The sequence below is a fragment of the Streptomyces blattellae genome (assembly GCF_009709555.1).
GTDB classification, from domain to species: domain Bacteria; phylum Actinomycetota; class Actinomycetes; order Streptomycetales; family Streptomycetaceae; genus Streptomyces; species Streptomyces blattellae.
Map to the genome: position 1 here is coordinate 1 of NZ_WJBG01000191.1, position 57671 is coordinate 57671.

The following is a 57671-nucleotide window of genomic DNA, read 5'->3' on the forward strand; positions in this document are numbered from 1 at the left end:
TGGACTCGAACCAGTAACCTGCCGGTTAACAGCCGGCTGCTCTGCCAATTGAGCTACGGAGGAATGCCTCGTCGCATCGAACGTACCCACCTGGGTATTCGCCAGGGGGCGCGCGCTCGCTGCGACACATACATTAGCGCAAGCAGGGGGGTGCTCCGCCAATCGGTTCCCCCCGGCGCGACGCCGACACCAGGGACTCGTCAAGGAAGGGTGGCCGCCATGCGCTACCGGCTCACGTTCGTCGCCGGACTCGCTCTGGGTTATGTGCTGGGCACGCGAGCCGGACGCGAACGCTACGAGCAGCTGAAGAAATCCGCCCGCCAGGTCTCCCAGAACCCCGCCGTCCGCAACACCGCCGAATCAGCCGCCCAACAGGGCCGCCAGTTCGCCGGCAGGGCCTACCACACGGTCACCGAGAAGGTCCATGTCCCCGACTCGGTGGCCGAGCGGGTCCGTTCCCTGCGGGATCGCAACACCAACGGCGCGGTAGAGGACGACTGGGGCACGAGCAACACATGAACCCGGGTCATCTGGACCCGCCTGAGGGGCGCGACCAGCCACAACGAATCCGCACCCGCAAGACCGCACGCACCCCCGCGGTCTCCCCGGCTCGACCACAGCGGAGCGTGCGGCAGAATTTTGTGTCATGGGGATAGTCGCCGGGCTGGACAGTGCGCCCGATTTCACTCGCATCGTCGTCTGCGACGCGGACACCGGAGCCGTGCTCCGGCAGGGGTACGCCCCGCATCCGGTCGAAGGCGCCGAAGGCGGCGCGCGCCCCTCCGACGTCGATCCGCAGGCCTGGCTGCTGTCCCTCGGCGAGGCGGCCGGGGGCGGTCTCCTCGAAGGCGTGCAGGCCATCGGCGTGTCGGCCCAGCAGAACGCGGTGATCCCGCTGGACCCCCAGGGCAACACCGTGCGGCCGGCGCTGGTCGGCGGCGACAAGCGGGCGCAGGTCGCGGCGGCGGATCTGGTCGACGCGCTCGGCGGGCGTGAGGCGTGGGCGCAGGCGGTGGGGTGTGTGCCGCAGGCCGCTCAGCCCGTGACCAAGCTGCGGTGGCTGGCGAAGACCGAGCCGGAGCACGCCCTGCGAACCGCGGTGGTCATGCAGGCACATGACTGGCTGGTGTGGCAGTTGCTCGGGCGGCCCGTGCGCAGGACGACGGATCGCGGCGGGGCTTCCGGTACGGGGTACTGGTGCGCGGTCACCGGCGCCTACCGGGGTGATCTCGTGGAGCTGGCGCTCGGGCACCAGGTGATGCTGCCCGAGGTGATCGGGCCGTCCGACGCGGCCGGTACGACGCCGGAGGGGCTGCTGATCTCCGCCGGGACCGGCGAGACCATGGCCGCCGCCTTCGGGCTCGGGATCGGGCTGGGCGACGCCGTGGTGTCGCTGGGCGCGTCCGGGTCGGTGATGGCCGTGCACCCCGAAGCGCTGGTCGACCAGGCCGGGATGATCACCTCGCTGGCCGACGCCACCGGCATGCACCTGCCGGTCGTCACCACCCTGAACGCCGTACGGACCCTGCGCGGGACCGCCGAACTGCTCGGGCTGCCCGACCTGGAGAGCCTGTCGGACCTGGCGATGAAGTCGACGCCGGGCGCCCACGGACTCGTACTCCTCCCCTATCTGGAGGGTGAGCGGACGCCGAGTCTGCCGCACACCGCCGGGACCCTCGCGGGGCTCAGGCGGGAGTCGATGAAGGCGGAGCATCTGGCGCGGGCGGCGTTCGAGGGGATGCTCTGCGGGCTGGCGGACGCGCTGGATGTGCTGCGGGGACGGGGGGTGGAGGTGCGGCGGGTGTTCCTGCTGGGGGCGGCGGCCGAGCTGCCCGCCGTGCAGGTGGCGGCGCCCGCGCTGTTCGGGGCCCAGGTCGTCGTACCGCAGCCCGCGGACTACGGGGCGATCGGTGCCGCCCGGCAGGCGGCGTGGGCGCTCGGCACTTCGCAGGGCACCCTCGATCCGCGCACCCCGCCGGCCTGGCAGGGGCCGGCCGCGCAGATCCTGGAGCCCGGCGAGGAGCTGGCGGTGGGACAGGCGGTGCGGCAGCAGTTCGTGTCGGTGCGGGAGCAGACCCATCCCGGGGCGTTCCGGCTGTGAGTTCCTCGTTGTGGAACGTAAGGGACCGGTAGGAATCCGCCCGATACACACCTATTCCGTACCCATAAGGCCGTATGAAGCACCGCTGACGGCTTAATCGGTTGAGGTAACACCGGTGGAGTGTTCGACGATAGGGGCCAGGGGCAACCACCGCCCCCACCGCCGACTCCGAGAGACCTAGCGTGCTCATACGACTTCTGCGGACCTATCTCAGGCCCTACCGGAAACCCATCACTCTGCTGGTGCTGCTGCAGTTCCTGCAGACCTGCGCCACCCTCTACCTGCCCACGCTGAACGCGGACATCATCGACAACGGTGTCGTCAGCGGAGACACCGGCTACATCCTTTCCTCCGGCGCCCTGATGATCGGCATCTCGGTGGTGCAGGTCGTCTGCAACATCGGTGCCGTGTACTACGGCGCCCGCACGGCGGCGTCGCTCGGCCGCGACGTCCGGGCCGCCGTCTTCGACCGGGTGCAGTCCTTCTCGGCCCGTGAGGTCGGGCACTTCGGGGCGCCCTCGCTGATCACCCGGACCACGAACGACGTCCAGCAGGTGCAGATGCTGGCGCTGATGACGTTCACGCTGATGGTGTCGGCGCCGATCATGTGCGTGGGCGGCATCGTGCTGGCGCTCGGCCTCGATGTGCCGCTGTCCGGCGTGCTGGTCGCGGTGGTGCCGGTGCTGGGCATCGGCGTGACGTTGATCGTGCGGCGGCTGCGGCCGCTGTTCCGGACGATGCAGGTGCGGCTGGACACCGTGAACCGGGTGCTGCGCGAGCAGATCACCGGCAACCGGGTGATCCGCGCCTTCGTCCGCGACGAGTACGAGCAGCAGCGCTTCCGGCACGCCAACGCCGAACTCACCGAGATGTCCCTGGGCACCGGCAAGCTGCTGGCGGTGATGTTCCCGATGGTGATGACGGTGGTGAACCTGTCGTCGATCGCGGTCGTCTGGTTCGGTGCCCATCGCATCGACAGCGGGCGGATGGAGATCGGCGATCTGACGGCGTTCCTCGCCTATCTGATGCAGATCGTGATGTCCGTGATGATGGCCACCTTCATGTTCATGATGGTGCCGCGCGCGGAGGTCTGCGCCGAACGCATCGAGGAGGTGCTGGACACGTCCTCGTCCGTGGTGCCGCCGGTGGCTCCCGTGCGGGAACTGCGCCGGCACGGGCATCTGGAGCTGCGCGGGGCCGGGTTCCGCTACCCGGGTGCCGAGGAGCCGGTGCTGAGGGCCGTCGACCTGGTGGCCCGGCCCGGCGAGACCACCGCCGTCATCGGCTCGACCGGCAGCGGCAAGTCCACGCTGCTCGGGCTGGTGCCGCGGCTGTTCGACGCGACCGACGGGGAGGTGCTCGTCGACGGCGTCGAGGTGGCGTCGCTCGATCCGAAGCTGCTGGCGGCGACGGTCGGGCTGGTCCCGCAGAAGCCGTATCTCTTCGCGGGCACGGTGGCGACCAATCTGCGGTACGGCAATCCGGACGCGACGGACGAGGAGCTGTGGCACGCGCTGGAGGTGGCGCAGGCCAAGCAGTTCGTGGAGCGGCTCGACGGCGGGCTCGACTCGCCGGTCGCGCAGGGCGGGACGAACGTCTCCGGTGGTCAGCGGCAGCGGCTCGCGATCGCCCGGACACTGGTCCAGCGGCCGGAGATCTACCTCTTCGACGACTCCTTCTCCGCGCTCGACTACGCGACCGACGCGGCGCTGCGTGCCGCGCTCGCCCGGGAGACCGCCGAGGCGACCGTCGTGATCGTCGCCCAGCGGGTGGCGACCATCCGGGACGCGGACCGGATCGTCGTACTCGACGAAGGGCGGGTGGTCGGCACGGGCCGGCACCACGAGTTGATGGCGGACAACGAGACCTACCGGGAGATCGTGCTCTCCCAGCTGACGGAAGCGGAGGCTGCCTGATGGCCGGGCCTGCAGGGCGGATGATGGCCGGGACGGGACCCGAGCACCGCTCCATGGACTTCAAGGGGTCGGGCAAGCGGCTCATCGCCCGGTTCCGGCCGGAGCGGTTCACGATCTACGCGCTGCTGCTGTGCGTGGTGGCGAGCGTGGGCCTGTCGGTGGTCGGGCCGAAGATCCTCGGCACGGCGACCGACCTCGTCTTCGCGGGCATCGTCGGGCGGCAGTTCCAGGCGGGGTCCAGCAAGGAGCAGGTGCTTGAGTCCATGCGGGAGCGGGGGGACGGCTCGGTCGCCGACATGCTCCGCAGTACGGACTTCACGCCGGGCGAGGGCGTCGACTTCGGTGCGGTCGGCTCCGTACTGCTGCTCGCGCTGGCCGTGTTCGCGGCGGCGGGGCTGCTGATGCTGGTGGCGACGCGGCTGGTGAACCGTTCCGTGAACCGGACGATGTACCGGATGCGCGAGGACGTGCAGACGAAGCTGTCGCGGCTGCCGCTGTCGTACTTCGACAAGCGGCAGCGCGGTGAGGTGCTGTCCCGCGCCACCAACGACATCGACAACATCGGGCAGACGCTCCAGCAGTCGATGGGCCAGCTCATCAACTCCGTGCTCACCATCATCGGCGTGCTCGCGATGATGTTCTGGGTGTCCTGGATCCTGGCGCTGGTGGCGCTGGTGACCGTGCCGCTGTCGTACGCCGTCGCCACCCGGGTCGGGAAGCGGTCGCAGCCGCACTTCGTGCAGCAGTGGCGGTCGACCGGCAAGCTCAACGCGCACATCGAGGAGATGTACACCGGGCACACGCTGGTGAAGGTGTTCGGGCGGCAGGACGAGTCGGCACAGCAGTTCGCCGAGCAGAACCACGCCTTGTACGAGGCCGCGTTCCGGGCGCAGTTCAACAGCGGGATCATGCAGCCGCTGATGATGTTCGTGTCGAACCTCAACTACGTGCTGGTCGCGGTGGTGGGCGGTCTGCGGGTCGCGTCCGGTGCGCTGTCCATCGGGGACGTGCAGGCCTTCATCCAGTACTCCCGCCAGTTCTCGATGCCGCTCACGCAGGTCGCGTCGATGGCGAACCTCGTGCAGTCCGGGGTCGCGTCGTCCGAGCGGGTCTTCGAACTCCTCGACGCCGAGGAGCAGGAGGCCGATCCGGTGCCGGGCGAGCGGCCCGCGGAACTGCGCGGGCGGGTGGCGCTGGAGCATGTGTCCTTCCGCTACGACCCCGAGAAGCCGCTCATCGAGGACCTCTCCCTCAAGGTCGAACCCGGGCACACGGTCGCGATCGTCGGACCGACCGGCGCGGGCAAGACCACGCTGGTCAACCTGCTCATGCGGTTCTACGACGTCTCCGGCGGGCGGATCACCCTGGACGGCGTCGACATCGCCCGTATGTCCCGGGACGAACTGCGCGCCGGGATCGGCATGGTGCTCCAGGACACCTGGCTGTTCGGCGGGACCATCGCCGAGAACATCGCCTACGGCGCGTCCCGGGAGGTCACCCGGGGCGAGATCGAGGAGGCGGCGCGGGCGGCGCACGCGGACCGGTTCGTCCGGACCCTGCCCGACGGGTACGACACCGTGATCGACGACGAGGGGGCGGGGGTCAGCGCCGGTGAGAAGCAGCTGATCACCATCGCGCGGGCGTTCCTGTCCGATCCGGTGATCCTGGTGCTGGACGAGGCGACGAGTTCCGTGGACACCCGGACCGAGGTGCTGATCCAGAAGGCGATGGCGAAACTGGCGCACGGGCGTACGTCGTTCGTGATCGCGCATCGGCTGTCGACGATTCGGGATGCCGACACGATTCTGGTGATGGAGAACGGGGCGATCGTGGAACAGGGGGCGCACGGGGAGCTGTTGTCGGCCGGCGGGGCTTATGCGCGGCTTTACAAGGCGCAGTTCGCGCAGGCGGTGGCTGAGGTGGACTGAGCGGGTGCGCTGGGCTGGGGCGGGGGGGGCGGGGCGCAGCCCGGCGCGACGGGGTGCCGCCGCGCCCACCCGTGCCGCCCCGGGCGGCACGCATGCCCGCAGCTACGTCAGCTACGTCAGCTACGTCAGCTACGTCAGCTACGTCAGCTACGTCAGTCGAGATATCCCCTCAGCTGATCTGCGAACGCGTGGTCACGCAGCTTGTTCAGGGTCTTCGACTCGATCTGGCGGATGCGTTCCCTCGTCACGCCGAAGATGCGGCCGATCTCCTCCAGGGTGCGGGGGCGGCCGTCCGCGAGGCCGTAACGCAGTTGTACGACCTTGCGTTCGCGTTCGCCGAGGGTGGAGAGGACCGCCTCCAGGTGCTCCCGCAGCAGCAGGAACGCCGCCGACTCCACCGGGCTCGCCGCGTCCCCGTCCTCTATCAGGTCGCCCAGAGCCACGTCGTCCTCCTCGCCCACCGGCGCGTGCAACGACACCGGTTCCTGGGCCAGCCGCAGGACCTCGCTGACGCGCTCGGGCGGGAGGTCGAGGTGGGCGGCCACCTCTTCCGGGGTGGGTTCGTAGCCCCGCTCCTGGAGCATGCGGCGCTGGACGCGGACGACGCGGTTGATGAGCTCCACCACGTGAACGGGCACGCGGATCGTGCGGGCCTGGTCGGCGAGGGCGCGGGACATGGCCTGGCGGATCCACCACGTGGCGTACGTGGAGAACTTGTAGCCGCGGGCGTAGTCGAACTTCTCGACGGCGCGGATGAGTCCGAGGTTTCCCTCCTGGACGAGGTCGAGCATGGTCAGCCCGCGGCCGACGTACCGTTTGGCGACGGACACGACGAGCCGCAGGTTCGCCTCGATGAGGCGGCGCTTGGCCATACGGCCCATGACGACCAGTCTGTCCAGGTCGAGGGCGAGCTGGCTGTCCAGGTCGGGGGCGCCGGCGAGCTTCTCCTCGGCGAACAGGCCGGCCTCGACACGGCGGGCCAGTTCGACCTCCTCGGCCGCGGTGAGGAGGGGGATGCGGCCGATCTCGCGGAGGTACTGGCGGAACAGGTCCGAGGACGGGCCGCTGGTGTCGGTCCGGCCGCGCGGAAGTTCCACGGCCACGGGCTCGGGTTCCGCCGGTTCCTGCGAGGCCTCCGGCTCCGCCTCGGGGTGGTGCGCGGCGCGGCTCTGCGGAGGGACGGCGACGAGCACGCCGGTCTCCGCGTCCGGCTCCGTGCTGTCGGTCTGGGTCAGGGTCTGGGTCTGCACGGGGGCGACCTCCAGGATGATCGCTGCCGAGGTGAGCGGCAGCGCTGCTTCGGGGGCGGAGTCGGCGGCCACGCCGCTGTCCGTCCCGTACGCGATGAGCGGAACCGCGGGGGTGTGGGACCCGTTGGGAACGGATCGGCCGCGCTCCGAGGACTCAGGCACCGGAACCCAGTGTGGAGTACGACACATCGCCGCCACGAGGGGCGTGCGGTGACTTTTTGCGCCCGGTGCGTGACCGGTCGGTTACTCGGGTCGTTTGACCATCGGATTGTTGGCCGAAGACACTGGGACCCGCTGAACTGGGGCAGGATGGAGAGCATGAGCGAGATCGAGGAGCTGCGGCGTCGTCTTGAGGCGCTGGAGGCACGGGTGGACGAGGCCATCGCGCAGCAGGTCACGACCCACAACCTTGCCGTGGGCTCCGATCGGGACGTGGCCGCGCTTCAGCAGCAGCGGCGGGCCGATATGCAGGTGATCCGGGCGTTGCGGGACACGCAGCTGGAGCAAGGCAGGACGTTGCAGCAGCACAGTGAGCTGCTGGGCGCGCTCGTGGTGGGGCAGGTTGAGCACGGCAAGAACCTGGAACGCCTCGCGACAGCGGTCGGCGCGATCATGAACCACCTCGGCATCGACCCCCCCGCCCCGGAGGGCTAAAGCGCCGCCACCCCCCGCTCCCGCAACGCCTGCCCGTACTGCTGAAGCACCCACAACTCGTTCTGCACGGCCGCCAGTCGGGCCGGGTCGCCGCCGTTCGCCAAGCGGGTCAGCGTGCCCTGGATCTCCTGGATACGGCGGTCGACGGCGCGGCGGCGGACCATGACGAGCTGGTCGCCGGCGTAGACCTCGTCGACGGTGCGGCGCATGATCGCCTCGACCGCCAGTTCCGTCACCATCGCGCGGACCACGTCGTCCGGGGCCGCCTCGCGGACGCGGACCAGATACTCCTGCGGGTCCTGGATGCCGTACTCCGCGCCGCCCGCGTCGAGGATGGTCTGGCGTACGGCGGCGTAGGGCGGGGCGGTGAACTCGTCGACGCCGTATGCGTCGAAGGCCGGGGAGACCAACTCGGGGCGCTGGAGGGCGAGTTTGAGGAGTTCGCGTTCGGTGGCGTAGACCGGGTTGCGGAGGTTCAGGGCCGGGCCGGAGGGGGGGCGGACCGTGTCGTACGTCTGCGTGGGGCGCTGCTGGGCGGGGGCCGGGCCCTTGCCGCCGCGGTCCCTGGCCCAACGCGCCAGCTGGGCGACCCGCCTGACCACGAACTGCGTGTCGAGGATGCCGAGCATGCCCGCGAGCTGGACGGCGACCTCGTGCTGGGCGCCGGAGTTCTTGATGCGGGCCACGACGGGGGCGGACTCGTCCAGCGCCGAGGCGCGGCCCGCGGGGGTGTCGAGGTCGTAGCGGCCGACGATCTGGCGGAGCGCGAACTCGAAGAGGGGCGTGCGGGGTTCGACCAGCTCGGCCACCGCCTCGTCGCCCTTGGCCAGGCGCAGCTCGCAGGGGTCCATGCCGTCGGGCGCGATCGCGATGTACGTCTCGGCGGCGAACTTCTGGTCGTCCTCGAAGGCGCGCAGGGCCGCCTTCTGGCCGGCCGCGTCGCCGTCGAAGGTGAAGATCACGCGGGCCGAGCCGTTGTCCATCAGCAGCCGGCGGAGGATCTTGATGTGCTCGCCGCCGAAGGCCGTGCCGCAGGTGGCGATGGCTGTGGTGACGCCGGCGAGGTGGCAGGCCATGACGTCCGTGTAGCCCTCGACCACCACCGCCCGGCTCACCTTCGCGATGTCCTTCTTCGCGAGGTCGATGCCGTACAGGACCTGCGACTTCCGGTAGATCGCCGTGTCGGGGGTGTTGAGGTACTTGGGGCCGCTGTCCGACTCGTACAGCTTGCGGGCGCCGAAGCCCACGACGTCTCCGCCGATGTCGCGGATCGGCCACATCAGACGGCCGCGGAAGCGGTCGATGGGGCCGCGGCGGCCTTCCTGGGAGAGGCCGGACAGGAGCAGTTCCTTGTCGGTGAAGCCCTTGCCGCGCAGATAGCGGGTGAGGTGGTCCCAGCCCTGGGGGCTGTAGCCGACGGAGAAGTGCTCGGCGGCCGACTGGTCGAAGCCGCGCTCGGCGAGGAACGTGCGGCCGGTGTCGGCCTCCGGGCTGACGGCGAGCTGCTCGATGTACCACTGGGCGGCGATCTTGTGGGCCTCGACCAGGCGGATGCGTTCGCCGCGCTGGTGGGAGGGGTTGTAGCCGCCCTCCTCGTACCGCAGGGTGATGCCGGCCTGGGCGGCGAGGCGCTCGACCGCCTCGGAGAAGGAAAGGTGGTCGACCTTCATCACGAACGTGATGGTGTCGCCGCCCTCCTGGCAGCCGAAGCAGTGGAAGAGCCCCTTGCTCGGGCTGACCTGGAAGGACGGTGACTTCTCGTCATGGAACGGGCAGAGCCCCTTCATGTTGCCGCCGCCCGCGGGGCGCAGCTGGAGGTACTCGGACACGACGGCGTCGATCGGGACCGCGTCCCGTACCGCCTTCACGTCCTCGTCGTTGATCCGTCCTGCCACGCGTGGATTCTACGGTGGTGCGCCGACAGTCCTGACAGGTCCTGACGCCTCCTGACGGCTACGGGATGAGGCTGTCGAGCGGTACGTGCGGGTCGGCGAGCGCCTCCGTGTCCACCCGTGCCCTGGAACGAATCAGCTGCTGGACCGGGTCTGTGACGTCCCACACGTTCACGTTCATTCCGGCCAGTACGCGGTTCTCCTTCACCCAGAACGCGATGAACTCCCGCTTTCCGGCGTCCCCCCGGATCACCACTTCGTCGTACGCCCCCGGGGGCGCCCAGCCGGAGTACTCCATCCCCAGGTCGTACTGGTCGGAGAAGAAGTAGGGCACCCTGTCGTAGGTGACGTCCCGGCCGAGCATCGCGCGGGCCGCCGCCGGGCCGCCGTTGAGGGCGTTGGCCCAGTGCTCGACGCGTACCCGGGTGTCGAACAGGGCGTGCGGAAACGCGGCGACATCGCCCGCGGCGTAGATGTCGGGGTCGGAGGTGCGCAGCTGTTCGTCGACCATCACGCCGCCTCCGTAGACGCGCTCGGCGACTTCGAGCCCCGCCGACTCCGCGAGGGCGACCCGCGGGGCCGCCCCGATCGCCGCCAGGACGTCGTGCGCGGGGTGTTCCTCGCCGTCGTCGGTGCGGGCGGCCAGCACCATGCCGTCCTGGCCGGTGATCTCCGTCAGCCTCGCGCCGAAGTGGAAGCGGACGCCGTGCTCGCGGTGCAGCTCGGCGAAGAGGTTGCCGAGTTCGGGGCCGAGGACGCCGTGCAGCGGGGTCGGTTCCGGTTCGACGACGGTGACCTCGGCGCCGTACTCCCGGGCCGCCGCCGCGACCTCCAGGCCGATCCAGCCGGCGCCGGCGATGACGAGGTGGCCGTTGTCGCGGCCGAGGGAGGTCAGGACGCCCTTGAGGCGTTCGGCGTGGGCGAGGCGGCGCAGGTGGTGGACGCCCGCGAGGTCCGTGCCGGGGATGTCCAGGCGGCGGGGCTCGGCGCCGGTAGCGAGGAGCAGCTTGTCGTAGCGCACGACGGTGCCGTCCTCGCCGAAGCGGACCGTCTTCGCCGTACGGTCGATGGCGTCGACGGTCTGGCCGAGGTGCAGCTCGATGTCGTTGCGGGCGTACCAGGCGGGCTCGTGCACGAAGACGCTGTCGCGCTCCTCCTTGCCGAGCAGATAGCCCTTGGAGAGGGGCGGGCGCTCGTACGGGTGGTCGCGTTCGTCGCAGATCAGTATCACGCGGCCGGTGAAGGCTTCCGCTCGGAGCGTCTCGGCCGCCTTCGCGCCGGCCAGTCCCCCTCCGACGATGACGAATGTCTGATCCGCGTCGACCACTTGATGCCTCCTCGGGGGTCTGGGGGTGTCCCCCAGTCGAACACTGCATGGTGCCGCCACATGCGAGCGTCCCGCACGGAGCGTGATGGGGGAAGAGGGAGTGACCCGAACAGGCCACGGAGGGTCACATTCGGGCGGGTTTCACCTCACTGGCGCCCAGTGAGCCTCTGGTGCAACGAGCGCGCCGACGCGTCCGTGAGCGACGCGATCTGGTCGACGATCACCCGTTTGCGGGCGCGGTCGTCGGGTGCCCGGTCGAACAGGGCGCGGAACTGGGGGTCGAGTCCGTCGGGCGCGCGGGCGGTGAGCGCGTCGGCGAGTTCCGCGACCACGATGCGCTGGTCGGCGCGGAGCCGTTCCTGTTCGGCGCGCTGCATGACGTACCGGTCGGCGACCGCCTTGAGGACGGCACATTCGAGGCGGACCTCGCGCGGTACGACCAGTTCGGCGTCGTATCTCGTGAGGCGGCCGGCCCCGTACGCGGCGCGGGTGGCCGCCTCCGCGGCGAGGCAGAAGCGGCCGATGAGCTGGCTGGTGGCGTCCTTGAGCCGGGCCTGGGCCACCGCCGTGCCGTCGTAGCCGTGCGGCCACCAGTCCTCGTCCAGGAGGCGGTCGAGGGCCTCGGCCAGTTCCGCGGGATCGGTGTCCGAGGGGACGTAGCGGCCGAGGGCGACCGTGAAGACCGCCTGCCGTTCCGGCTCGGCGTGCAGGCAGTTGGGGTCGATGTGGCCGGCGTGCAGGCCGTCTTCCACGTCGTGGACGGAGTACGCCACGTCGTCGGACCAGTCCATGACCTGGGCCTCGAAGCAGGTGCGGGTGCCGGGGGCGTCCTTGCGGAACCAGTCGAAGACGGGGCGGTCGTCCTCGTAGACGCCGAACTTCGGGGACGTGGGGTCCGTGGGGTGGGCTCCGCGGGGCCAGGGGTACTTGGTGGCCGCGTCCAGGGCGGCTCGGGTCAGGTTGAGGCCGACCGATCCCTCGGGGGTGAACCGTTTGGGCTCGATGCGGGTGAGGAGGCGGAGGGACTGGGCGTTGCCCTCGAAGCCGCCGCAGTCTTCCGCGAATTCGTTGAGGGCCTGTTCGCCGTTGTGGCCGAACGGGGGGTGGCCGAGGTCGTGGGAGAGACAGGCGGCCTCCACCAGGTCGGGGTCACAGCCGAGGGCTGCGCCCAGTTCGCGGCCGACCTGGGCGCATTCGAGGGAGTGCGTGAGCCGGGTGCGGGGACTGGCGTCCCAGACCTGGCTGCTCGCTCCTGGGGTGACGACCTGGGTTTTGCCGGCGAGCCTTCTGAGCGCGGCGGAGTGCAGGATGCGGGCGCGGTCGCGCTGGAAGGCGGTTCGGCCGGGGCGCTTGTCCGGTTCGGGGGCCCAGCGTTCGGTTGACTGCAGGTCGTACGGCATGCCTCGACAGTAAGGGCAGGGGGTGGCGAACGGAGTGCGCCCTTGCCGGTGCCGGGTTCCGTTACGGGACGAGTGCGGGTTGTCTGTGGCTGGCAGCGGCCTGCGTAGCCAGTGCCTGGTCGTAGCGGTGCAGGACCAGGCGGGCCATCGCCGGGTGGGTGCCCAGCGGGGCCGACGCGATCCAGGGAGCCGCCTGTGCGCACTGGGTGGCGAAGTAGCCGGGGGCCGTGAAGTAGGAGGCCACGGCAATGTGGCGGCGGCCTCGGGCGGTGAGCGCGTGTACGGCTTCCTGGACCGTGGGCCTCGCCGCCGACGCGTACGCGGGGATCACCGGTACGCCCAAGCGGTCGGCCAGCAGCTGTGCCGTACGGCCGGTGTCCGTCGCCGACTGGGGGTCCCGGGAGCCCGCCGCGGCCAGGACCACTCCGGTCCGCTGTGCGTCCTTGCGCCAGCCCGCGTCGACCAGACGGTCGTGCAGGGCGTCCACGAGGAGGGGGTGCGGGCCGAGGGCGGCGGCCACTCGGGTGCGTGCCGGGGCGGCGGCGGCCATCTCGGGGATGTCCCGTTTCACGTGGTAGCCGCGGGACAGCAGCAGCGGGACCAGGACCGCCTCCGCGTTGCCCAGGGACGCCAGTGTGTCCGGGAGCAGGGGCTCGTTGAGCTCGATGTGACCGAGGTGGACGGGCAGGCCGGGGCGCAGCTCGCGGACGCGGTCGAGAAGGGCGGTGACCGTGCGCAGGGTGCGCGGGTCGCGGCTGCCGTGGGCCACGACGACGAGCGCGGGGGGCTCGGGTCGTCGGCTGCCGTCGAGCGAGACAAGGCTGAGCTGACTGGCGAGCTGGCTGCTGATCCGGTTCATGAGGTGCGCCGTACTGTCGAGGTGGTCGCGAGGAGCGTCCGACTTGCTCGTCTTACTCGTCGCCGTCATGGATCGATGGTGGCGAGCTGAGATTGCCTCCCCGTTGCACGGGAATGACGGGTGTTTTCCAGGGGTTCACGGTCGGTCCACCGCTGTGTGTGAGGAGCGGTGACCTGCGATTTCGTTCACCGGGAGTGAAGCTGGTCACGTTGGGGCAGTCAACCGGATCACCCTGCGTGGCGTCTTCGTTGGTCGAAGCAGCGGAACTGTCGAGCCGACACCGAGCCGACGTCAGCCGACGTCGAGCCGACGGAAACCGCCCGGAAACATGAACCCGCCGGACATCTGCGCCCGGCCGAACCAGGGAGACCGCCCTCATGCACCTGCCGCGCCCGAAGCTCCGGAGGCCGGCCGGCCTCCGTCTCCCCCGGCCGCGGCTGCCGCAGACGCGTGCCGGTCAGCGGCGGGCCCTGCAACTGGTGATGCTGCTGAGCGTGCTGGGGCTGCTCCCGGCGACGTGGATGTTCACGTCCGCGGACGGCCGGCTGCACACCGTCGAGAACGTGCCGCGCACCGACGTGGCCGTCGTCTTCGGAGCAGGCCTGCGAAACGGCGAGCCCTCCCGGTACCTCGCGCGCCGGCTGGACACGGCGGTGGAGCTGTACGAGACCGGGCGCATCAAGGTCGTCCTGGTGAGCGGTGACAAGCGGGAGGGCTACGACGAGCCGGGCACCATGCGCAGCTACCTGACCGAGCGCGGGGTGCCCGCCGCGCGGATCGTCAGTGACAACGCCGGCTACGACACATGGGACTCGTGCGTGCGCGCGAAGAAGGTCTTCGGTGTCGACCGGGCGGTGCTCATCAGCCAGACCTTCCACATACGCCGGGCGGTGGTCCTGTGCGAGGAGGCGGGCGTGCAGTCGTACGGCGTGGGAGTGGAGGACCGGCACTTCGGGGTCTGGTACTACGGGGCCGTCCGGGAGATCTTCGCGGCGTGGAAGGCGGCACTGGACGCGTGGAACGACCCCGACCCCCGGGTCCTCGGGCCGGAGGAACCGGGGGTGGAGCGGGCCCTGGCTAGCGCCCGGTGAAACGGGGAGCGCGTTTCTCCAGGAACGCGCTCATGCCGTCCTTCTGGTCCTCGGTCGCGAACAGGGCGTGGAAGACCCGCCGTTCGAAGCGGATGCCGTCTCTCAGGCCGGTTTCCAGGGCCCGGTCCACGCACTCACGGGCCGCGGTGACCGCCACGCGGCCGTAGGAGGCGATGGTCGCGCCCGCTTCCAGGGCCTCCGGCAGGACCCGGTCGTCCGGGACGACACGGGAGACGAGACCGCAGTCTCCGGCCTCCCGTGCGTCCATGGTGCGGCCGGTCAGGATCAGGTCCATCGCCTTGGCCCGCCCGACCAGGCGGGTCAGGCGCTGGGTGCCGCCTATGCCCGGGATCACTCCGAGCTTGATCTCCGGCTGGCCGAACACCGCCGACTCGCCCGCGATGACGAGGTCGCACATCATCGCCAGCTCGCAACCGCCGCCGAGGGCATGCCCGTTGACGGCCGCGATCTTCGGCGTGCGGAGGTCGGCGAACTCCTCCCACGCGGCGAAGTAGTCCTCCGCCGCCATCTCCACGGCCGACTTCCCCGCCATCTCCTTGATGTCGGCACCGGCGGCGAACACCTTCTCCGAACCGGTGACGACGAGGCAGCCGATCTCCGGGTCCGCGTCCAACGGGCGGAGGGCGTCGAGGAGTTCGGTCAGCAGCTCGGTGTTCAGGGCGTTGAGCACGTGCGGGCGGTGCAGCCGGACGGTCACCACCCGGCCGTGCCGTTCGAGCTTGAGATTGTTCATCGGTCTCCCCTTCTGCGGGCGTTACGAGTCCCAGATCGCGCCGTACGCCGGAATCCCGCGCCGCTCCAGCCCGTGCACGACCTGCCAGGTGAGCTTCTTGTTGGAGATGCAGATCACCGCCTCGGCCCCGAAGTCGCGGTACGCCGCGTAGGCGAGGCGCACCATGTCGGGCTTGCCGTGCTGGGAGGTGTCCCAGATGACCGCGTCCGGCTGGACGGCAAGGATCTCGTCGACGAGAGCGTCGCCGTAGGTCGTGCGCGGGTCGCGGGTGGCCCAGACCAGACGGGAGGGGACCTCCGCGGCGAGGAGATGGGGCAGGCAGGGGCCGATGCCGCTGCCTGTCGCGACGTAGACCACCTTCTTGAACAGGACCTCGATGTTGGCGACCCCGGCCGTGGTGATGCCCTTCACCCACACCTTGGACGGCAGGTCGTCGATGAACGAGCCAGTCCAGTCGCCGGCCCGCGAGATGGTGAGCCGGAAGCCGGGCTCGCCGGGGGCGGGGACGTTGGCGAAGGAGTGCCATTCCTTCAGCGGGCTGCGGCTGACCGCGGTGGAGGAACCCGCGAAAGGGGTCTCGCCATGGTCGAAGCGGGCCAGTACGACATGCCCGGAGGGGCGTTCGAGGCGGACGTCGACCTTGCGCAGCCGCAGCCAGGGCAGGGCGACGCTGAAGGTGACCACGGACAGCACCGTGAGTTCCGCGGGCCCCGGTGACGACAGGAGCGTATGCGTCCAGAACAGGGCCAGCGCCGTCCAGCCGCCGAAGCGGTGGATCTTCTCGAAGTGGTCGTGGTGGCGGGACCGGAAGGGCGGCAGGGCGGTGGCGACGATGACCGCGAGGAGGGCGAACAGGGTCCAGCCCACGGCCCTGAGCTGCGCGTCGGTCGTCCTGATCGTGAGCGCCAGGAACCAGCCCGTCCCCGCCAGCGCCCCGCCCACGTGCAGTCCGCCGAAGTGGTACACCTTCCCCAGCGTCCAGCGGATCTTCAGCGGCCAGTTCGTCGGCGCCCAGGTCGCCAGCCGGAAGAAGAGATTGATGACGTACTGCTGTCGTACGAGGACGGCGAGCGCGAGGTTGGCGAGCGCGGCGTGGCCGAGGGTCTCGGTCGACAGCGGCCAGCCCGCGTACAGAAAGGCGAGGTTGGCCAGGATGACCAGCGCCGCGAGCCGGTTGTAGTGCATCAGGCGCGGGTGCTTCAGCAGCCGCCGGGGGCCGGAGACGAGCGGGGGCAGGTCGGTGGTGTCCTGCTGGGTCCGCGGAGGTGAGGTGGTCATCGGGCCACCGCCATCCGCGCCTCGACCATCCGCAGCAGCGCCGCTTTGTCGATCTTGCCGCGGTCCGTCTCGGGGAGGAAGGGCAGTGCCAGCACCTCGGCGGGGACGCAGTAGTACGGCAGGGCGTCGGCGACCGCGCGGCGGGCGGTGTCGGGGTCGACGTCGGCGGGGCAGACGAAGGCGACCAGCGTGCGGGCGTCCCGCTTCAGGGTCACCGCGCGCCGGCAGCCCGCCACCGACTCCAGCACCGAGGACACGGAGTCCAGCTCGACCCGGAAGCCGCGCACCTTGACCTGGTCGTCGGTGCGGCCGAGGTGTTCGAGTTCGCCGTCCGGGGTCCAGCGGCCGAGGTCACGGGTGCGGAACATACGGCGTCCGGCGCCGAGGAAGGGGTCGGGGGCGTAGCGCTCGGCGTTCAGCGCCTCGTTGTCCAGATAGCCCGCCGAGACGCAGTCGCCGCCGGCCCACATCTCGCCGACCTCGCCGATGGGCAGCGCACGCCGGTGCTCGTCGAGGACGTACACCGTGTTGTTGGGGGTGGGGCGGCCGATCGTGAGCAGCGGGTCGTCCACGTGGTGGCGGCGCATCGTGTTGACGATCGTCGTCTCCGTCGGCCCGCAGGAGTTGTGGAAGGCGGACCGCCGGGCCCAGGCGTCCGCGAGCGGGCGCGGGCACGGCTCCCCCGCGACCGCCACCGTCCGCACCCGGGGGCAGTCCGCCGGGTCGATGCCGGACAGCACGGTCGGCGTGGCGATCAGGACGTCCGCCGTACGGGCCGCCGCCGCGATGTCCTTGCCGCGGATGACGAGCGTGCCGCCGTGGGCGAGGCAGCCGAGGATCTCCCAGGCGGCCATGTCGAAGGCGATGTTGAGGAGTTGGGCGACCCGGTCGCCGGGGCGGATACCGAGGTCGCCGGGGGCGGTGAGGAGGATGTTGGCGACGTTGCGGTGGGTGACCTCCACGCCGTTGGGGTGGCCGGTGGTGCCGGAGGTGAACAGGACGTAGCAGCCGTCGTCAGGGCGGACGGGCCGCCCGTCGGTGGGTACGGGCCGCCCGTCGATGCGTACCGACCGCCCGTCGATGCGTACGGGCCGCCCGTCGATGCGTACCGACCGCCCCGGAGGGACCGGTCCTCGCTGGGCGAGATCGTCGTCGTCGAGCGTGATCAGCCGGTGTCCGGCGTCAGGCAGCGGCACCAGCGGCGTGTACTCCGACTGTGTGAGGACCACCCGGGTCCCGGCGGTACGGATGACGTGCCGCAGCTGGGCGGCAGGGGCGAGGCAGATGTCCTGCGGGACGTACGCGGCGCCGGCCTTCAGCGTGCCGAGCAGTCCGACGAGCATCGGTATGGAGCGGCGTACGAAGAGGCCGACGTGGTCGCCGGGCCGTACGCCTTCCCGTACGAGTCTGGCCGCGAGCCCGTCGGCACGACGGTTCAGCTCGCCGTAGGTGATCGTCGTGCCCTGGTGCTCGGCGGCGACGGCGTCCGGCGCGGCGGCGGCCCGTCGTTCGACGGCGCGGTGGACGAAGGTGTCCGGGACCGGGACCTCAGGGCCTTGGCCGAACTGCCAGAACAACGCCCTGTCTTGGGGAGATAGATGGCTCAGGGGCATGCTTCACAGACCTCCTGGCGGTTGGGGGGAAGGTGCGTCGAGCGACTGAACGTGGCACGTTCGATATATCGAACGCCATGCGAGTTCACTGACCGCGACACCGCGGTGCGGTGGCGGCCCGTCTGCTTTCGCATTCAACGTAGATCGCAACACCGGCAAAACAAGGCACACGAGTCGACTGCTAGCACTTCGACAGCTGTTGTATAGGAAGACGACAGGAACCTCACGGCTGACACTTGCGGCGCCTCCCGCCCGACGCTTCCGCCGCCTCACGCCGCCCGAGCCCGCGCGGGGAGGTCCCCGTGCCTGTCGTGTAACGGGACACGTTGCGGTGCGTAACACGTGCGACGCAGGCTGGACGGTATGCAGAACACCGTGACGCCCACCCACTGCCCGTACTGCGCCCTGCAGTGCGGAATGAATCTCACGCCCGAGCAGGACGGGGGCGTCACGGTGGTCGAGCGCCCGGACTTCCCGGTGAACCGGGGCGCGCTGTGCGGCAAGGGCCGTACCGCGCCCGCGGTGCTGTCATCGAGCGTCCGCCTGACCTCCCCGCTCGTCCGGAACGCCGGTGTCCTTAAGCCCGCCACCTGGGACGAGGCGCTCGGCCGGATCGCCGAGGGGCTGTCCCGCACGCGCGCGGAACATGGTCCGGACGCGTGCGGGGTCTTCGGCGGCGGCGGACTGACCAACGAGAAGGCGTACACACTCGGCAAGTTCGCGCGGGTGGTGCTGGGCACCTCCCAGATCGACTACAACGGGCGCTTCTGCATGTCCTCGGCGGCAGCCGCGGGCACGAAGGCGTTCGGTCTCGACCGCGGGCTCCCCTTCCCCCTGGAGGACATCCCGAAGACCGGCTGCGTGATCCTCGTCGGCTCGAACCTCGCGGAGACGATGCCGCCGTCACTGCGGTTCTTCACCGAGCTGCGTGAGAACGGCGGCACGCTGATCGTCATCGACCCGCGCCGCACGAAGACCGCCGAGCAGGCGGACCTGCACCTGGCGCCCCGCCCCGGCACCGACCTCGCGCTCGCCCTCGGGCTGCTGCACCTGGTCGTCGCCGAGGGCAGGGTGGACGAGGAGTACATCCGCGAGCGCACGACCGGCTGGGAGGACGCGCGGGCCGCCGCGATGGCCCACTGGCCGGAGTACGTGGAGCGGATCACCGGCGTCCACGTGCCCCAACTCCGCGAAGCCGTACGGATGTTCTGCGAGCCCGAGGCCGCGATGGTGCTGACCGCGCGCGGACCCGAGCAGCAGTCCAAGGGCACCGACACGGTGGGCGCGTGGATCAACCTGTGCCTGGCGACCGGGCGGGCCGGCCGCCCGCTGTCCGGGTACGGCTGTCTGACCGGGCAGGGCAACGGACAGGGCGGACGCGAACACGGCCAGAAGGCCGACCAGCTGCCCGGCTACCGCAAGCTGACCGACCCGGCGGCGCGGCAGCATGTGGCGGAGGTGTGGGGCGTGGACCCGGACTCGCTGCCGGGGCCGGGGCGCAGTGCGTACGAGTTGCTGGACGCGCTGGGCACGGATATCCGGGCGTTGCTGCTGATGGGCTCGAACCCGGTGGTGTCGGCGCCGCGGGCCGCGCATGTCGAGGAGCGCATCAAGTCGCTGGAGTTCCTCGCGGTGTGCGATGTCGTGCTGTCGGAGACGGCGGCACTCGCGGACGTGGTCCTGCCGGTCACCCAGTGGGCGGAGGAGACGGGCACCACGACCAACCTGGAGGGCAGGGTGCTGCTGCGTCGCCAGGCGATCACCCCGCCGGACGGCATCCGCAGCGACCTCGACGTGATGCACGAACTGGCCGACCGGCTCGGTGTGGAGAAGGGCTTCCCGACCGACCCCGAGGAGGTCTTCGAGGAGCTGCGCCGGGCGAGCGCGGGCGGCCCCGCGGACTACTCCGGCATCACCTACCGCAGGCTGGTGGAGGAGAACGGGGTGTTCTGGCCGTGTCCCATCCCGGCGGACACCGCTGCCGCCGCCGGCGACCACCCCGGCACCCCCCGCCTCTTCCTCGACCGCTTCGCCACCGAGGACGGCCGGGCCCGCTTCGTCCCCGTCTCGCACCGGGCGACCGCGGAGGAGCCGGACGACGAGTACCCGGTCCTGCTGACGACCGGCCGGGTCGTCGCCCAGTACCAGTCCGGCGCCCAGACCCGCCGCGTGGACGAGCTGAACGCCGCGGCGCCGGGACCGTTCGTGGAGCTGCACCCGCGCCTTGCCGAGCGGCTCGGGGCGGCGGAGGGCGACCCGGTGGCAGTGGTGTCCCGGCGGGGCAGGGCGGTGGCCCCCGCGCGGATCACGACGACGATCCGCCCGGACACCGTCTTCATGCCCTTCCACTGGCCGGGCGAGGGCCGCGCGAACACGCTGACGAACCCGGCGCTGGACCCGACGTCGCGGATGCCCGAGTTCAAGGCGTGCGCGGTCCGGCTGGAGACGGTGCAGCCGTAGTCGCCGTTCAGCGCCGGGCGGCGGGCCAGTCGCCGCCCTCGATGAGCGTCCCGCGCGCCCGCAGCCGTACGGCGACCGCGGGCGCCGCGACATACACCCAGGCGCGTACGACGGCGCCGTCCGCGTCCCGCATCACCTCACGTGCGACGCGCTCGTAGAGGCTGCGCGGGTCGCCGGGCCTGTACTCCTCCAACCGGTCCAGGGCGGCGAGGAGTTCGCCGTAGACCTCGGCCCGGGCGGTGACCAGTTCGCCGTACACCACACCGTCGCCGATCTGTTCCACGGCGTACGGATAGCCGGGCCCGTCATACAGCACCGCCCCCGTGAGCCGCCCCGGCTCCTCCGCCTCGGTACGGCCGTGCAGGAAGAGGTCGTGGTTGGGCTCGCCGGGGCGGAGTGTGCCGTAGACGAAGAACGGGAGTCTCGCGGGTCTCACGGACACGATTCTCGCAAGGACGCCGCACGTCGCGCCCGACCTCCGGCATCCAGTGGCGGCTTGGGGTGTGGTGGACGTGGGCTGGTTGTGACGCGCGCTTCTGACACACGGCCCGGCAGCCGATTCGCGGGGCCGCTCAGTCGATGTTCGACGCGGAAGAGCCGGTCGCACAGGCATCCGTGGAGGACGGCGTCGCCGCCTGGTTCGGAAACCAACAGGGTCGCGTCGGCAGCGAGTTCGGGGTGGCCCAGTCGGTGAGGAGACGGTGGGCTCGGCGGCGGGCGAGGGTGACGCTTTGGGGGAACGGGGTGCAGTCAAGGCAGTCGTATCGAAGGGCGCCTTCGATCCCTTGAGGCTCTTTGGGGACGGCCGTGCCAGTCGCCTCCGGCAAGGGCGAGCAGCGCACAACTGGCGCCGCCCTGAGAGCAGTTCGTCACCGACACCGCCCCAAGCTAAGCCGGAGGAGTGCAGCGAGCCCAGGATCGCGGCGCCGAGGGCCGGGTCCGCGGCGACCCGGTGCGGATGGTGACGAGAGAAGTTCGCCTACGGGCCGGGGGTCGTTCTGGAGGGGCGGCTGCCCAATGGCCGGGGCGACTACCCCGTATACGGCCACCGCCCCTTCGCCTCCCGCAACGCCCTCCCCCACCACACCAGCTGATCCAGCATCCCCTTCGCCGCCGCATCCGCCCCGGATGGATCCTTCAGGCGCCCGTCGTCGTCGAAAGAGGCACCCGCGTTGTGGAAGGACACCGTGTCGCGGATCGTCACGGCATGGAGTTCGGCGAAGACCTGGCGGAGGTGTTCGACGGCGCGCAGGCCCCCCGCCAGACCGCCGTATGACACGAGGGCCACCGGCTTGGCACGCCATTCGGTGAAGTGCCAGTCGATGAGGTTCTTGAGGCCGGCCGGGTAGGAGTGGTTGTACTCGGGGGTGAGGACGACGAACGCGTCGGCGGTCGCGAGTTTCGGGGTGACCGTGGACAGTTCGGCGGTGGCCTGCGGGGTCGGGGCGAGGGAGGTCGGGAGGGAGATCTCGGCTACGTCCACGACCTGGGGGACGAGGTCGTCATGGTCCCGGATGCGGTCGAGGAGCCAGTCGGCCACGACCGGGCCGAAGCGGCCGTGGCGGTTGCTGCCGATGACGAGGGTCAGGTTCAGGGGGGCGGTCGGGGTGGCTTCAAGCGTGGCTTCGGGCGTGGACTTGGGCTGCATGCCAGCCAGGCTCTTATCTCAACCTTGCTTGAGGTCAAGGTTCGGCCCGTCGGGCCCTGGTCACCCGTTCACACCCCCGTCCCGCACCCTTCGGGTTCTTTACCGACGGCTGCCGCGCACACGCCGGTGACCTGCTGAAATGTCGGCGCGGGAGGTGTTCGCACCGACCGTTTCACCCCCGTTCACACCATTTCCGGCGCCCGCTCAGGAAGCGCGGCCGGGCTCGTGGCCTTTACCTCGGAAGGGAAACCAAACCACCGTTTGAGGTCGAGGGAGCGCCGATGCGACGTACCGCCCGCCTGCTGCCCGGTGCCGCACTTGCCGTAGCCGTTGTGGGCCTGGGTGGCGTGCCGGCGTACGCGGCGGACGCCGCCGCCCTGGAGGTGTTTCCGTCTTCCGTCATTCCGGGCGGACAGGTCTCGGTGAACACGACGGCATGTGGTGACACGGGCACGGCGGCGGGCGACGCCAGCGCGGTCGGCGCCGGCACGTTCACGCTCGCGCCGAGCAGCCACAAGAAGAACGCCATCGGGCAGTTCAGGGTGCCGCCGAGCGCGCAGCCGGGGACGTACGAGATCGTCGCGACCTGCGCCGGGGACGGCAAGCGGGTCACCGGCGACCTGGTGGTCACGCTGACCTCGGCCCGTGCGCAGGTGTACCCCAGAGGAAGCGTGAAGACGGGGGTCGGCGGCGCTCTGGGCCCCGATCCCGTGCAGACCGCGGCCGGTATCGCGGCTCTGGCCGTCGCCGCCGCGGGCGGTACCTGGCTCCTGCATCGCCGGGCGAGAGGCGACGGGTTCTGACGGACACCTTCCGCTGTCCGTCGGCAGGTACCGCACGTCCCCTCCCCCTCCGGGTCCGACGCCCCTCGCGGCCCGGAGGGGGATCGGGTCCGGTTTCAAGGGGCCAGGAGGCCGGGATGCGCAAGCTGGGCAAAGCCGCCATAGTGAACGCCGCCATGGTGAACGCCGCCATAGCGACCGTGACCGCGACCGCCCTGTGCTCCGGCGCCTGGCTGCTGAGCAGCGGCAGCCGGACGCACGCCCCTCCGCAGCCGACCGCCCGAGAGGCCCGCCAAGCACACGCCGAAGCGTCCGTACCGCAATCCGCCGCATCCCCGCTGCCGCCCTCCCCACCCGACCGCATCCGCATCCCGTCCCTCCGCGTGAACGCCCCTCTCATGGGCCTCAGGCTCACGAAGACCGGCAGTCTCGACGTCCCGCCGGCCGGGGAGAAGAACCTCGCGGGCTGGTACGAGGCCGGTACCACCCCTGGCGAGACGGGCACCGCCATCGTCGCCGGTCACGTCGACAACGCCGACGGACCCGCCGTCTTCTACGGGCTCGGCGCCGTGAAGAAGGGCAGCACGGTGGAGGTGGACCGGCGCGACGGCGGGGTCGCCGTGTTCACCGTGGACGCCGTCGAGGTGTACGCCGCGAAGGACTTCCCCGACAAGAAGGTGTACGGGGCGGCGAACCGGCCCGAGCTACGGGTGATCACCTGCGGCGGGGGCTACTCACGGGCGACCGGCTACCAGGGGAACGTGGTCGTCTTCGCGCACCTGACGGGCAGCCGTTGACACGACCCGTTGACGCGAGCCGTTGACGCGACCCGTTGACACGATTCACTGAATCCGCAAGACGGAAATCGGCTACATTCACATGCTCCGCACACTTATGGCGAAAAGGTGATCTTGACCGGAACCATCCCACCGCCGGACCGTAGCAGTCATCGGAGGTGGATATGGCTGCCACGGTACGTACAGCGAAGACGACCACGGAGACATCCGGAGTCGAAGCAGTGGTGCGGCAGGACGCCGCGCTGCTGGAGGACGACCTGCGGGAGTTCATCGGATCACTGGCCACCGAGGGCACCGGGGACGTGTACGACGCGGCCCTGATCCGTTCCCTCTACGCGCCGGTCGCCGATGCCCTCGGATCCAAGGTGGGACAGGCGGCCCTGCCACCGGCCCCGAACGCACCGGGACACGGCGGGCCTCCGTTACGGCCCTCGATGGTCTACTGGGCCTACCGCAACTACCGCGGCTTCCCGGACGAGACCGGGGACCGGCCCGGAACCGATGCCGCCGACCTCGCGGTGATCCGCCGCACCGCCGTCGCCGTACGCATCCTGCTGAAGGCCGCGGTCGCGCTCGACGACATCCAGGACGGCAGCGACGTACGGTACGGCGAGCCCGCACTGCACCGCACCCACGGGGTGCCGCTCGCCCTCAACACCGGCTCCTGGCTGATCATGGCGGCGCTGCGGCATGCGGCCGATCCGGCGGTGGTGGCCAGCCTCGTCCGCGCGGTGGGCAACGGCTTCACCGGCCAGGCGGCCGACATGTCGACACGGACCGCCCGCACCCGCGCCGAGCTGCTCGCCGCACCGCACGGGGCGCGGGTGCGGTTCTGGGAGTCGGTGGCGGCGCTGAAGACCGGGACGCTCTTCTGGATGCCGCTGGACGCGGCGGTCGCCGGGCTCGGTGTCGTCGAGGACGAGCGGCGCACGCTGGACGACGCCATGCGCCGGCTCGGGCTGGCGAGCCAGCTGTTCAACGACCTCACCGACGTCGTGCCGGAAATCGGTGGCGCCAACACCCACGAGGACTTCGACGGCTTGAGCAACCGGGTCTTGCTGGAGCTGGCCGACTCCGCTCAGCCGCTGCCCGCGCAGGGTGAGCAGCTGAAGGCATTCGTGCTCGGCCATCCGGGACTTCAGCGGTCCCTCCTCGAACTGTCCGCCCAGGCAGTCGAGTTGAAGCGCTCGGCGAAGGAGGCCGTGCACCGGGTGTGCCGTTCGGCGCGCAGTGCGGCGTACTTCGATGTGACGATCGAGCGCAAGGGCCATCTCATCGACCGGCTCCACGAGACGGTCCGGCAGCGGAGTGGCGCGTGACGACGACACCCCTGGACCGCCTGCGGGCCGCCACGCGCGCGTGGCACGACGCCCTGGAGAGCACCGCCTTCGCCACCGCGATGCTGTCCGGAACGCTCCCGCTCGACCGTTACGTCGGCCAGCTCGCCGCCTACCGAGAGGCCCTGGCGGCGCTCGAAGGCGAGCTCTCCCGCGCCACCAGCCCGTGCGTCACGCACGTCTGGTCACCGGACCTTGCCAAACTGCCCTTCATAGAGCGCGACTTGAAGTACTTCAGGCAGTCCGGCGTCAACCCGCCGCCCCAGGCGAGGCCGGCGGGGCGGGCGTTCGCCGAGGAGATACGGCGCACCGCGGCCGCCGACCCCGACGCGCTGCTCGGTTTCCTCTACGTCATGGAGGGCTCCACCCTCGGCGCGCTGCTCCTGCACCGGTACGTCAGCGAGGCCTACCGCCTGACCGTCCCGTACGGCCTGGCCTACTACGGCAGCGGCGACCGTACGCGCTGGGCAAGCTTCACCACCCGTATGAACGAGGCCCTGATGAACGACGCCTGGCTGAACGACGCCCTGCTGAACGAGGACACCCACGCCCGCGTCCTCGCCGCCGCCGACCGCGCCTACCACCACACGGCCTCGATCGCCGAGGCCCTCGCTCCGCCTACCCGAGCCACTGCTCGTACGCCATCCTCGCCACCAGCGTGAAGACGACGGTCAGCAGCACGGCCCGGACGAACCCGCTGCCCTTCTTCAGTGCGGTGTGCGCGCCCACCGTGCCGCCGACCAGGTTGAAGACGGCCATCAGCGCGGCCAGCCGCCAGTACACCGTGCCCTGCCAGGCGAAGGTGGCGAGGGCGCCCGCGTTGGTGCAGCAGTTGACGATCTTGGCGGTGGCGGAGGCGGCGACGAGATCGAGGTGGAGGAGCGCGGTGAGCGCGAGGACGAGGAAGGTGCCCGTGCCGGGGCCGATCAGGCCGTCGTAGAAACCGATGCCGGTGCCCGCCAGCCCGATCGCGGCGAGCACCCGGCGCGGCGAGACCGGCGTGGCCGCGGGGGCGGTCCCGAAGGCGGGCCGGAGGATCACGAACGCCCCGACGCCGACCAGCACCACCATCACGATCGGCGTCAGTACGTCCGTGCTCATCCCGGCGGCCACGAACGCTCCCGCCGTCGAGCCCGCGAGCGCCGCCAGCCCGATCCGCACGGCCAGCCGCACGTCCACCGGAGTCTTGCGGGCGTATGTCACCGCGGCCCCCGCGGTGCCGACGATCGCGACCGCCTTGTTCGTGCCGAGCGCGTACTGAGCGGCCGACGCCGAGTTCGGCAGGCCGAGCAGCAGCGTGGGCAGCAGGAGGAGCCCGCCGCCGCCGACCACGGCGTCGATCCAGCCGGCCGCGAGGGAGGCGGCGCACAGGGCAACGATCGTGGTCAGTGATATGTCGGGCATGATCGCGACCATACGGACGGGATTCGTGCGGCGTCCATCTATTTGAGGGGCATCTGAGACTCGGCCGAACGGGGCGATGGGTTCGTGAGCGGAAGCCAATGGCCGTAAGCCGAAGCCGATGGCCGTAAGCCGAAGCCGATGGTCGTAGACGATGGTCACAGCACCGAAACCGGTGGTCCGGATGGCCTCCCCCACCCCGCCTCACAGCCCGCGACCTGCGCACCGCCGAACCCTCACACACACTCCCGGCCGCCGCTGAGGGCAGCGTTCCTCACGGGAAACAGACGTGATGCGGTCGGGTAACACCGGCACCGCACGCTCAAGGGCATGACCTCGAATACGCGTGTGGTGGTGATCGGCGCCGGCCTCGCGGGCGTACGTCTCGCCCGGCGGCTCGGTGAGCTCGGCACGCCCGCGACGCTGATCGGCGAGGAGGAGCACCGGCCGTACAACCGGGTGCTGCTCGCCGAGGTGCTGGCCGGCCGGTACGCCCCCGAGGTGATCGCCCTGCCCTCCCCCGCCGGGCTGGTCCGGGCCCGGGTCACCGGGATCGATCGCGCCGAGCGGCAGGTGGAGTGCGCGGACGGCTCCAAGATCGATTACGACACGCTGGTCCTGGCGACCGGCTCCAACCCCGTGCTCCCGCCGCTGCGCGGCCTGTTCACCCCCGACCACGAGCTGCCCGAGGGCGTCCACGCGTTCCGCACCATGGACGACTGCCTCGGCCTGTCCAAGGCGGTACGGCCCGGCGTACGCGCGGTCGTCATCGGCGGCGGGCTCCTCGGGGTCTCCGCGGCCCGCGCGCTCGCGGTGCGCGGCGCCCAGGTCGTCCTCGCCCAGCAGTCCGAGCGGCTCATGGAGCGCCAGCTCGACCCGGGCGCCTCGAAGCTGGTGCTGCGGCACCTGAAGGATCTCGGCGTCGAGGTCCACACCGAGTGCCGGGTGCGCGACGTGCGCTGTGTCAACGGCGCGGTCCGCTCGGTCGAGATGGCCGACGGATACGCCCTCGACGCCGACCTCGTCGTCCTGGCCTGCGGGGTCCACCCGCGCGTCGGCCTCGCCCAGACCGCCGGACTCGCCGTGCGCAAGGGCGTCATCGTCGACGACGAACTCCGTACGTCCGACCCGTACATCCGGGCCATCGGCGACTGCGCCCAGCACGACGGCACCCTGTACGGGCTCGCCACCCCGGCCCTCGAACAGGCCGACATACTCGCCGAGTCGCTGGCGGGGGACACCGGCGCCCGCTACACCGGCACCCGTTCGCTGACCCGGCTCACGCTGAACGGGACGGACGCGTTCGACCTCGCCGCCTTCGGCGAGACCGTGCCGCTGCCGGGCGACGACGTCGTCCAGCTCGCCGACGCCACCCGCGGCACCTACCGCAAGGTCGTCGTCCGCGACGACCGCGTGGTCGGCGGCGTACTCGTCGGCGAACTCGGCACCGTCGGCGCCCTCGCCCGCGCCTGGGAGGGAGCAGAGCCGCTCCCGTCGGACGGCGCCCCGCTGCTCCACCTGCTCACCAATGATGGAGGCTCCTCATGACCACGGACACCCCCACGATCGTGCTCGTCGGCCATGGCATGGTCGGCCAGCGCTTCCTCGAAGCGCTGGCCGAGCGCGGCCTGACCGCCACGCACCGCGTGGTCGTGCTGTGCGAGGAGCCGCGCCCCGCGTACGACCGCGTCGCCCTGACCTCGTACTTCTCGGGCAAGACGCCCGAGGACCTGTCGATGACCGACATGGAGTTCATCGAGAAGCACTCGATCGAGCTGCGCGTCGGTGACCCGGCCGAGACGGTCGACCGTTCGTCGCGGACCGTGACCGCCCGCTCCGGGCAGACGTTCGCGTACGACACTCTCGTGCTCGCCACCGGCTCCTACCCCTTCGTGCCGCCCGTCCCGAACAAGGACGCCACCGGCTGCTTCGTCTACCGCACGATCGAGGATCTGCTCGCCATCGAGGAGTACGCGAAGACCGCCACGACCGGCGCGGTGGTCGGCGGCGGTCTGCTCGGACTTGAGGCGGCCGGCGCGCTGAAGGGTCTCGGACTCACCTCCCACATCGTGGAGTTCGCGCCCCGTCTGATGCCCGTCCAGGTGGACGAGGGCGGCGGCGCGGCGCTGCTGCGCACCATCGAGGACATGGGCCTGAGCGTCCACACGGGCGTCGGCACGCAGGAGATCGCGGTCGACGCGGACGGCGCCGTGACCGGCATGAAGCTGTCCGACGGCTCCGAACTCTCCACCGACCTGGTCGTGTTCAGCGCCGGTGTCCGCCCCCGCGACCAGCTGGCCCGGGCCTCGGGACTGACGGTCGGCGAGCGCGGCGGCATCACGGTCGACGAGCAGTGCCGCACGGTGAACGACCCGCACGTCTTCGCGATCGGCGAGTGCGCGCTGGCGGCGGACGGCCGGGTGTACGGCCTGGTGGCCCCCGGCTACGAGCAGGCGGAGACGGCCGCGGCCACCATCGCCGCAGACGAGGCGTCCTTCACCGGCGCCGACCTGTCCACCAAGCTGAAGCTGCTCGGCGTGGACGTGGCGTCCTTCGGCGACGCGCACGGCACCGCCGACGACTGCCTCGACGTCGTCTACTCCGACTCCCGCGCGGGCCTGTACAAGAAGCTGGTCATCGGCCGCGACGGCACACTGCTCGGCGGCATCCTGGTCGGCGACGCGGAGGCGTACGGCACCTTGCGCGCGCTGACCGGCTCGGTCCCGCCGATCTCGCCCGAGTCGCTGGTCCTGCCGGCCGGATCCGGCGCCCCGGCCCAGCTCGGCCCGGCCGCGCTGCCGGACGACGCGATCATCTGCTCCTGCAACAACGTCCGCAAGGGCACGATCCGCGACGCGGTCACCGAGCACAGGTGCACCACCGTGCCCGAGGTGAAGAAGTGCACCAAGGCCGGTACCACCTGCGGCAGTTGCGTCAAGGTCCTCGGCCAGTTGGTCACCGCCGAACTGGAGGCCGGCGGCGTCGAGGTCGACAAGGGCCTGTGCGGCTGCTTCGCGCAGACCCGCGAGGAGCTGTACGAGATCGTCCTCGCCCTGCGCATCAACACCTACCAGGACCTGCTGGACCGCTACGGCCGCGAGAACGCCCGGGGCGGCGACGGCTGCGAGATCTGCAAGCCGGCGGTGGCGTCGATCATCGCCTCCCTCGCCCCCACGATCGGCGCGAGCGGCTACGTCCTCGACGGCGAGCAGGCGGCCCTCCAGGACAGCAATGACCACTTCCTCGCCAACCTGCAGAAGAACGGCTCGTACTCGGTCGTCCCCCGCATCCCCGGTGGTGAGATCACCCCCGAGGGCCTGATCGTCATCGGCGAGATCGCCCGCGACTTCGGCCTCTACACGAAGATCACCGGCGGCCAGCGGATCGACATGTTCGGCGCGCGGGTCGAGCAGCTCCCGCTGATCTGGACCCGGTTGGTGGACGCCGGCTTCGAGTCGGGGCACGCCTACGGCAAGTCGCTGCGCACGGTGAAGTCCTGCGTCGGCCAGACCTGGTGCCGCTACGGCGTCCAGGACTCCGTCCGCATGGCGATCGACCTGGAGCTGCGCTACCGCGGGCTCAGGTCGCCCCACAAGCTGAAGTCCGCGGTCTCCGGGTGCGCACGCGAGTGCGCGGAGGCCCAGTCGAAGGACTTCGGCGTGATCGCCACGGCGGGCGGCTGGAACCTGTACGTCGCCGGAAACGGCGGCGCGACCCCCCGCCACGCGGACCTGCTGGCGCAGGATCTGACGGACACCGAGCTGATCAAGCTGATCGACCGCTTCCTGATGTTCTACATCCGTACGGCGGACCGCCTGGAGCGCACCTCGACCTGGCTGGAGCGGATCCCCGGCGGCCTGGACCACGTACGCGACGTGGTCGTCGAGGACTCACTCGGCATCTGCGAGGAGTTGGAGACCCTGATGGCGGCGCACGTCGCCAACTACCGCGACGAGTGGTCCGACACCATCAACGACCCGGAGAAGCTGGCCCGGTTCGTGTCCTTCGTGAACGCGCCGGACACCCCCGACCCGGTCGTCGGCTTCGTCCCCGAGCGCGACCAGATCAAGCCCGACCTGCCGCTGCTGTCCATCGGCCTGCGCCCCGCCGATGACGTCCTGGAAGGAACCGCCCAGCGATGACCCTGGCCCCCGAGACGACCGATCTGAAGGTCCAACTGCGCCTCGGCGACAGCTGGTTCACCATCTGCGACCTGAACGTCCTGCTGCCGGGCCGCGGCGTGGCGGCCCTGCTGCCGGACGGCCGGCAGGCGGCCGTCTTCCGCGACCGGACGGGCAACCTGTACGCCGTCGACAACCGCGACCCGTTCGGCGGCGCGGCAGTCCTCTCCCGCGGCCTCACCGGCTCCCACCAGGGCCGCCCCTTCGTCGCCTCCCCCCTCCTGAAGCAGCGCTTCGACCTGGCGACCGGGCAGTGCCTGGACGACGACACGGTACGCATCACCGCCTACGAGGTACGCGCCCGGTAGGCCGCGCTTCCGCGGGGGGCCATCCCCTGAATACCGTTGGAAAGGTGCACCTGCCCCGTGCTTGCATGGGCGCATGATGTCCGCCGACCGTCTCCTGGCCTTCGCGGCCATGTCGTTCCTGCTGATCGTCGTCCCCGGCCCGAGCGTGCTGTTCGTGGTCGGGCGGGCGCTCGCGCAGGGACGCCGGGCCGCCCTGACCACGGTGGTGGGGAACACGGTCGGCGCCTATGTGCTGATCGTGGCCGTGGCATTCGGGGTCGGGTCGGTCGTCGAGCGCTCCGTGCTCGTGTTCACCGCGCTCAAGCTGGCCGGTGCGGCCTACCTCGTCCACCTCGGGCTGAAGGCCTGGCGGGAGCGGGGGGCGCTGCCCGCCGCGTTCACGGACGACGCCGGGAAGCACGGGGCGCGGCGCACGTTCTGGGAGGGGTTCACCGTCGGGGTGACCAACCCCAAGACCATCGTGTTCTTCGCCGCCGTACTGCCGCAGTTCGTCGACCGCGACCAGGGCAACGTCGCGGCTCAGATGCTGCTGCTCGGCCTGGTCTTCAACCTCATCGCGCTCGTCTCCGACAGTGTGTGGGGCCTGGTCGCGGCCACCGCCCGGAACTGGTTCGCGCGTTCGCCGCAGCGTCTCTCCCTGGTGGGCGGGGCCGGCGGGCTCACCATGATCGGTCTCGGTGTCACCGTGGCCGCGACCGGGCGGAAGGAGTGACGGAGCGGGGCTTCAGGCCGTCGTACGTCACCCCGGTCAGGTGCTCCGACTCCGTCCAAAGGCGGTCCCCGGCCTTGTCGTTGAGGGTCCAGGGGGCACGCCAGGCGGGCGCCGGTGCGCCTCGCCAGCCCGCGAACGACGGGCCGGTGAAGGAGTCGGGGCGGACCTCGGGCGCTGTCGCGGCGTAGAGGGTGGGCAGCGCTCCGGCGTCCGACGACTGGGCGAAGAAGCGGTTACCGATCCGCATGAAGCGCTCGCTGAGCCTGCGGTCGGCCATCCGGGGGCCGGCGGTCTGCAGGTTGGTCGCCGCGTACCCCGGGTGTGCCGCCGCCGCGACCACGTCCGAGCCGTGCGCCGTCAGCCTGCGCGCCAGCTCGTGCGTAAACAGGAGGTTGGCGGTCTTGGAGCGGGCATACGCGGTCCAACGCCGGTAGCGGTGCTCGCTGTTGAGGTCGTTGATGTCGATGTTGGACGTCGCGTGCATGGTGCTGGAGACGGTCACGACGCGCGCACCGGGCGTGGCCAGCAGCGTGGGCAGCAGCAGTCCGGTGAGCGCGAAGTGGCCCAGGTGATTGACCCCGAACTGGGTCTCGAAGCCGTCCGCAGTCGTCCCGTACGGCAGGGCCATCACCCCGGCGTTGTTGACGAGCAGATCGAGCCGGTCGTACGGATACCAGTGCGCGAAATCCCGTACGGAACGGAGGTCCGCCAGGTCCAGCCGGCCGAACTCCACGTCCGCGCCCGGCGCTTCGGTCACCAGCCGGTCCCCGGCCTCGTGGCCGCGCGCCTCGCTGCGGCAGGCGAGCACCACACGGGCGCCCTTGCGCGCCAGCTCCCGCGCGGTGACGTACCCGATGCCGCTGTTGGCACCGGTCACCACGGCGATGCGGCCGGTCTGGTCAGGGATGTCACTGGCGTTCCAGCCGGGCATGGCGGGGCTCCCTCCGGTGTGCGGACCACATTCAGCCTACGGCGGTGAGGGGCCGGGGCGGCCGTCCGACGCGTACTCTGCCGCCACGGGTTGTCCATGACCTGTCAACCCAGTGGGTCCGAGCGAAGTAACCGCACACCCCTAATGTCCCTCACCGCACGACCCCGCCGCCGATCGGCGGCGGGGCGGTCCGCCACCCTTGGAGCGATTGTGGAACGTCGTACAGTCCTGCGTGCGGCCGTCCTCGGCGGGTCCTCCGCCGTCTTCGGCGGAACCCTCTGGCGCGGTGCCGCACACGCCGCGCCCGCGCAGCCCGGCACCGGCCCGTACGGGGCGCTCGGTTCGCCGGACGCCAACGGCATCAGACTCCCCAGCGGCTTCACCAGCCGGGTGATAGCCCGCTCCGGCCAAGCAGTCCCGGGCACGTCGTACACCTGGCACAACGCCCCCGACGGCGGCGCCTGTTACGCGGACGGCAGCAGTTGGATCTACGTCTCCAACTCGGAGATCGACCCGTCCGGCGGCGTGAGCGCGGTGACGTTCTCCTCGGCCGGCGCGATCACGGGCGCGTACCGCATCCTGTCCGACACCCGCCAGAACTGCGCGGGCGGCAAGACCCCGTGGAACACCTGGCTGTCCTGCGAGGAGGTCTCTCGCGGCTACGTCCACGAGACCGACCCGTGGGGCGTGAACGCGGGGGTGCGCCGCGACGCCATGGGCCGCTTCAAGCACGAGGCCGCCGCCGCCGACCCGGTACGCCAGGTGATCTACCTGACCGAGGACGAGACGAACGGCCGCTTCTACCGCTTCGTGCCGGCCACGTGGGGCGACCTCTCCGCCGGCACCCTCCAGGTCATGGTCGCCGGCTCCGCCACATCCGGCTCCTTCACCTGGGCGGACATCCCCGCCCCGGACGGCTCCCCGACGTCCACCCGCACCCAGGTCTCCGGCTCGAAGTCCTTCAACGGCGGCGAAGGGTGCCACTACGCCGACGACACGGTCTGGTTCACCACCAAGGGCGACAACCGGGTCTGGCAGCTCAACCTGACCGACAGCACCTACGAGCTGGCGTACGACGACTCCCTGGTGACCTCGGGTTCGGCCCCGCTCACCGGCGTCGACAACGTCACCGGTTCCTCCTCCGGCGACCTCTTCGTCGCCGAGGACGGCGGCAACATGGAGATCTGCGTCATCACCCCGGCCGACGTCATCGCACCGTTCCTGCGCATCGACGGCCAGTCCGGCTCGGAGATCACCGGCCCGGCCTTCTCGCCCGACGGCTCCCGGCTGTACTTCTCCAGCCAGCGGGGCACGAGCGGGAGTTCGTCCGGCGGGATCACCTACGAGGTGACGGGGCCGTTCCGGTCGTAGCGACCCCGTCCGGCGGGGGCGTCCGCGCGCCGCGGGCGCCCCCGCGACCGCACCGGGGCCTTCACCGGTTTACAGAACATGGCTCCATGAGCGGAGAGCTACCATCCGGTCACGTCACGTTCGCATCACGGGTCCGGCATTTCGCCACGGCCTAAGCAGCCCCCCAATACTTTCGTCACCTCAAATCCGGCCGATCGCCTCTACGTGATCAGGCATATGGATATCCACGCACATTGAGGGGGTTCTCCATGAAGTCGTTCCGCAGACCTGCCGCCGTGGCCGTCGCCGCGCTGGCGCTGGCCGCCCTGCCCGTCACCGCCGAGGCTCATGACGGCAGCCACCCGTTCGAGAACTGCACCGAGGCGTACGAGAACGGGTACGCCAATATCCAGGAGGGCGACGAGCACTACGGGGAGCACCTGGACCGCGACCAGGACGGCGTCGGCTGTGACAGCCCGCCCGCGGACTTCGTTCCCGCCGAGGACGAGGGCACCGACGGCACCGACGGCGTCGCCGAGGACGCCACGGGGCAGGAGGACACCGGCCTCGCGGCGACCGGCGGCGACAGCGCCACGCCGTACATCGCGGGCGGCGGCGCCGCCGTACTCCTCGCCGGGGGCGGGCTGCTGGTCGCGGTACGCCGACGCCGCGAGGCCCGCTGATCCGTACGGAGCGCAGGGCAGGGCACGGGGAATCGGCCCGTCGGTCGGCGAGTTGACGAGGACGTATCCGCGATCTTCAGGGAGCAGGCCGATATGTCCGACGAACCCGCCGTCCACGAACTCCGCCTCGTCGTCACCGCGGACGACTACGACGCCGCCCTGCACTTCTACCGCGACGTTCTCGGCCTGACCGAGCAGGCCGCGTTCTCCTCACCCGGCGGACGCGTCACCATTCTCGACGCCGGGCGGGCCACACTGGAGCTGACCGATCCGCGGCACGCGGCGTTCATCGACGAGGTGGAGGTCGGGCGGCGGGTGGCCGGGCATATCCGGGTGGCGTTCCAGGTGGGTGACTCCACCACGGTCACGGCGAAGCTGGCCGCGGCCGGTGCCGAGGTGGTCGCCGAGCCGACGCGGACGCCGTGGAATTCGCTGAACTCCCGGCTGGAGGCGCCCGGTGCGCTCCAGCTGACCCTCTTCACCGAGCTGGGCGAGTAGAGGAGTGCGAGAGGGCGGCACCCCCCGCACGGGGTGCCGCCCTCTCGTGGTGAACCGGAGCCGCCGCCCATCGGTGAGGGTCGGGGACGGACGACAGCTCCGGGGACTGAACGGCCAAGGGGTCCGGCAGCGCCCCGAAGGGGCGCGGGGCTGTGTCGATGTGCGGCTCCGCCGCGTGGGCGCGACCAGCCACGACGGAGCCGCAGACAACCGACGACCCGTCGCGGCACCCGCAGCGGAGCGCCTAGCGGTGGTCGCTGCCCTGCGACTGAGACGCCGCCCGCCCCGCCTCAAGGCGCGCGACCGGGATGCGGAACGGCGAGCAGGAGACGTAGTCCAGACCCACCTCGTGGAAGAAGTGGACCGACTCCGGGTCACCGCCGTGCTCGCCGCAGACCCCGAGCTTGAGGTCGGGGCGGGTCTCCCGGCCCGCCTTCGCCGCCGCGGCGACCAGCGAGCCCACGCCGTCCCGGTCGATCGTCTCGAAGGGCGACACTCCGAAGATGCCCTTCTCCAGGTACGCCGTGAAGAACGAGGCCTCCACATCGTCCCGGCTGAAGCCCCACACCGTCTGGGTGAGGTCGTTCGTGCCGAAGGAGAAGAACTCCGCCGCCTCCGCGATCTGGCCCGCCGTCAGCGCGGCGCGCGGCAGCTCGATCATCGTGCCGATCGACAGCTTCAGGTCCGTACCCGTCGCCGCCTCCACCTCCGCGACGACCTGGTCGGCCTCCTCGCGGACGATCTCCAGCTCCTGGACCGTGCCGACGAGCGGGATCATGATCTCGGCGCGCGGGTCGCCCTTGGCGTTCTTGCGCTCGGCCGCGGCCTCGGCGATCGCCCGGACCTGCATGGTGAACAGACCCGGGACGACCAGGCCCAGCCGCACGCCCCTGAGCCCCAGCATCGGGTTCTGCTCGTGCAGGCGGTGGACGGCCTGGAGCAGGCGCAGTTCGTTCTCGTGCGGCTCCTGGCGGGACTCGGCGAGTGCCACGCGTACCGACAGCTCGGTGACGTCGGGGAGGAACTCGTGCAGCGGCGGGTCGAGGAGACGGACCGTCACGGGCAGGCCGTCCATCGCCGAGAACAGCTCCACGAAGTCCTTCTTCTGGAGCGGCAGCAGCTCCTTCAGCGACTCCTCGCGCTCCGCCTCCGTGTCCGCGAGGATCAGTCGCTCGACCAGCTCACGGCGGTCGCCGAGGAACATGTGCTCCGTACGGCAGAGGCCGATGCCCTGCGCGCCGAACCGCCGCGCCCGCAGCGCGTCCTCGGCGTTGTCCGCGTTGGCGCGCACCCGCAGCCGGCGCTTGCGGTCGGCGAACGCCATGATCCGGTGCACGGCCTCGACCAGCTCGTCGGCGTCCTGGGCACCCGCGTGCATCCGGCCCTCGAAGTACTCGACGACCGGGGAGGGGACGACCGGGACCTCACCGAGGTACACCTTGCCGCTCGACCCGTCGATCGAGATCACGTCGCCTTCCTCCACCACCTGCCCGCCGGGGACGGTCATCCGGCGCCGCTTGGTGTCGACCTCCAGCTCCTCCGCGCCGCACACACACGTCTTGCCCATGCCGCGTGCCACGACGGCCGCGTGCGAGGTCTTGCCGCCGCGCGAGGTGAGGATGCCCTCCGCCGCGATCATGCCGTCCAGGTCGTCGGGGTTGGTCTCCCGGCGGACCAGGATCACCTTCTCCCCGGAACGCGACCACTTCACGGCGGTGTACGAGTCGAAGACCGCCTTGCCGACCGCCGCACCCGGCGAGGCCGCGATGCCCCGGCCGACCTGGTCGGCCTTGGCGTCCTCGTCGAAGCGGGGGAACATCAGCTGGGCGAGCTGGGCGCCGGTGACCCGCTGGAGGGCCTCCGCCACGTCGATCAGGCCCTGGTCGACCAGCTGGGTGGCGATGCGGAAGGCCGCGCCCGCCGTGCGCTTGCCGACGCGGGTCTGGAGCATCCACAGCTGGCCGCGCTCGATGGTGAACTCGATGTCGCAGAGATCCTTGTAATGGTTCTCCAGGGTCTCCATGATCTGCATCAGCTGGTCGTACGACTTCTTGTCGATCGTCTCCAGCTCGGCCAGCGGGACGGTGTTGCGGATGCCCGCGACCACGTCCTCGCCCTGCGCGTTCTGCAGGTAGTCGCCGTAGACGCCCTGGTGGCCGGAGGCGGGGTCGCGGGTGAAGGCGACGCCGGTGCCGGAGTCCGGGCCGAGGTTGCCGAAGACCATCGAGCAGATGTTGACCGCCGTGCCCAGGTCACCGGGGATCCGCTCCTGGCGGCGGTACAGCTTCGCGCGGTCGCCGTTCCAGGAGTCGAAGACCGCCTTGATGGCGAGGTCCATCTGCTCGCGCGGGTCCTGCGGGAAGTCCCGGCCGGCCTCGGTCTTGACGATCTTCTTGAACCTGGTGACCAGCTTCTTGAGGTCGGCGGCCTCCAGCTCGGTGTCGACCGTGACCTCCTTGGCCTCCTTGGCCTTCTCCAGCGCCTCCTCGAAGAGGTCGCCGTCGACGCCGAGAACGGTCTTGCCGAACATCTGGATGAGGCGGCGGTAGGAGTCCCAGGCGAACCGGTCGTCGCCAGCCTGTTTGGCGAGGCCCTGCACGGACTTGTCGGAGAGGCCGATGTTGAGGACCGTGTCCATCATGCCGGGCATCGAGAATTTCGCCCCGGAGCGTACAGATACGAGGAGTGGGTCATCAGCCTGCCCGAGCTTCTTGCCCATCGTCGCTTCGAGGGCGTCGAGGTGCGCGCTCACCTCGTCACGCAGTGCCACCGGCTCCTCGCCGCTGTCGAGGTAGACCTTGCAGGCCTCGGTGGTGATGGTGAAGCCCGGCGGGACGGGAAGCCCCAGATTGGTCATCTCGGCGAGGTTCGCGCCCTTTCCGCCGAGGAGATCCTTGAGGTCCTTGTTGCCCTCGGTGAAGTCGTAAACGAACTTTTGATTTTCCGACACGGGTCCCAACTCCTCAAGGACGCGGTGGCTGCCCTGACGGCGAGGAACATACCCAGATCGAAGGCGTCTGGGTACGTCCACTTGTGCGTCATAAGCCTGTAACCAACCGTCCGCCACAGGATCAAAAGTCAAAGCTTGGCAAGGAACAGCCCGATGACGTGTTCACCTCTTGAACGAATCCAGCCACGCCGGCCGCCCTTCGCGCTCATCTGAGCGACTCTCACCACGCTTGATTTCGATCGATGAACGATCAAGGGGTGGCACTCAGTGCCACCCCTTGGAGAAGTGCAGTCGCCCAAGATCCGCTCATCTGAGCGCAACCCTTATCAGGGGTGGCGAGAATCACGCTGCCACAGGCGGTGGGATTTCACCATGCGGACGGCCCGCGGACCCGTCTCCGGAGCGAAACAAGCCGCTTACACGCCGAGCGCCAGCAACCGCTCCTCCGCCCGCTGGGGCGCATACAGGTACTCGACGACCAGCGCCCCCGCCCCCACCAGCCCGGCCCGCTCACCGAGCCGTGAGGTCACGACCTCCAGATGGGCGGTGGAGCGCGGCAGTGCCCGCTGGTACAGCAACTCCCGTACGCCCGTGAGGAAGGCGGTTCCGGCCAGATCTCCGGCGATCATCAGAACCCCGGGATTCAGCAGCGTCACGACGGTCGCCAGCACGTCCCCGACCGCCCGCCCGGCCTCCCGCGCCAGCGCCGCCGCCTCCGGATGCCCGGCCGCCAGGAGATCCCGTACGTCCGACCCCGAGGCGGCCGGCACGCCGGTCTCCGCCAGCCGCCGGGCCACGGCGCCACCGCTGGCGACGGCGGCCAGACAGCCGTACGAACCGCACCGGCACAGCGCCTCCGCGTCCACCCGGATGTGCCCGATGTCGCCCGCGCCCCCGTCGATGCCCCGGTAGACCGAGCCGTCGACCACGACGCCGGCGCCGATCCCGGTGGACACCTTGACCAGCACGAACGCCGAGCAGTCGGGGTGTCCGGTGCGCTGTTCGCCGTACGCCATGAGGTTGGCGTCGTTGTCGACGAGGACGGGGACGGGTGCGGCGCCCGTGTGCTCGGTGAAGGCTCTGGCGAGGCGGCCCCTTATGTCGTAGCCGTCCCAGCCGGGCATGATCGGCGGCTGGACGACGCGGCCGGTGTCGCTGTCGACGGGGCCGGGCACCGCGAGTCCGATGCCGCAGACCTCGCCGGCCCGGTGACCGGCCTTCTCCAGGAGTTCGGCGAACCAGTGGCCGAGTTCGCCGAGTACGGCGTCCGGGCCGTCCTCGACGACCAGCGTGCCGGAGTGCTCGGCGAGGATCTCGCCGGTGAGCGTGAGGACCGCGGCGCGGGCGTGCCGGGTGTCCAGGTCGGCGGCGAGGACGACGGCGTGTCCGTCGTCGAATTCGAGGGTGATCGAGGGGCGCCCGCCGAGCGGGGACCCGACCGGGCCGCCGGGGCCCTCGCGCAGCCAGCCCGCGCGGAAGAGGCGGTCGAGCCGCTGGCCGACGGTGGCGCGGGAGAGGCCCGTCACCTGCTGGAGTGCGCCACGGGTGGTGGCGCGGCCACTGCGCACCAGCTCCAGCAGCTCTCCGGCGCTCGCCTGACTCCGACCGGTCATGTACACCCCCTTGTGTTTCTCAAGCTTGCATTACATATTGAGTTTTGCGTGTTAAGTAGACGTAACCCTACGGTAGCCCCGGCCGAACCGGTCGGCCGGACGTCTTCGGGGAGCCCCGAGTGGATCGCACTGTCCAGATCATCACCCGTCCCACAGCACGCACTGTCGTATACGATCCGCCCGCCGCGACGGCGTCGCTGCATCTCAGGGCCGTGCGGGTGCTGGAGGACAACTGGACCGGCGCCAACACGGTGCCCTCGCGCGGCCTGTATCCGCACCAGTGGTCCTGGGACTCCGCGTTCATCGCGATCGGCCTCAGGCACGTCTCGCCGTTACGGGCGCAGACGGAGCTGGACACGCTGCTCGACGCCCAGTGGGGCGACGGCCGTATCCCGCACATCGTCTTCAACCCCTCCGTGCCGCTCGACGCCTACTTCCCGAGCCCCGACTTCTGGCGCTCCTCGACCGCGGGGCGCGCTGCGGGCGCCCCGCGCACCGTACAGACCTCCGGCATCGTGCAGCCACCGGTGCACGCGCTGGCGGCCTGGCTGGTGCACTGCGCCGACCCCGGTCTGTCCCGGGCCCGCGGCTTCCTCTCCCGGGTATATCCCCGACTGGCCGCCTGGCACCGCTATCTGCTGCACCGGCGGGACCTGGGCGGAGGCGGTCTCGCGTCCGTCGTGCACCCGTGGGAGCAGGGCATGGACAACTCCCCCTGCTGGGACGCGCCCCTGAGCCGCATCACGCCCGCCCCGGCCCGGTCCTTCCGCCGCGCCGACCTCGACCACGGGGCGGCGGAGGACCGGCCGACGGATCTCGACTACGGGCGGTACGTCCGGCTGGCGGCGGACTACCGGGACCGGGGATACGCCGACGGGGCCGGCGATTTCGCCGTGGAAGACCCGGCGTTCAACGCCCTGCTCATCGCCTCCGAACACGCGCTCGCCCGCATCGCACACGAACTGGGGGCCACCGGGACGGCCCGGCACGCACGCGCCGAGCGACTGACGGCAGCGCTGGTGGAGCGGCTGTGGGATCCGACGGAGGGCATGTTCTTCTGCCGGGATCTGCGGGCCGGGGAGACCAGGCGGGAACCGCGAGCCGGGGAGGCCAGGCGGGAACCGCGGGGCGAGGAAGCCCGTCGGGAGTTGCGAGCCGAGGAAGCCCGTCGGGAACCGCGGGCCGGGGAACCCCACCGGGAGCCGCGGGACGAGGAAGCCCGGCGGGAGCCGCGGGACGAGGAAGCCCGGCGGGAGCCGCGGGGCGAGGAAGCCCGGCGGGAGCCGCGGGGCGGGGAAGCCCGGCGGGAGCCGCGGGGCGGGGAAGCCCGGCGGGAGCCGCGGGGCGGTGGGCTGATCTGCGAGCGCGGTGTTTCGGGGCTTGTCCCGCTCCTCCTGCCCGGCCTCCCGCGTGACATCGCCGCCGCCCTCGTCCGTACGGCGAGCGGCCCGCACTTCGGTCTGGGCGACACCACCCGCCTCATCCCGTCGTACGACCTGCTCGGCGAGGCCTTCGACCCGCACCGCTACTGGCGCGGCCCGGCCTGGTTCAACACCAGCTGGCTGCTGGAGCGCGGGCTGCGCACGCACGGCGAGCAGGAGCGCGCCCGTGCGCTGCGCGAGGCGGCGCTGGAGCTGGCCGGCACCTCCGACTTCGCGGAGTACGTCGACCCGTACGCCGGCGAGGCATGCGGAGCCACCGGCTTCGGCTGGACCGCCGCGCTCACGCTCGACCTGCTGCACAGCGGAACATCGAACACATCGGATACATCAGACTCATCAGACACAGTAAGTGACACCTCAGTCATGACCATCGCGGCGACCAGGGGAGGGGACCAGGGATGACGGACCGGCATCATCTGCTCGTGCACGGCGGGACGTTCGCCGCCGTGGGCGACGGCGGCGACATCAGCGGCGTACGGGGCGGCACGTCCCCGGACGGGTTGTTCGTGCGCGACGCCCGGCACCTCAGCCGCTGGCAGCTGACGGTCGACGGGGCCGTGCCCGAGGCCCTGAGCCCCGTGGCCGACGGGGACACCGCACGCTGTGTCCTGGTCCCGCGCGGTGGCCGCCAGGAGCCACCGGCGTACACGATCTTCCGTGAACAGGCCGTCGGCGACGGCGCGTTCATCGAGTTACTGCGAGTGACCAGCAACCGCCCGGTACCGACCACGGTCCGCCTCGCGGTCACCGCCGACGCCGACTTCACCGACCAGTTCGAGCTGCGCTCCGACCACCGCACCTACACCAAGACCGGCGCCACCCGCACCCGCCAAGTCCTCGACGACGGCGTGGAGTTCACCTACCGGCGCGGCGAGTGGCGCTCCCTGACCACGGTGACGGCCGAGCCGGTGCCGGACGGCGTCGAGGAGACGGGCACGGGCGCCCGGCGCCTCGTATGGACCCTGGATCTTCAGCCGCACGGCACCGCGGAGCTGGCTCTGCGGGTCATGGCCCGCCCGCACGGCGACAAGCGGGCCCGCCGGGTGCCCCGCTCCCCCGCCGCACTGACCGACCAACTCCTCGCTCTGGAAGGCGAGTTCGTCGAGGGCGTGGCCTTCCCGACCGGCTGGCCCGAGCTGGCAGCGGCCTGCGCGCGGGGCCTCGCCGACCTGGCCTCGCTCCAGATCCCGGCGGCGGGCCTGGACGGCGAGGAGGTGCGGGTTCCCGCGGCCGGAGCGCCCTGGTTCCTGACACTGCTGGGCCGGGACGCGCTCCTGGCCTCCCTGTTCACCCTCCCCTACCGTCCCCAGCTCGCCGCCGCCACCCTCCCCGCGCTGGCCGCCGCCCAGGCGACGGAGACCGGCGCGGACTCGGTCGCCCAGCCCGGCAAGATCGTGCACGAGGTACGGCACGGCGAGCTGGCGCACTTCGGGCAGGTGCCGTACGGGCGTTACTACGGATCGGTGGATGCGACGCCGCTGTTCCTGGTCCTGCTGGGCGCGTATGTCGAGCAGACGGGGGATGCGGAGCCGGCCCGGCGGCTTCAGCCCCACGCCCGCGCGGCGATCGGCTGGATGCTCGACCACGGCGGGCTCACCTCCCGCGGCTACCTCGTCTACCGCGCCGACCAGGGTGGCCTCGCCAACCAGAACTGGAAGGACTCCCCCGGCGCGATCTGCTCCGCCGACGGCACCCGCGCCTCCGGCTCGGTGATGGCGGCGGGAGCGCAGGGGTATGCGTACGACGCCCTGCGCCGCACCGCGTGGCTGGCGCGCACGGTGTGGGACGACAAGGTGTATGCGGCCCTGCTGGAGCAGGCGGCCGGCGATCTCCGCGACCGTTTCCAGCGGGACTTCTGGATGCGGGACCGGTCCTTCCCCGCCCTCGCACTGGACGGCGAGGGCCGGCAGGTCGACGCGCTCGCCTCCGACGCCGGGCACCTGCTGTGGTCGGGGCTGCTCGACAAGGAGTACGGCGAACTGGTCGGCCGGCGCCTGCTGGAACCGGACTTCTTCTCCGGCTGGGGCGTGCGCACGGTGGCCTCCGGCCAGCCCGCGTACCATCCGCTGTCGTATCACCGGGGGTCGGTGTGGCCGCACGACAACGCGCTGATCGCGTTGGGGCTCGCGCGGTACGGGCTGCATGACGAGGCGCGTACGGTCGCCCACGCGCTGGTCGACGCGGCGACGGCGACCGGGCATCGGTTGCCGGAGGTGCTCGCGGGGTACGGGCGGGGGTCGCATGGGGAGCCGGTGCCCTATCCGCATGCGTGCGTGCGGGAGTCCCGCTCCGCGGCGGCGCCGCTTGCGCTGCTGACGGCGGTCGGGGGCGCGTAATCGCTCCGCTGAGAGGCGCCGATTTCGCCGGGTCTGCGAAGTTGCGCGGTGCTCCGCTCTGCTTGCGGCGCGGCCGGCAGGCCTTCGCCTGCGAGAATCTGACACTTCGGCGATGGCGACAAGTGTCACATTCCCGCAGGCGACTGGTCGGTGCCTCCGCATCGCTCAAGTTCGAAGGCCCGTTTTGCCCGCGGGTGAGTGAAGACTGTCGTGCCCGTCACGGCGAAGCCGCACGGCACCGCCCCGCGCCCCCGTGCGGCGCGGTATTTGCCGGGTGTTTGCCGAGAACCGGGCGAATTCGCTGAACACCGGCCGTGGCCTGGCCGTACGGGATGACGGTGGGCCCCGGCCCGCCGCTCAGCAGATCCTGGGCCTCGCACGGAAGGACTTCGGGTGCCCGTCTTCACGCGCCACCGTCAACAGCCGGCCACGACCGGCCAACCCGCGCCCGACGACGGTGAGAAACCCCTGGAGGGGCCACCCGCACCCGACGACGAAAGCGGCACTCCGCGGACGCTGCGCGCGCGGCTTGCCCACCTCCGCGCCTGGCGGACCCGCCACCCCACCGCCGCCCGCAACCTCAGCTGGACGACGACGATCCTCGCCGCGGCCCTCGTCCTCGCCGCTCTCCTCCTCCCGAACGTCTGGGGTGCCCTGCGCCCGAACAGGTTCACGCGCATCCCGGCGGAGGCGATCGTCGCGGCGGTGGTCCTGCCGGCGCTCCCCCGCCGCCCCCGCACGGTGGTCGCCGCGCTGATCGGAGTGGGCCTGGGTGCCCTGACCGTTCTGAACTTCCTGGACATGGGCTTCCAGGAATACCTGGGCCGGGGCTTCAACCTGGTCCTGGACTGGGAGTTGCTGGACGACGCGCAGTCGTACCTGGCGGACTCGATGGGCGCCGCGATCGCGAGGGCCGCCGCCGTCGGAGCCGTACTCCTCGTCGTCCTGCTGCTCGTCGTGATGGCCCTGGCGACGGTCAGGCTCAGCGATCTCCTCGCCAGGAACGCCGCGGCAGCGAAGCGCGGCACGCTGATCGCGGGCACCGTCTGGATCACGTGCTCGGCGCTCGGCATCCAGTTCATGGGCATGCCGGTCGCCTCCGACCGTGCGGTGAACGCGCTGACCACGCAGGCGCAGCGGGTGCAGGACACGCTGCGGGACGAGGCGGCGTTCGCCGAGGAGGCCAAGGAGGACCGGTTCGGCAACACGCCCGGCGATCAGCTGGTGCCGGATCTGCGGGGCAAGGACGTCGTCTTCGCGTTCATCGAGAGCTACGGCCGCAGCGCGATCGAGGACCCGATCATGTCGCCCGGCGTGACCGAGACGCTTCAGACGCGCAACGAGGCGCTCACGAAAGCGGGTTACCAGGCTCAGAGCGGCTGGCTGACGTCGGCGACCTACGGCGGCAGCAGCTGGCTCGGCCACTCCACGTTCATGTCCGGCCTGTGGGTCGACAACCAGCAGCGCTACCGCACCGTCATGTCCAGCGACCACCTCTCCCTCACCAAGGCGTTCGAGAAGACCGGCGCCTGGGACACGGTCGGCATCATGCCCGGCATCCAGAAGGCCTGGCCGGAGCAGGAGTACTACGGACTGGACGAGGTCTACGACTCCTCCGAACTCGGCTACCAGGGGCCGAAGTTCAGCTGGTCGACGATGCCGGACCAGTACGCGCTGGAGGCGTTCGAGCGTCAGGTGCACGGCAAGGAGCGCGACAAGCCGCTGATGTCGGAGGTGATCCTGACCTCCAGCCACCAGCCGTGGGCCCCGATACCGGAGATGGTCGACTGGGACGAACTGGGCAACGGCTCGATCTTCAACGGCATCGAGAAGGCGGGCAACGACGCGTCGGACATCGTCGCCGACAGCACCAGGTCCCGTGAGGAGTACGGCAAGTCGATCGAGTACTCGGTCACGGCCCTCACCGAGTGGCTGGAGCGCTACGGCACCGACGACACCGTCCTGGTCTTCCTCGGCGACCACCAGCCGATCTCCCGCGTCAGCGGCGACAACGCCAGCCGCGACGTCCCGGTGTCGATCGTCGCCAAGGACCCGAAGGTCCTCGACAACGTCTCCTCCTGGAACTGGACCGACGGCCTCCAGCCCGGCGCCGACACCCCCGTCTGGAAGATGGACACGTTCCGCGACCGCTTCCTGACGGCATACGGCTCGACACCCAACCCGTCCAAGGACTGAGCGGCAGCGCCCCATAGGGGCGCGGGGCCGTATCGATATGCGGCTCCGCCGCGATGGGGGTCCCCCCGGGTTCGAGCGAAGCCGAGAACTTGGGGGAGCGACCAGCCACGACGGAGCCGCAGACGGCCGACGACCCGTCACCAGCGGCGCGCTCACCCGCCGGAGGTGTCCAGCTCCGCGTCCTCGCCGATGCCCGCGCAGTCGTACGGGTCCTTCAGCCAGCCGTCCGGCAGGACGACGCGGTTGTTTCCGGAGGTACGCCCGCGAGGGCCGTCGGCGCCGGTCGGCCAGGGCTGGGCGAGGTCCAGCTCGTCCAGCCCGGACCGGAGTTCCTCCAGCGAGGAGGTGATCGCGAGGCGCCCCCGCATCTCCGAGCCGACCGCGAAGCCCTTCAGGTACCAGGCCACGTGCTTGCGGAAGTCGATGACGCCGCGCGCCTCGTCACCGATCCACTCGCCGAGCAGGGTGGCGTGGCGGACCATGACGTCGGCGACCTGCCGGAGAGTGGGCTCGGCGAAGTCGCTTCGTCCCTCGAACGCCGCCACCAGGTCCGCGAACAGCCATGGACGGCCGAGGCAGCCGCGGCCCACGACGACCCCGTCACAGCCGGTCTCCCGCACCATCCGCAGGGCGTCCTGGGCCGACCAGATGTCGCCGTTGCCGAGGACGGGGATCTCCGGCACGTGGTCCTTGAGGCGGGCGACGGCGTCCCAGTCGGCCGTACCGCCGTAGTGCTGGGCCGCGGTCCGCCCGTGCAGGGCGATGGCGGTCACGCCCTCCTCGACCGCGATACGGCCGGCGTCGAGGTAGGTGATGTGCTCGTCGTCGATGCCCTTGCGCATCTTCATGGTGACCGGGAGATCACCCGCGCCGCCGACCGCCTCGCGGAGGATCGCGCGGAGCAAGGGGCGCTTGTAGGGGAGCGCGGAGCCGCCGCCCTTCCGCGTCACCTTCGGGACCGGGCAGCCGAAGTTCAGGTCGATGTGGTCAGCGAGATCCTCCTCCGCGATCATGCGGACGGCCTTGCCGACGGTCGCCGGGTCGACGCCGTACAGCTGGATCGAGCGCGGCTTCTCGGTCGCGTCGAAGTGGATCAGCTGCATGGTCTTCTCGTTGCGCTCGACCAGCGCCCGTGTCGTGATCATCTCGCTCACGAACAGCCCCTTGCCGCCGCTGAACTCTCTACAGAGCGTGCGGAAGGGCGCATTGGTGATCCCGGCCATCGGGGCCAGGACGACGGGCGGCTGGACGGTGTGCGGCCCGATCCGGAGGGTCGGGTTCACCGTGGACGAGGGCGTGGGCATCCCCCTATTCTCACGTACCGGACAGGGTGCAGCCATATTCATTAGTTAGCCGTACTATTCACGTATGCCCGAGCTGAATCCTCGCCGCCGCATGCTGGTACTCGCGATCTGCTGTATGAGCCTGCTGATCGTGAGCCTGGACAACACGATCCTCAACGTGGCCCTGCCCTCGATCCAGCGCGAGCTGGACGCGAGCACGGCGGGCCTGCAGTGGACGATCGACGCCTACACCCTCGTACTGGCCTCGCTGCTGATGCTCGCGGGCTCCACCGCCGACCGGATCGGCCGCAAACGCGTCTTCATGGCGGGCCTCGTCGTCTTCACGCTCGGCTCGGCGCTGTGCTCGGTCGCACCGAACCTGGAAGCGCTGGTCGCGTTCCGCATGGTGCAGGCGGTGGGCGGCTCGATGCTGAACCCGGTCGCCATGTCGATCATCACCAACACCTTCACGGAGCCCCGCGAGCGGGCCCGGGCGATCGGCGCATGGGCCGCTGTCGCCGGTATATCGATGGCCGCGGGCCCGCTGGTCGGCGGACTGCTCGTGGAGTCGGTGGGCTGGCGGTCGATCTTCTGGGTCAACCTGCCGGTGGGGCTGGCCGCGCTGCTGCTGACCCTGCGGTACATCCCCGAGTCCCGTGCGGAGAAGGCCCGCCGCCCCGACCCGGTCGGCCAGATCCTGGTGATCGCGCTGTTCGGCAGCGCGACGTACGCGATCATCGAGGCGCCGCACGGGTCGGCCGCCTCGGTGCTGCCTTTCGCGGTGGTCGCTCTCGCCGCCCTGATCGGGCTCCTGCGCTACGAGCCCCGTCGCGCCGAGCCCCTGATCGATCTGCGGTTCTTCCGGTCGGCGCCGTTCAGTGGGGCGACCGTGATAGCGATCAGTGCGTGTGCCGCGCTGGGCGGGTTCCTGTTCCTGTCGACGCTGTATCTGCAGAACGTGCGCGGGCTGGACGCGCTGCATGCGGGCCTGTGGATGCTGCCGATGGCCGGGCCGGCCCTGCTGTGCGCTCCGCTGTCCGGACGGTTGGTGGCGAATCGGGGGCCGCGGTTGCCGTTGCTGATCGCAGGGGTGGGGATGACGTGCAGTTCGCTGATGTTCGCCGTGTTCGATGCGGAGACTTCCGACGTCACGATGTTCCTGGCGTACATGCTGTTCGGTATCGGGTTCGGCTTTGTGAACGCGCCGGTCACCAATACCGCTGTCGCCGGGATGCCGCGGGCTCAGGCGGGGGTTGCGGCGGCGGTGGCCTCCACCAGCCGGCAGTTGGGGCAGACACTCGGTGTGGCGGTGGTGGGGGCCGTGCTGGCCGCCGGCGTGGGGGCGGCGTCGTACAAGGACGCTTTTGCGACTGCCGCCGCGCCGGGGTGGTGGATTCTTACGGGGTGCGGGTTCGCGGTGCTTGTCTTCGGGGCTGTGACGAGTGGGCGCTGGGCCCAGGGAACCGCTGAACGCACGGCTGAGATGCTGTCGCCGGTCGAGGTGCGGCAGACCGTGGGCGCCGCCGAACACCGGTGAGCCGACCACAGCGTGGACAACCGGTTTGGACAACTCGGTTTGGACAACTCGGCGTGAAGGACCACCTGTTGATGTTGGTCTTGCTGCAAACTCCTCCTTACTTCCGGGAGACTTTCCCAGGACGCTGGAGGCGTCATGCCGCGGATCGACTCAAGCAAGGTAAGCCGCTGGGACCAGCACGGCCGTGAGCACGTGGTGCTGGTGCAGCGCACCGGGGTGCAGCGCACGATCAGATGCGACACGTGCGGCTGGCGCAAACCGGCCCAGTTCCTGCCCTGGCTGAAGGCGCAGGAGCATCTGGCTCAGGCGCACCAGGCGACGGTGGATCCGTCGGCGGCGTAGGGACCCCGGTGGCGGAGCGCTCAGCGCTCGGTGACCGCCAGCTGCGCGCCCAGTGCCACGAACGACCCCGCGAAGCTCCGCCGCAGCCAGGTCATCACCCTCGGCCGTGAGGTGACATGGCTGCGGACAGAGGCGGCGAGGATGCCGTAGGCCGCGAAGACCACGAAGGTCGCCAGCATGAAGACGCCGCTGAGCGCCAGCATCCGGAGCACCGAGTCGGGCTCCCCCGGGGTCACGAACTGCGGCAGGAACGCGAAGAAGAAGATGGTCAGTTTCGGGTTGAGGATGTTGATCAGCACGCCCCGGACGATCACCCGGCCCGCGGAGAGGGGAGCCTGCTGGTCGTCCACCGCGATCGCCTCGCGGTCCTTGAGCGTCGCCCACGCCATGTGGAGGAGGTAGGCGACACCGGCGTACTTCAGGACCTCGAAGGCCGTCGCGCTCGCGTGCAGCAGCGCGGCCACTCCGGTGATCGTGGCCAGCATGTGCGGGACGATGCCGAGGGTGCAGCCGGCCGCCGCGACGACGCTCGCACGACGGCCGCGGGACAGCCCGGCCGCCAGGGTGTAGACGACGCCGGTGCCGGGGGTGGCGACCACGACCAGGGTGGTCAGCAGGAACGCGATGCTCATGCCGCCACCCTGCCGGGGCCGCCACGGACCGGTACAGGACCAATCAGCCGGCCCGTACCGGGACCAATCCGCCGGCCCGCACCGGGACCGCTCAGCCCTGCTTCAGCGGCAGTGCCAGGTCCACCACCGCCCGGCCGCCGTCGAAGGTCCCGGCCCGTGTCACCGAGCCGTTGAGCAGGTCCACGCGGTACAGCCGCTGGCTGCCGCCGACCTTGAAGACGCCGTACGCCGTGTTCGTACCGGTCCTGTTGGACGTGTAGATGTCGAAGCCCGCGCTCGGGCCCGCGTCGACGCCCAGCTTGCCGGTGGGGGCGAGGTTGCCCGCGTTGGCCGGGGACTGGATGGAGACCTGGTCGTTCACGGTGTCCACGTCGAAGAGGGTGGTGGCGGTGGCCTGGGACAGGTCGTTGTTGGTGTACGCCGCACCCGTCACGCCCTGTGCCGTGGCGCCCACCGTCGCGGGCGCAACCGGGGGGTTGGTCAGGGTGCCGTCGACAGCCGTGGTGCCGGCCGCCGGGGCGCCCGCCGGGTCGTCGATGTTGTGGCGGAGGTTCTGGCCGGTGTCGCTGATGACCCGCAGACGGTTGGCGGCCGGGTTGAAGTCGACGCCGAAGCTGCTGCCCTGCAGGGCCACACTCAGCTGGCTGACCTTCGTGGCCCGCGCGCCGATCTCGCGGATCGTGTAGACGCCGCCTCGGTCGCCGACGCCGTACAGCTTGCCGTTCTGGACGCGGAAGTCGATGCCGACGAGCTTGGTGTCGCCCTTGAGGCCCTTCACCTTGCCGAGCGGGACGGTGCGGTCGGGCCGGTCGGTGCGGAACCTGACGAGCCGCTGGTCGGCGGTGAGGCCGACGGCGCTGAGCCGGTCGCTCTGCGCCGAACCGGCTCCGACGAGGCCGGCCTTGTTCTCGATGGCGGCGGGCGAGGAGGAGGAGGAGGAAGAAGAAGAAGAAGCGGAAGAAGAAGACCCGGCCTCCGCCTCCCCGTCACTCATCGCTCCGCAGCCGACGGTGCCGATGGCCAGTGCCATGACGGACGCGGCGATGACTGCTTGCTTGCGCATGATGCCCCCGTGGAGGTTGTCACCGCGACCCGCCCGCTGCGGGCCGCGCATGTCCTCTCCTTCGGAACAGGTCGGGCATCGGATGGGAAAAACCCCGATTCCGTTACGTCTGTTACGTCCGTTACGGAACCGGGGTTTTCCCGGAGACCACGGAACCGGGGTCTTCCCGGAGACCTACGCGCCGAGCAGGCGCCCCGCCAGATAGCCCTCGATCTGGTCCAGCGACACCCGCTCCTGCTTCATGGTGTCGCGCTCGCGAACCGTCACCGCGTTGTCGTCCAGGGTGTCGAAGTCGACCGTCACGCAGTACGGCGTGCCGATCTCGTCCTGGCGGCGGTAGCGGCGGCCGATGGCGCCGGCGTCGTCGAACTCGATGTTCCAGTTCTGCCGCAGCGCCTGGGCGAGGCCCTTGGCCTTGGGCGACAGCTCCGGGTTGCGCGAGAGCGGCAGCACCGCGACCTTCACGGGGGCGAGGCGGTGGTCCAGGCGCAGCACGGTCCGCTTCTCCATCTTGCCCTTGGCGTTGGGGGCTTCGTCCTCGAAGTAGGCGTCGAGCAGGAACGCCAGCATCGCGCGGCCGACACCGGCCGCGGGCTCGATGACGTACGGCGTGTAGCGCTCCTGTGCCTCCTGGTCGAAGTAGGAGAGGTCCTGGCCGGAGGCCTTGGAGTGGGCGCCGAGGTCGTAGTCGGTGCGGTTGGCGACGCCTTCCAGCTCGCCCCACTCGTTGCCGCCGAACTGGAAGCGGTACTCGATGTCAGCGGTGCGCTTGGAGTAGTGGGAGAGCTTCTCCTGCGGGTGCTCGTACCACCGCATGTTCTCCTCGCGCAGACCCAGGCCGGTGTACCAGCCCCAGCGCTGCTCCATCCAGTACTCCTGCCACTTCTCGTCCTCGCCCGGCTTGACGAAGAACTCCATCTCCATCTGCTCGAACTCGCGGGTGCGGAAGATGAAGTTGCCCGGAGTGATCTCGTTCCGGAAGGACTTGCCCATCTGCGCGATGCCGAACGGCGGCTTGCGGCGCGAAGTGGTCTGCACCTGGGCGAAGTTGGTGAAGATGCCCTGCGCGGTCTCGGGACGCAGGTAGGCGATGGAGCCGGAGTCCTGGGTCGGGCCGAGGTGGGTGGAGAGCAGGCCGGAGAACTGCTTGGGCTCGGTGAACTGGCCCTTGTTGCCGCAGTTGGGGCAGTTGACGTCGGCGAGGCCGTTCTCCGGGAGGTGGCCCTTCTTGGCCTCGTACGCCTCCTCCAGGTGGTCCGCGCGGAACCGCTTGTGACAGGAGGTGCACTCGGTGAGCGGGTCCGTGAAGGTGGCGACGTGGCCGGAGGCGACCCACACCTCGGGGGCCAGGATCACGGACGAGTCGATACCGACGACGTCCTCGCGCGAGGTCACCATGTAGCGCCACCACTGGCGCTTGAGGTTCTCCTTGAGCTCGACACCCAGCGGCCCGTAGTCCCAGGCGGCGCGCTGTCCGCCGTAGATCTCACTGCAGGGAAATACAAAGCCACGGCGCTTGCTCAGGCTGACGATGGTGTCGATCTTGTCGGCGGCCACGGTGCTCTCTTCATTACGACGACGGACGACGAAGCGAGGTGCTTCCAGCGAATGCTTCAGGTTACCGGCGCAGGCTCCCCCTCAACCAAATCGGGCCGCACTCGGGGCCGTACTCAGGCCGCGCTCGGGGCCGCGCTCAGGGCCGCACTCAGGGCCTCCCCGGACCTTTGTTGACAATCGTTTCCAGGTTTGTTGAAAATGACTGTCATGAACGCACGTCGTCGTCTGATACCCACGGCCGTGGTGACCGCTCTCGGTCTCGCGGCCCTCTCCGCCTGCTCCTCCGACAGTGCGGACTCCGGCAACACCGACCAGTTCGACGTCGTCGCGTCGTTCTACCCGATGCAGTTCCTCGCCGAGGAGATCGGCGGGGACCATGTGAACGTCACCAGCCTCACCGAACCCGGCCAGGAGCCGCACGACCTGGAGATCAGCGCCAGGCAGACCGCGCAGCTCCAGGAGTCCGACGCGGTGCTCTACCTCAAGGGTCTGCAGCCCGCCGTCGACGACGCCGTCTCCCAGTCCGAGGTCAAGACGAAGATCGACGCCGCCACCCTGACCTCCCTGGAGAAGCACGGCAACGAGGTCGGCGGCCACGCGGAAGAGCACGACGACGAGCACGGCCACGAGGAAGAGTCCGGCCAGGACCCCCACATCTGGCTCGACCCGGTGAAGTACGCCGAGGTCGCCGAGGGCGTCGGCAAGGCCCTGGAGAAGGCCGACCCGGACAACGCGGCCGACTACAAGAAGAACACCGAGACCCTGGTCAAGCGGCTCGACGACCTCAACACGCAGTACGAGACGGGCCTGCGCGACACCGAGTCCAAGGTCTTCATCACCACGCACGCCGCCTTCGGCTACCTCGCCGAGCGCTACGGCCTGATCGAGGAGGCCATCAGCGGCCTCGACCCCGAGTCCGAGCCCAGCGGCGCGCGCATCAAGGAACTTGAGAAGATGGCCGAGGCCGACGGCGTCACCACCGTGTTCTACGAGACACTCGTCAGCGACAAGACCGCGAAGACCATCGCCGAGGACTCGAACCTCAAGACCGACGTCCTCGACCCGATCGAGGGCATCACGGACAAGTCCAGGGGCGACGACTACTTCCAGGTCATGGAGTCCAACCTCAAGGCGCTGCAGACCGCCCTGGGAGCCAAGTGACCGTTGATTCCGTTGATGGAGAACCGCTGATGGAGGACCACTCGTGAGCGAGCCCGTCATATCGCTGCGCGGCGTACACGCCGAGCTGGGTTCGCGCCCGGTCCTGCGCGGCATCGACCTCACCGTGGGCCACGGTGAGGTCGTCGCGCTGCTCGGCGCCAACGGCTCCGGCAAGTCGACCGCCGTCCGCACCCTCATCGGCCAGGTCCCGGTCTCCCACGGCGAGATAGAGATCTTCGGCACCCCGCGCCAGCGGTTCCGCGACTGGGCGCGCGTGGGATACGTCCCGCAGCGCACGACCGCGGCCGGCGGCGTCCCCGCCACGGTGACCGAGGTCGTCTCCTCGGGCCGCCTCTCCCGCACCCGCTTCGGCGTCCTGCGCAAGACCGACCGGGACGCGATACGGCACTCCCTGGAGCTGGTCGGCATGGCGGACCGCGCCAAGGACTCCGTGAACGCCCTCTCCGGCGGCCAGCACCAGCGGGTCCTGATCGCCCGCGCGCTCGCCTCCGCCCCCGAACTGCTGATCATGGACGAGCCGATGGCGGGCGTGGACCTGGCCAGCCAGGAGGTGCTGGCGCGCACGCTCAGCGAGCAGGTCGCCGCCGGTACGACGGTCCTCCTCGTCCTGCATGAACTGGGCCCGCTGGAGCCCTTGATCGACCGCGCGGTCGTCCTGCGCGACGGCTGCGTCCTGCACGACGGCCCGCCGCCCAAGGCGGTCGGCCAGCACGCACTGCCCGGCCACGATCACGTCCACCCGCACGCGGCGCCGGACACCGAACCGATCCGGACGGGACTGCTGAGCTGATGGAATTCCTCGACTACGCCTTCATGCAGCGGGCCCTGCTCGCCGCCGTCCTGGTCGGCATCACCGCCCCCGCGATCGGCATCTACCTCGTCCAGCGCCGCCAGGCCCTGATGGGCGACGGCATCGGCCATGTCGCGATGACCGGCGTCGGCCTGGGCTTCCTCCTCTCCACCTCACCGGTGTGGATGGCGACGGCGGTCGCGGTGATCGGCGCCGTACTGATGGAGCTGATCCGCTGGTACGGCAGGACCCGCGGCGACATCGCCCTCGCGATGCTCTTCTACGGCGGTATGGCCGGCGGCGTGATGTTCATCAACCTCGCGCCGGGCGGCTCCAACGCCAACCTCAACTCGTATCTGTTCGGTTCGCTGTCCACGGTCTCCGAGGACGACGTGACGGCGATCTGCCTGCTCGCGGGCTTCGTGGTGTTGGTCACCCTGGGCCTGCGCCGCCAGTTGTTCGCGGTCAGCCAGGACGAGGAGTTCGCGCGGGTCACGGGTCTGCCCGTGCGTGCGCTGAACCTGCTGACGGCGGTCACGGCGGCGGTGACGGTGACCGTCGCGATGCGGGTGGTCGGCCTGCTGCTGGTGTCCGCGCTGATGGTGGTGCCGGTCGCCGCGGCACAGCAGCTCAGCCGTAGTTTCGCGGCCACGTTCGCCATCGCGGTCGCGATCGGCGTGACCGCGACCATCGGCGGGACCGTGACGTCGTACTACCAGGACGTGCCGCCCGGCGCGACCATCGTGCTGCTGACGATCGCCGTGTTCATCGCGCTGACCGCGCTCGCGGCTCCGCTGGCCCGCCGCCGCGCACGGGCCCTGGCCGCGGCGCACCCCGTGGGAGACCCTGCGGAATGCATGATTCCGGCCACCCGGGAACGGGATGGAAAGGTCGGCGTCTGACCGTGCACAGGTCGGGCTGGCACAATGGCCCGGCACGGCAAGCGCAATGAGAGTCGCTCGGGCGCCGTAGAGCGCGCCGGTGTCGAAACGGCGAACGCGTGGAGGCGCTGGAGGCGCCGGAGGCGTGAGAGCACGTTCGCCGTCTCAACACCGGCACAACGCGCCCGGAGGCGACCGAGCAACAAAAGGAGGACCCGGTGACGACCGCTGGACAGCCGGTGAAGGGCCGAGCCACCCGGCAGCGTGCCGCCGTGGCCGCGGCGCTCGACGAGGTCGACGAGTTCCGCAGCGCGCAGGACCTGCACGACATGCTGAAGCACAAGGGCGATTCCGTCGGGCTCACCACGGTCTACCGCACCCTCCAGTCCCTCGCCGAAGCCGGTGAGGTCGACGTACTGCGCACCTCCGACGGAGAGTCGGTCTACCGCCGCTGCTCCACGGGTGAGCACCACCACCACCTCGTCTGCCGGGCCTGCGGCAAGGCCGTCGAGGTCGAGGGCCCGGCCGTGGAGCGGTGGGCGGACTCGATCGCCGCGGAGCACGGGTACGTCAACGTGGCCCACACGGTGGAGATCTTCGGAACGTGCGCGGAGTGCGCGGCGGCGCAGCAGGCCTAGGCACAGCCTGCGGGCAGTCGGCCCAGCCGCACAGCCTGCGGGCATTCGTGCCTCCCTCAGTGCCTTAAGGGCCTGGGGGGACCCCCAGGGCGGCACGGGTGGGCGCAGGCGGCACCCCGTCAGCGCCGGGCTGCGCGACCCAACCCCCGCCCAGCCATTACGCGGAGCGCCGAGCGCCGATCAGCCCTGCTCCACGTCCGCCCGCCCTTCCATCGCCAGCAGCTCCTCGTTGGGGATCGCGCCGCCGAACCGCCGGTCCCGCGACGCGAATTCCACGCAGGCACGCCACAGGTCACGGCGGTCGAAGTCCGGCCACAGCACATCCTGGAAGACCATCTCGGCGTAGGCGCTCTGCCAGAGCAGGTAGTTGGAGGTGCGCTGCTCGCCGCTGGGCCGCAGGAAGAGGTCCACGTCCGGCATGTCGGGGTAGTAGAGGTACTTCGCGAAGGTCTTCTCGTTGACCTTGGACGGGTCGAGCCGCCCGGCACGTACGTCCTCGGCGAGGGCCAGCGCGGCATCCGCGATCTCCGCTCGCCCGCCGTAGTTCATGCAGAAGTACAGGGTCAGCTTGTCGTTGCCCTTGGTCTGCTCCTGGGCGACCTGGAGCTCCTGGGCGACCGACTTCCACAGCTTGGGCATCCGGCCCACCCAGCGCACCCGGACGCCCAGTTCGTCGAGCTGGTCGCGGCTCTTGCGGATGAAGTCGCGGTTGAAGTTCATCAGGAAGCGCACCTCGTCGGGCGAGCGCTTCCAGTTCTCGGTGGAGAAGGCGTAGAGCGAGATCGCCCCGACGCCCATCTCGATCGCGCCCTGCAGCACGTCGAGCACCCGCTCCGCACCGACCTTGTGCCCTTCCGTCCGCGGCAGCCCGCGCCCCTTGGCCCAGCGTCCGTTCCCGTCCATGACGATCGCCACATGGCGGGGGATCAGCTCGCCGGGGAGCTTCGGCGCACGCGCACCGGACGGGTGCGGCTCCGGCGTCTTGTACTCGCGGCGCTGGCGCCCCAGGAACCCGCGTACGGCCATGTGCTTCTCGTCTCCTTGCGTCTTCTACTTCGTCTAGTTCTTCGTCTACTTCTTCGTCTAGTTCTTCGTCTACTTCTCTACGTAGCGAAGTGAGCGCAGCCCGCGCTCCAGGTGCCAGTGCAGGTAGGCCGAGACCAGCCCGCTGCCCTCCCGCACATACCGCGGCTCGCACGCGTCCGCGGTCTCCCAGTCTCCCGTAAGCAGCGCGCCCAGGAGTTCCAGGGTCTGCGGCGAGGGTACGACGCTGCCGGGCACCCGGCAGTCGACGCAGACGGAACCTCCGGAGGCCACGGAGAAGAACCGGTTCGGCCCGGCCAGCCCGCACTTCGCGCAGTCGCCGAAGCTGGGCGCGTACCCGTTGACGGCGAGCGAGCGGAGCAGGAAGGCGTCGAGGACGAGGTGGGGGGCGTGCTCGCCCCGGGCGAGGGTGCGCAGGGCGCCGACGAGCAGCAGATACTGCTGGACCGCCGGCTCGCCCTCGTGGTCGGTGAAACGCTCGGCGGTCTCCAGCATCGCCGTCCCGGCCGTGTAACGGGCGTAGTCGCTCACGATCCCGCCACCGTACGGAGCGATGGTCTCGCTCTGCGTGCACAGCGGCAGACCGCGCCCGACCAGCTCACTCCCCCGCGCGAAGAACTGCACGTCGACGTGGGAGAAGGGTTCGAGCCGCGCGCCGAATTTGGATTTCGTCCTGCGCACACCGCGCGCCACGGCCCGCACCCGCCCGTGCCCCCGCGTGAGCAGCGTGATGATCCGGTCCGCCTCGCCCAGCTTCTGGGTGCGCAGGACGATGCCGTCGTCGCGGAACAGACTCATGAGGCCCATTGTCGCGTACGCGGACAGTCAGCCGCTGGGGACCGTCTCCACCCTCGCGAGTGAACCCGGCGGCTACATGTGGCGTCGGACCGCCCACGACAGTAAGACTCTCCGTATGAGTCTAGAGCGTGTCACCATCACCATCCCCGGCGAAACACTCGAAGCGGTCAAGACGGCCGCCGAGCGCGAGGGCCTCAGCGTGTCCGCCTGGCTGTCCCGGGCAGCCGAACGCGCGG

48 protein-coding genes (1 of these 48 running past the window's edge) are annotated in these 57671 nt (G+C 70.6%); 28 read left to right on the forward strand and 20 right to left on the reverse strand.

Features of this window, described 5'->3' with window-relative positions; genetic code table 11:
* Positions 1–219 precede the first annotated feature (219 nt).
* From GFH49_RS25150 to GFH49_RS25165, 4 genes are all read left to right on the forward strand, one after another.
* Entirely contained in the window at positions 220–519 is a 300-nt protein-coding gene (locus GFH49_RS25150) for a YtxH domain-containing protein (RefSeq protein WP_155058357.1), read from the forward strand.
* Between the two features lie 127 nt (positions 520–646).
* Positions 647–2101, forward strand: a complete 1455-nt coding sequence (locus GFH49_RS25155; protein WP_155058358.1) for a xylulokinase — start codon at positions 647–649, stop codon at positions 2099–2101.
* Positions 2102–2283: 182 nt separating this feature from the next.
* Positions 2284–4017 carry an ABC transporter ATP-binding protein gene (locus GFH49_RS25160; RefSeq protein ID WP_155058359.1) on the forward strand — a complete coding sequence of 578 codons (1734 nt, stop codon included), beginning with the start codon at positions 2284–2286 and terminating at the stop codon, positions 4015–4017.
* The gene (locus GFH49_RS25165; RefSeq protein ID WP_155058360.1) at positions 4017–5945 is read left to right on the forward strand and encodes an ABC transporter ATP-binding protein; all 1929 of its coding nucleotides are present in this window, start codon (positions 4017–4019) and stop codon (positions 5943–5945) included. Before GFH49_RS25160 ends, GFH49_RS25165 begins: the two co-directional genes overlap by 1 nt.
* 152 nt (positions 5946–6097) lie before the next feature.
* Here GFH49_RS25165 and GFH49_RS25170 read toward each other — a convergent pair whose 3' ends face one another.
* Positions 6098–7357: an RNA polymerase sigma factor gene (locus GFH49_RS25170; protein ID WP_155058361.1), complete on the reverse strand. Its 1260-nt coding sequence runs from the start codon at positions 7355–7357 to the stop codon at positions 6098–6100.
* Positions 7358–7513: 156 nt separating this feature from the next.
* On the opposite strand from GFH49_RS25170, the gene GFH49_RS25175 reads away from it, so the two are divergent.
* Positions 7514–7849 (forward strand): hypothetical protein, encoded by a 336-nt coding sequence (locus GFH49_RS25175; protein WP_230396481.1) that lies wholly within the window; start codon positions 7514–7516, stop codon positions 7847–7849.
* On the opposite strand, the gene dnaG is transcribed toward GFH49_RS25175, so the two are convergent.
* From dnaG to GFH49_RS25195, 4 genes are all read right to left on the reverse strand, one after another.
* Positions 7846–9744: a DNA primase gene (gene dnaG, locus GFH49_RS25180; protein ID WP_155058362.1), complete on the reverse strand. Its 1899-nt coding sequence runs from the start codon at positions 9742–9744 to the stop codon at positions 7846–7848. The genes GFH49_RS25175 and dnaG overlap by 4 nt on opposite strands.
* A 58-nt stretch (positions 9745–9802) precedes the next feature.
* The gene (locus tag GFH49_RS25185) at positions 9803–11068 is read right to left on the reverse strand and encodes an NAD(P)/FAD-dependent oxidoreductase (RefSeq protein ID WP_155058363.1); all 1266 of its coding nucleotides are present in this window, start codon (positions 11066–11068) and stop codon (positions 9803–9805) included.
* Between the two features lie 146 nt (positions 11069–11214).
* Complete coding sequence (locus GFH49_RS25190) at positions 11215–12468, reverse strand: deoxyguanosinetriphosphate triphosphohydrolase (RefSeq protein ID WP_155058364.1); 1254 nt, start codon at positions 12466–12468, stop codon at positions 11215–11217.
* Positions 12469–12529: 61 nt separating this feature from the next.
* A complete protein-coding gene (locus tag GFH49_RS25195; RefSeq protein ID WP_155058365.1) occupies positions 12530–13396 on the reverse strand; it encodes a sirohydrochlorin chelatase in 867 nt (288 codons plus the stop codon).
* Positions 13397–13704: 308 nt separating this feature from the next.
* Between GFH49_RS25195 and GFH49_RS25200 the strand changes: the two genes are divergently transcribed.
* Positions 13705–14418, forward strand: coding sequence for a SanA/YdcF family protein (locus GFH49_RS25200; protein ID WP_155058366.1), 714 nt, complete (start codon positions 13705–13707; stop codon positions 14416–14418).
* On the opposite strand, the gene GFH49_RS25205 is transcribed toward GFH49_RS25200, so the two are convergent.
* Genes GFH49_RS25205 through GFH49_RS25215 form a run of 3 tightly spaced genes read right to left on the reverse strand, consistent with a single transcriptional unit; the run spans position 14405 to position 18063 of the window.
* On the reverse strand, positions 14405–15172 hold the full coding sequence (locus tag GFH49_RS25205) for an enoyl-CoA hydratase-related protein (protein WP_155058367.1): 768 nt from the start codon (positions 15170–15172) through the stop codon (positions 14405–14407). The genes GFH49_RS25200 and GFH49_RS25205 overlap by 14 nt on opposite strands.
* A gap of 21 nt (positions 15173–15193) precedes the next feature.
* Entirely contained in the window at positions 15194–16450 is a 1257-nt protein-coding gene (locus GFH49_RS25210; RefSeq protein ID WP_155058368.1) for an FNR domain-containing protein, read from the reverse strand.
* Positions 16447–18063: an amino acid adenylation domain-containing protein gene (locus tag GFH49_RS25215; RefSeq protein WP_155058369.1), complete on the reverse strand. Its 1617-nt coding sequence runs from the start codon at positions 18061–18063 to the stop codon at positions 16447–16449. The genes GFH49_RS25210 and GFH49_RS25215 overlap by 4 nt, the downstream gene beginning before the upstream one ends.
* A gap of 363 nt (positions 18064–18426) precedes the next feature.
* Between GFH49_RS25215 and GFH49_RS25220 the strand changes: the two genes are divergently transcribed.
* Entirely contained in the window at positions 18427–20523 is a 2097-nt protein-coding gene (locus GFH49_RS25220) for a molybdopterin oxidoreductase family protein (protein WP_155058370.1), read from the forward strand.
* A 7-nt stretch (positions 20524–20530) separates the two neighbouring features.
* Here the strand turns inward: GFH49_RS25220 and GFH49_RS25225 are convergent, their stop codons facing one another.
* The gene (locus tag GFH49_RS25225) at positions 20531–20959 is read right to left on the reverse strand and encodes a gamma-glutamylcyclotransferase family protein (protein ID WP_196218123.1); all 429 of its coding nucleotides are present in this window, start codon (positions 20957–20959) and stop codon (positions 20531–20533) included.
* Positions 20960–21553: 594 nt separating this feature from the next.
* The gene (locus GFH49_RS25230; RefSeq protein WP_155058371.1) at positions 21554–22171 is read right to left on the reverse strand and encodes an NADPH-dependent FMN reductase; all 618 of its coding nucleotides are present in this window, start codon (positions 22169–22171) and stop codon (positions 21554–21556) included.
* A 281-nt stretch (positions 22172–22452) separates the two neighbouring features.
* Here GFH49_RS25230 and GFH49_RS25235 point away from each other — a divergent pair, with 281 nt between their 5' ends.
* The 4 genes from GFH49_RS25235 to GFH49_RS25250 all read left to right on the forward strand — a co-directional run bounded on the left by GFH49_RS25235 (position 22453) and on the right by GFH49_RS25250 (position 25749).
* Positions 22453–22974: a GVDTG sorting domain-containing protein gene (locus GFH49_RS25235; RefSeq protein WP_155058372.1), complete on the forward strand. Its 522-nt coding sequence runs from the start codon at positions 22453–22455 to the stop codon at positions 22972–22974.
* Between the two features lie 116 nt (positions 22975–23090).
* On the forward strand, positions 23091–23750 hold the full coding sequence (locus GFH49_RS25240) for a class F sortase (RefSeq protein WP_230396482.1): 660 nt from the start codon (positions 23091–23093) through the stop codon (positions 23748–23750).
* A 164-nt stretch (positions 23751–23914) separates the two neighbouring features.
* The gene (locus tag GFH49_RS25245; RefSeq protein WP_155058373.1) at positions 23915–25069 is read left to right on the forward strand and encodes a polyprenyl synthetase family protein; all 1155 of its coding nucleotides are present in this window, start codon (positions 23915–23917) and stop codon (positions 25067–25069) included.
* The gene (locus GFH49_RS25250) at positions 25066–25749 is read left to right on the forward strand and encodes a biliverdin-producing heme oxygenase (protein WP_155058374.1); all 684 of its coding nucleotides are present in this window, start codon (positions 25066–25068) and stop codon (positions 25747–25749) included. Before GFH49_RS25245 ends, GFH49_RS25250 begins: the two co-directional genes overlap by 4 nt.
* Here the strand turns inward: GFH49_RS25250 and GFH49_RS25255 are convergent.
* Entirely contained in the window at positions 25706–26491 is a 786-nt protein-coding gene (locus GFH49_RS25255; RefSeq protein WP_155058375.1) for a sulfite exporter TauE/SafE family protein, read from the reverse strand. The genes GFH49_RS25250 and GFH49_RS25255 overlap by 44 nt on opposite strands.
* Before the next feature lie 327 nt (positions 26492–26818).
* Between GFH49_RS25255 and GFH49_RS25260 the strand changes: the two genes are divergently transcribed.
* From GFH49_RS25260 to GFH49_RS25275, 4 genes are all read left to right on the forward strand, one after another.
* On the forward strand, positions 26819–28036 hold the full coding sequence (locus GFH49_RS25260) for an NAD(P)/FAD-dependent oxidoreductase (protein WP_155058376.1): 1218 nt from the start codon (positions 26819–26821) through the stop codon (positions 28034–28036).
* The gene (gene nirB, locus GFH49_RS25265) at positions 28033–30630 is read left to right on the forward strand and encodes a nitrite reductase large subunit NirB (protein WP_155058377.1); all 2598 of its coding nucleotides are present in this window, start codon (positions 28033–28035) and stop codon (positions 30628–30630) included. Before GFH49_RS25260 ends, nirB begins: the two co-directional genes overlap by 4 nt.
* Positions 30627–30977, forward strand: coding sequence for a nitrite reductase small subunit NirD (gene nirD, locus GFH49_RS25270; protein ID WP_155058378.1), 351 nt, complete (start codon positions 30627–30629; stop codon positions 30975–30977). The genes nirB and nirD overlap by 4 nt, the downstream gene beginning before the upstream one ends.
* A gap of 73 nt (positions 30978–31050) precedes the next feature.
* The gene (locus GFH49_RS25275; protein ID WP_155058379.1) at positions 31051–31689 is read left to right on the forward strand and encodes a LysE family translocator; all 639 of its coding nucleotides are present in this window, start codon (positions 31051–31053) and stop codon (positions 31687–31689) included.
* Here GFH49_RS25275 and GFH49_RS25280 read toward each other — a convergent pair.
* Positions 31658–32620 carry an oxidoreductase gene (locus GFH49_RS25280; RefSeq protein WP_155058380.1) on the reverse strand — a complete coding sequence of 321 codons (963 nt, stop codon included), beginning with the start codon at positions 32618–32620 and terminating at the stop codon, positions 31658–31660. The two genes, GFH49_RS25275 and GFH49_RS25280, sit on opposite strands and share 32 nt — an antisense overlap.
* Positions 32621–32830: 210 nt before the next feature.
* Here GFH49_RS25280 and GFH49_RS25285 point away from each other — a divergent pair, with 210 nt between their 5' ends.
* The 3 genes from GFH49_RS25285 (at position 32831) to GFH49_RS25295 (ending at position 35151) form a co-directional block, all read left to right on the forward strand.
* On the forward strand, positions 32831–33991 hold the full coding sequence (locus tag GFH49_RS25285) for an alkaline phosphatase PhoX (RefSeq protein ID WP_155058381.1): 1161 nt from the start codon (positions 32831–32833) through the stop codon (positions 33989–33991).
* A gap of 248 nt (positions 33992–34239) precedes the next feature.
* Positions 34240–34653, forward strand: a complete 414-nt coding sequence (locus tag GFH49_RS25290; protein WP_155058382.1) for an excalibur calcium-binding domain-containing protein — start codon at positions 34240–34242, stop codon at positions 34651–34653.
* A gap of 93 nt (positions 34654–34746) precedes the next feature.
* Positions 34747–35151 carry a VOC family protein gene (locus GFH49_RS25295; protein ID WP_155058383.1) on the forward strand — a complete coding sequence of 135 codons (405 nt, stop codon included), beginning with the start codon at positions 34747–34749 and terminating at the stop codon, positions 35149–35151.
* Positions 35152–35395: 244 nt separating this feature from the next.
* On the opposite strand, the gene ppdK is transcribed toward GFH49_RS25295, so the two are convergent.
* Both ppdK and GFH49_RS25305 read right to left on the reverse strand, forming a co-directional pair.
* On the reverse strand, positions 35396–38110 hold the full coding sequence (gene ppdK, locus GFH49_RS25300) for a pyruvate, phosphate dikinase (protein WP_155058384.1): 2715 nt from the start codon (positions 38108–38110) through the stop codon (positions 35396–35398).
* A 407-nt stretch (positions 38111–38517) separates the two neighbouring features.
* Positions 38518–39714, reverse strand: coding sequence for an ROK family protein (locus GFH49_RS25305; RefSeq protein WP_155058385.1), 1197 nt, complete (start codon positions 39712–39714; stop codon positions 38518–38520).
* Positions 39715–39833: 119 nt separating this feature from the next.
* On the opposite strand from GFH49_RS25305, the gene GFH49_RS25310 reads away from it, so the two are divergent.
* The 3 genes from GFH49_RS25310 to GFH49_RS25320 all read left to right on the forward strand — a co-directional run bounded on the left by GFH49_RS25310 (position 39834) and on the right by GFH49_RS25320 (position 45688).
* On the forward strand, positions 39834–41558 hold the full coding sequence (locus GFH49_RS25310; RefSeq protein WP_155058386.1) for an MGH1-like glycoside hydrolase domain-containing protein: 1725 nt from the start codon (positions 39834–39836) through the stop codon (positions 41556–41558).
* Complete coding sequence (locus tag GFH49_RS25315) at positions 41555–43492, forward strand: amylo-alpha-1,6-glucosidase (protein WP_155058388.1); 1938 nt, start codon at positions 41555–41557, stop codon at positions 43490–43492. The genes GFH49_RS25310 and GFH49_RS25315 overlap by 4 nt, the downstream gene beginning before the upstream one ends.
* Before the next feature lie 393 nt (positions 43493–43885).
* Complete coding sequence (locus tag GFH49_RS25320) at positions 43886–45688, forward strand: alkaline phosphatase family protein (protein WP_155058389.1); 1803 nt, start codon at positions 43886–43888, stop codon at positions 45686–45688.
* A 152-nt stretch (positions 45689–45840) separates the two neighbouring features.
* Here the strand turns inward: GFH49_RS25320 and dusB are convergent, their stop codons facing one another.
* A complete protein-coding gene (gene dusB, locus GFH49_RS25325) occupies positions 45841–46992 on the reverse strand; it encodes a tRNA dihydrouridine synthase DusB (RefSeq protein ID WP_155058391.1) in 1152 nt (383 codons plus the stop codon).
* Between the two features lie 64 nt (positions 46993–47056).
* Between dusB and GFH49_RS25330 the strand changes: the two genes are divergently transcribed.
* Together GFH49_RS25330 and GFH49_RS25335 are read left to right on the forward strand one after the other, a co-directional pair.
* Positions 47057–48508: an MFS transporter gene (locus GFH49_RS25330; protein WP_155058393.1), complete on the forward strand. Its 1452-nt coding sequence runs from the start codon at positions 47057–47059 to the stop codon at positions 48506–48508.
* A 135-nt stretch (positions 48509–48643) separates the two neighbouring features.
* Positions 48644–48850: a hypothetical protein gene (locus GFH49_RS25335; protein ID WP_155058395.1), complete on the forward strand. Its 207-nt coding sequence runs from the start codon at positions 48644–48646 to the stop codon at positions 48848–48850.
* A gap of 20 nt (positions 48851–48870) precedes the next feature.
* Here the strand turns inward: GFH49_RS25335 and GFH49_RS25340 are convergent, their stop codons facing one another.
* The 3 genes from GFH49_RS25340 to GFH49_RS25350 form a co-directional block, all read right to left on the reverse strand.
* The gene (locus GFH49_RS25340; RefSeq protein WP_155058397.1) at positions 48871–49482 is read right to left on the reverse strand and encodes a LysE family translocator; all 612 of its coding nucleotides are present in this window, start codon (positions 49480–49482) and stop codon (positions 48871–48873) included.
* Positions 49483–49573: 91 nt separating this feature from the next.
* Entirely contained in the window at positions 49574–50596 is a 1023-nt protein-coding gene (locus tag GFH49_RS25345; protein ID WP_230396483.1) for a DUF4394 domain-containing protein, read from the reverse strand.
* Between the two features lie 123 nt (positions 50597–50719).
* Positions 50720–52102 (reverse strand): glycine--tRNA ligase, encoded by a 1383-nt coding sequence (locus GFH49_RS25350; protein WP_155058399.1) that lies wholly within the window; start codon positions 52100–52102, stop codon positions 50720–50722.
* 207 nt (positions 52103–52309) lie between these two features.
* Here GFH49_RS25350 and GFH49_RS25355 point away from each other — a divergent pair, with 207 nt between their 5' ends.
* From GFH49_RS25355 to GFH49_RS25370, 4 genes are all read left to right on the forward strand, one after another.
* Entirely contained in the window at positions 52310–53263 is a 954-nt protein-coding gene (locus GFH49_RS25355) for a metal ABC transporter solute-binding protein, Zn/Mn family (protein WP_155058400.1), read from the forward strand.
* A 43-nt stretch (positions 53264–53306) separates the two neighbouring features.
* Complete coding sequence (locus GFH49_RS25360; RefSeq protein ID WP_155058401.1) at positions 53307–54074, forward strand: metal ABC transporter ATP-binding protein; 768 nt, start codon at positions 53307–53309, stop codon at positions 54072–54074.
* Entirely contained in the window at positions 54074–54976 is a 903-nt protein-coding gene (locus tag GFH49_RS25365) for a metal ABC transporter permease (protein WP_155058402.1), read from the forward strand. Before GFH49_RS25360 ends, GFH49_RS25365 begins: the two co-directional genes overlap by 1 nt.
* 197 nt (positions 54977–55173) lie before the next feature.
* Positions 55174–55593, forward strand: coding sequence for a Fur family transcriptional regulator (locus tag GFH49_RS25370; protein WP_155058403.1), 420 nt, complete (start codon positions 55174–55176; stop codon positions 55591–55593).
* 180 nt (positions 55594–55773) lie between these two features.
* On the opposite strand, the gene GFH49_RS25375 is transcribed toward GFH49_RS25370, so the two are convergent.
* Together GFH49_RS25375 and recO are read right to left on the reverse strand one after the other, a co-directional pair.
* The gene (locus tag GFH49_RS25375) at positions 55774–56619 is read right to left on the reverse strand and encodes an isoprenyl transferase (RefSeq protein WP_155058404.1); all 846 of its coding nucleotides are present in this window, start codon (positions 56617–56619) and stop codon (positions 55774–55776) included.
* 69 nt (positions 56620–56688) lie between these two features.
* On the reverse strand, positions 56689–57435 hold the full coding sequence (gene recO, locus GFH49_RS25380) for a DNA repair protein RecO (protein ID WP_155058405.1): 747 nt from the start codon (positions 57433–57435) through the stop codon (positions 56689–56691).
* Positions 57436–57550: 115 nt separating this feature from the next.
* On the opposite strand from recO, the gene GFH49_RS25385 reads away from it, so the two are divergent.
* On the forward strand, positions 57551–57671 hold the beginning of the coding sequence (locus GFH49_RS25385) for a ribbon-helix-helix domain-containing protein (RefSeq protein ID WP_155058406.1). Its footprint extends 146 nt past the window's final position; 121 of the gene's 267 nt are visible here — the first part of the coding sequence; its start codon is at positions 57551–57553; the stop codon falls past the right edge of the window.

What these genes read in the sequence shown, in the direction of transcription:
- GFH49_RS25235 (WP_155058372.1), top strand. Translation starts at nt 22,453, where the DNA reads ATGCGACGTACCGCCCGCCTGCTGCCCGGTGCCGCACTTGCCGTAGCC.
- recO (WP_155058405.1), bottom strand. Translation starts at nt 57,435, where the DNA reads ATGAGTCTGTTCCGCGACGACGGCATCGTCCTGCGCACCCAGAAGCTG.
- GFH49_RS25165 (WP_155058360.1), top strand. Translation starts at nt 4,017, where the DNA reads ATGGCCGGGCCTGCAGGGCGGATGATGGCCGGGACGGGACCCGAGCAC.
- GFH49_RS25155 (WP_155058358.1), top strand. Translation starts at nt 647, where the DNA reads ATGGGGATAGTCGCCGGGCTGGACAGTGCGCCCGATTTCACTCGCATC.
- GFH49_RS25275 (WP_155058379.1), top strand. Translation starts at nt 31,051, where the DNA reads ATGATGTCCGCCGACCGTCTCCTGGCCTTCGCGGCCATGTCGTTCCTG.
- GFH49_RS25255 (WP_155058375.1), bottom strand. Translation starts at nt 26,491, where the DNA reads ATGCCCGACATATCACTGACCACGATCGTTGCCCTGTGCGCCGCCTCC.
- GFH49_RS25340 (WP_155058397.1), bottom strand. Translation starts at nt 49,482, where the DNA reads ATGAGCATCGCGTTCCTGCTGACCACCCTGGTCGTGGTCGCCACCCCC.
- GFH49_RS25190 (WP_155058364.1), bottom strand. Translation starts at nt 12,468, where the DNA reads ATGCCGTACGACCTGCAGTCAACCGAACGCTGGGCCCCCGAACCGGAC.
- GFH49_RS25260 (WP_155058376.1), top strand. Translation starts at nt 26,819, where the DNA reads ATGACCTCGAATACGCGTGTGGTGGTGATCGGCGCCGGCCTCGCGGGC.
- nirB (WP_155058377.1), top strand. Translation starts at nt 28,033, where the DNA reads ATGACCACGGACACCCCCACGATCGTGCTCGTCGGCCATGGCATGGTC.
- GFH49_RS25205 (WP_155058367.1), bottom strand. Translation starts at nt 15,172, where the DNA reads ATGAACAATCTCAAGCTCGAACGGCACGGCCGGGTGGTGACCGTCCGG.
- GFH49_RS25195 (WP_155058365.1), bottom strand. Translation starts at nt 13,396, where the DNA reads ATGACGGCGACGAGTAAGACGAGCAAGTCGGACGCTCCTCGCGACCAC.
- GFH49_RS25295 (WP_155058383.1), top strand. Translation starts at nt 34,747, where the DNA reads ATGTCCGACGAACCCGCCGTCCACGAACTCCGCCTCGTCGTCACCGCG.
- GFH49_RS25175 (WP_230396481.1), top strand. Translation starts at nt 7,514, where the DNA reads ATGAGCGAGATCGAGGAGCTGCGGCGTCGTCTTGAGGCGCTGGAGGCA.
- GFH49_RS25215 (WP_155058369.1), bottom strand. Translation starts at nt 18,063, where the DNA reads ATGCCCCTGAGCCATCTATCTCCCCAAGACAGGGCGTTGTTCTGGCAG.
- GFH49_RS25150 (WP_155058357.1), top strand. Translation starts at nt 220, where the DNA reads ATGCGCTACCGGCTCACGTTCGTCGCCGGACTCGCTCTGGGTTATGTG.
- GFH49_RS25305 (WP_155058385.1), bottom strand. Translation starts at nt 39,714, where the DNA reads ATGACCGGTCGGAGTCAGGCGAGCGCCGGAGAGCTGCTGGAGCTGGTG.
- GFH49_RS25335 (WP_155058395.1), top strand. Translation starts at nt 48,644, where the DNA reads ATGCCGCGGATCGACTCAAGCAAGGTAAGCCGCTGGGACCAGCACGGC.
- GFH49_RS25290 (WP_155058382.1), top strand. Translation starts at nt 34,240, where the DNA reads ATGAAGTCGTTCCGCAGACCTGCCGCCGTGGCCGTCGCCGCGCTGGCG.
- GFH49_RS25240 (WP_230396482.1), top strand. Translation starts at nt 23,091, where the DNA reads ATGCGCAAGCTGGGCAAAGCCGCCATAGTGAACGCCGCCATGGTGAAC.
- GFH49_RS25230 (WP_155058371.1), bottom strand. Translation starts at nt 22,171, where the DNA reads ATGCAGCCCAAGTCCACGCCCGAAGCCACGCTTGAAGCCACCCCGACC.
- GFH49_RS25315 (WP_155058388.1), top strand. Translation starts at nt 41,555, where the DNA reads ATGACGGACCGGCATCATCTGCTCGTGCACGGCGGGACGTTCGCCGCC.
- GFH49_RS25245 (WP_155058373.1), top strand. Translation starts at nt 23,915, where the DNA reads ATGGCTGCCACGGTACGTACAGCGAAGACGACCACGGAGACATCCGGA.
- GFH49_RS25210 (WP_155058368.1), bottom strand. Translation starts at nt 16,450, where the DNA reads ATGACCACCTCACCTCCGCGGACCCAGCAGGACACCACCGACCTGCCC.
- dusB (WP_155058391.1), bottom strand. Translation starts at nt 46,992, where the DNA reads ATGCCCACGCCCTCGTCCACGGTGAACCCGACCCTCCGGATCGGGCCG.
- GFH49_RS25375 (WP_155058404.1), bottom strand. Translation starts at nt 56,619, where the DNA reads ATGGCCGTACGCGGGTTCCTGGGGCGCCAGCGCCGCGAGTACAAGACG.
- GFH49_RS25200 (WP_155058366.1), top strand. Translation starts at nt 13,705, where the DNA reads ATGCACCTGCCGCGCCCGAAGCTCCGGAGGCCGGCCGGCCTCCGTCTC.
- GFH49_RS25280 (WP_155058380.1), bottom strand. Translation starts at nt 32,620, where the DNA reads ATGCCCGGCTGGAACGCCAGTGACATCCCTGACCAGACCGGCCGCATC.
- GFH49_RS25220 (WP_155058370.1), top strand. Translation starts at nt 18,427, where the DNA reads ATGCAGAACACCGTGACGCCCACCCACTGCCCGTACTGCGCCCTGCAG.
- GFH49_RS25365 (WP_155058402.1), top strand. Translation starts at nt 54,074, where the DNA reads ATGGAATTCCTCGACTACGCCTTCATGCAGCGGGCCCTGCTCGCCGCC.
- GFH49_RS25345 (WP_230396483.1), bottom strand. Translation starts at nt 50,596, where the DNA reads ATGCGCGGCCCGCAGCGGGCGGGTCGCGGTGACAACCTCCACGGGGGC.
- nirD (WP_155058378.1), top strand. Translation starts at nt 30,627, where the DNA reads ATGACCCTGGCCCCCGAGACGACCGATCTGAAGGTCCAACTGCGCCTC.
- GFH49_RS25355 (WP_155058400.1), top strand. Translation starts at nt 52,310, where the DNA reads ATGAACGCACGTCGTCGTCTGATACCCACGGCCGTGGTGACCGCTCTC.
- GFH49_RS25330 (WP_155058393.1), top strand. Translation starts at nt 47,057, where the DNA reads ATGCCCGAGCTGAATCCTCGCCGCCGCATGCTGGTACTCGCGATCTGC.